The 50,055-nt window shown below is 71.9% G+C and carries 46 protein-coding genes; 24 read left to right on the plus strand and 22 right to left on the minus strand.

Annotated features, from left to right (window positions below; translation table 11 throughout):
• Window positions 1-85: 85 nt before the first annotated feature.
• From ACN6LD_RS31225 to ACN6LD_RS31245, 5 genes are read right to left on the minus strand one after another with little or no spacing between them, the layout of a single operon-like run.
• Window positions 86-841 (minus strand): SDR family oxidoreductase, encoded by a 756-nt coding sequence (locus ACN6LD_RS31225; RefSeq protein ID WP_319192494.1) that lies wholly within the window; start codon window positions 839-841, stop codon window positions 86-88.
• 5 nt (window positions 842-846) lie between these two features.
• On the minus strand, window positions 847-2,634 hold the full coding sequence (locus ACN6LD_RS31230; RefSeq protein ID WP_319192492.1) for a glycoside hydrolase family 15 protein: 1,788 nt from the start codon (window positions 2,632-2,634) through the stop codon (window positions 847-849).
• A gap of 33 nt (window positions 2,635-2,667) precedes the next feature.
• Entirely contained in the window at window positions 2,668-2,952 is a 285-nt protein-coding gene (locus ACN6LD_RS31235) for a hypothetical protein (RefSeq protein ID WP_319192491.1), read from the minus strand.
• Entirely contained in the window at window positions 2,949-3,524 is a 576-nt protein-coding gene (locus ACN6LD_RS31240; RefSeq protein ID WP_445044957.1) for an RNA polymerase sigma factor, read from the minus strand. The genes ACN6LD_RS31235 and ACN6LD_RS31240 overlap by 4 nt, the downstream gene beginning before the upstream one ends.
• Window positions 3,521-5,077 carry a sodium:solute symporter family protein gene (locus ACN6LD_RS31245; protein ID WP_445044958.1) on the minus strand — a complete coding sequence of 519 codons (1,557 nt, stop codon included), beginning with the start codon at window positions 5,075-5,077 and terminating at the stop codon, window positions 3,521-3,523. The genes ACN6LD_RS31240 and ACN6LD_RS31245 overlap by 4 nt, the downstream gene beginning before the upstream one ends.
• A 227-nt stretch (window positions 5,078-5,304) precedes the next feature.
• Here ACN6LD_RS31245 and ACN6LD_RS31250 point away from each other — a divergent pair, with 227 nt between their 5' ends.
• Together ACN6LD_RS31250 and ACN6LD_RS31255 are read left to right on the plus strand one after the other, a co-directional pair.
• Window positions 5,305-7,437 carry a carbon starvation CstA family protein gene (locus tag ACN6LD_RS31250; RefSeq protein WP_445044959.1) on the plus strand — a complete coding sequence of 711 codons (2,133 nt, stop codon included), beginning with the start codon at window positions 5,305-5,307 and terminating at the stop codon, window positions 7,435-7,437.
• A gap of 44 nt (window positions 7,438-7,481) precedes the next feature.
• The gene (locus ACN6LD_RS31255) at window positions 7,482-7,667 is read left to right on the plus strand and encodes a YbdD/YjiX family protein (RefSeq protein ID WP_319192509.1); all 186 of its coding nucleotides are present in this window, start codon (window positions 7,482-7,484) and stop codon (window positions 7,665-7,667) included.
• A gap of 61 nt (window positions 7,668-7,728) precedes the next feature.
• Here ACN6LD_RS31255 and ACN6LD_RS31260 read toward each other — a convergent pair whose 3' ends face one another.
• The 3 genes from ACN6LD_RS31260 to ACN6LD_RS31270 all read right to left on the minus strand — a co-directional run bounded on the left by ACN6LD_RS31260 (window position 7,729) and on the right by ACN6LD_RS31270 (window position 9,965).
• On the minus strand, window positions 7,729-8,520 hold the full coding sequence (locus ACN6LD_RS31260; protein ID WP_319192484.1) for an SURF1 family cytochrome oxidase biogenesis protein: 792 nt from the start codon (window positions 8,518-8,520) through the stop codon (window positions 7,729-7,731).
• Window positions 8,521-8,613: 93 nt separating this feature from the next.
• Window positions 8,614-8,847, minus strand: coding sequence for a hypothetical protein (locus ACN6LD_RS31265; protein WP_319192482.1), 234 nt, complete (start codon window positions 8,845-8,847; stop codon window positions 8,614-8,616).
• A 116-nt stretch (window positions 8,848-8,963) separates the two neighbouring features.
• Entirely contained in the window at window positions 8,964-9,965 is a 1,002-nt protein-coding gene (locus tag ACN6LD_RS31270) for a DEDDh family exonuclease (RefSeq protein ID WP_319192480.1), read from the minus strand.
• Between the two features lie 299 nt (window positions 9,966-10,264).
• On the opposite strand from ACN6LD_RS31270, the gene ACN6LD_RS31275 reads away from it, so the two are divergent.
• The 3 genes from ACN6LD_RS31275 to ACN6LD_RS31285 all read left to right on the plus strand — a co-directional run bounded on the left by ACN6LD_RS31275 (window position 10,265) and on the right by ACN6LD_RS31285 (window position 12,738).
• Window positions 10,265-10,975 carry a VIT1/CCC1 transporter family protein gene (locus ACN6LD_RS31275; RefSeq protein WP_319192478.1) on the plus strand — a complete coding sequence of 237 codons (711 nt, stop codon included), beginning with the start codon at window positions 10,265-10,267 and terminating at the stop codon, window positions 10,973-10,975.
• A gap of 132 nt (window positions 10,976-11,107) precedes the next feature.
• The gene (locus tag ACN6LD_RS31280; protein ID WP_445044960.1) at window positions 11,108-12,052 is read left to right on the plus strand and encodes a sterol desaturase family protein; all 945 of its coding nucleotides are present in this window, start codon (window positions 11,108-11,110) and stop codon (window positions 12,050-12,052) included.
• Window positions 12,049-12,738 (plus strand): lysoplasmalogenase, encoded by a 690-nt coding sequence (locus ACN6LD_RS31285; protein WP_445044961.1) that lies wholly within the window; start codon window positions 12,049-12,051, stop codon window positions 12,736-12,738. Before ACN6LD_RS31280 ends, ACN6LD_RS31285 begins: the two co-directional genes overlap by 4 nt.
• Window positions 12,739-12,765: 27 nt before the next feature.
• On the opposite strand, the gene ACN6LD_RS31290 is transcribed toward ACN6LD_RS31285, so the two are convergent.
• Together ACN6LD_RS31290 and ACN6LD_RS31295 are read right to left on the minus strand one after the other, a co-directional pair.
• A complete protein-coding gene (locus ACN6LD_RS31290) occupies window positions 12,766-14,178 on the minus strand; it encodes a CoA transferase (protein ID WP_445044962.1) in 1,413 nt (470 codons plus the stop codon).
• Between the two features lie 183 nt (window positions 14,179-14,361).
• Window positions 14,362-15,891: a S8 family serine peptidase gene (locus ACN6LD_RS31295; RefSeq protein WP_445044963.1), complete on the minus strand. Its 1,530-nt coding sequence runs from the start codon at window positions 15,889-15,891 to the stop codon at window positions 14,362-14,364.
• 264 nt (window positions 15,892-16,155) lie between these two features.
• On the opposite strand from ACN6LD_RS31295, the gene ACN6LD_RS31300 reads away from it, so the two are divergent.
• Complete coding sequence (locus tag ACN6LD_RS31300) at window positions 16,156-19,299, plus strand: Tn3 family transposase (protein ID WP_445044964.1); 3,144 nt, start codon at window positions 16,156-16,158, stop codon at window positions 19,297-19,299.
• 31 nt (window positions 19,300-19,330) lie between these two features.
• On the opposite strand, the gene ACN6LD_RS31305 is transcribed toward ACN6LD_RS31300, so the two are convergent.
• Window positions 19,331-20,410 carry a serine hydrolase domain-containing protein gene (locus ACN6LD_RS31305; protein ID WP_445044977.1) on the minus strand — a complete coding sequence of 360 codons (1,080 nt, stop codon included), beginning with the start codon at window positions 20,408-20,410 and terminating at the stop codon, window positions 19,331-19,333.
• A 225-nt stretch (window positions 20,411-20,635) separates the two neighbouring features.
• On the opposite strand from ACN6LD_RS31305, the gene ACN6LD_RS31310 reads away from it, so the two are divergent.
• The 5 genes from ACN6LD_RS31310 (at window position 20,636) to moaA (ending at window position 25,753) form a co-directional block, all read left to right on the plus strand.
• Complete coding sequence (locus ACN6LD_RS31310; protein WP_445044965.1) at window positions 20,636-21,295, plus strand: TetR/AcrR family transcriptional regulator; 660 nt, start codon at window positions 20,636-20,638, stop codon at window positions 21,293-21,295.
• 174 nt (window positions 21,296-21,469) lie between these two features.
• On the plus strand, window positions 21,470-22,393 hold the full coding sequence (locus ACN6LD_RS31315) for a recombinase family protein (protein WP_445044966.1): 924 nt from the start codon (window positions 21,470-21,472) through the stop codon (window positions 22,391-22,393).
• A 233-nt stretch (window positions 22,394-22,626) separates the two neighbouring features.
• On the plus strand, window positions 22,627-22,983 hold the full coding sequence (locus ACN6LD_RS31320; protein ID WP_057582277.1) for a DUF485 domain-containing protein: 357 nt from the start codon (window positions 22,627-22,629) through the stop codon (window positions 22,981-22,983).
• Window positions 22,980-24,605: a solute symporter family protein gene (locus ACN6LD_RS31325; RefSeq protein ID WP_057582278.1), complete on the plus strand. Its 1,626-nt coding sequence runs from the start codon at window positions 22,980-22,982 to the stop codon at window positions 24,603-24,605. Before ACN6LD_RS31320 ends, ACN6LD_RS31325 begins: the two co-directional genes overlap by 4 nt.
• Window positions 24,606-24,763: 158 nt before the next feature.
• Window positions 24,764-25,753 carry a GTP 3',8-cyclase MoaA gene (gene moaA, locus ACN6LD_RS31330; RefSeq protein ID WP_319195385.1) on the plus strand — a complete coding sequence of 330 codons (990 nt, stop codon included), beginning with the start codon at window positions 24,764-24,766 and terminating at the stop codon, window positions 25,751-25,753.
• A 63-nt stretch (window positions 25,754-25,816) separates the two neighbouring features.
• Here moaA and ACN6LD_RS31335 read toward each other — a convergent pair whose 3' ends face one another.
• Together ACN6LD_RS31335 and ACN6LD_RS31340 are read right to left on the minus strand one after the other, a co-directional pair.
• Window positions 25,817-26,050 (minus strand): hypothetical protein, encoded by a 234-nt coding sequence (locus tag ACN6LD_RS31335; RefSeq protein WP_319195383.1) that lies wholly within the window; start codon window positions 26,048-26,050, stop codon window positions 25,817-25,819.
• Window positions 26,051-26,247: 197 nt separating this feature from the next.
• Complete coding sequence (locus ACN6LD_RS31340; RefSeq protein WP_319195381.1) at window positions 26,248-26,655, minus strand: DUF3099 domain-containing protein; 408 nt, start codon at window positions 26,653-26,655, stop codon at window positions 26,248-26,250.
• Window positions 26,656-26,857: 202 nt separating this feature from the next.
• On the opposite strand from ACN6LD_RS31340, the gene ACN6LD_RS31345 reads away from it, so the two are divergent.
• Window positions 26,858-27,136, plus strand: a complete 279-nt coding sequence (locus ACN6LD_RS31345; protein ID WP_319195379.1) for a GlsB/YeaQ/YmgE family stress response membrane protein — start codon at window positions 26,858-26,860, stop codon at window positions 27,134-27,136.
• Window positions 27,137-27,210: 74 nt separating this feature from the next.
• Here ACN6LD_RS31345 and tyrS read toward each other — a convergent pair whose 3' ends face one another.
• From tyrS to ACN6LD_RS31360, 3 genes are read right to left on the minus strand one after another with little or no spacing between them, the layout of a single operon-like run.
• The gene (tyrS, locus tag ACN6LD_RS31350) at window positions 27,211-28,476 is read right to left on the minus strand and encodes a tyrosine--tRNA ligase (RefSeq protein WP_319195377.1); all 1,266 of its coding nucleotides are present in this window, start codon (window positions 28,474-28,476) and stop codon (window positions 27,211-27,213) included.
• Between the two features lie 54 nt (window positions 28,477-28,530).
• Window positions 28,531-29,925, minus strand: a complete 1,395-nt coding sequence (locus ACN6LD_RS31355; protein WP_319195375.1) for a metallopeptidase TldD-related protein — start codon at window positions 29,923-29,925, stop codon at window positions 28,531-28,533.
• Window positions 29,922-31,445, minus strand: coding sequence for a TldD/PmbA family protein (locus ACN6LD_RS31360; RefSeq protein ID WP_445044967.1), 1,524 nt, complete (start codon window positions 31,443-31,445; stop codon window positions 29,922-29,924). Before ACN6LD_RS31360 ends, ACN6LD_RS31355 begins: the two co-directional genes overlap by 4 nt.
• Before the next feature lie 243 nt (window positions 31,446-31,688).
• Here ACN6LD_RS31360 and fabG point away from each other — a divergent pair, with 243 nt between their 5' ends.
• The 3 genes from fabG (at window position 31,689) to ACN6LD_RS31375 (ending at window position 33,709) form a co-directional block, all read left to right on the plus strand.
• On the plus strand, window positions 31,689-32,408 hold the full coding sequence (gene fabG, locus ACN6LD_RS31365; RefSeq protein WP_319195371.1) for a 3-oxoacyl-[acyl-carrier-protein] reductase: 720 nt from the start codon (window positions 31,689-31,691) through the stop codon (window positions 32,406-32,408).
• A gap of 5 nt (window positions 32,409-32,413) precedes the next feature.
• Window positions 32,414-33,181 carry an enoyl-ACP reductase FabI gene (gene fabI, locus ACN6LD_RS31370; protein ID WP_445044968.1) on the plus strand — a complete coding sequence of 256 codons (768 nt, stop codon included), beginning with the start codon at window positions 32,414-32,416 and terminating at the stop codon, window positions 33,179-33,181.
• Between the two features lie 177 nt (window positions 33,182-33,358).
• Window positions 33,359-33,709, plus strand: a complete 351-nt coding sequence (locus tag ACN6LD_RS31375; protein ID WP_319195367.1) for a hypothetical protein — start codon at window positions 33,359-33,361, stop codon at window positions 33,707-33,709.
• Window positions 33,710-33,725: 16 nt separating this feature from the next.
• On the opposite strand, the gene ACN6LD_RS31380 is transcribed toward ACN6LD_RS31375, so the two are convergent.
• Window positions 33,726-34,415 carry a FadR/GntR family transcriptional regulator gene (locus ACN6LD_RS31380; RefSeq protein WP_319195365.1) on the minus strand — a complete coding sequence of 230 codons (690 nt, stop codon included), beginning with the start codon at window positions 34,413-34,415 and terminating at the stop codon, window positions 33,726-33,728.
• An 82-nt stretch (window positions 34,416-34,497) separates the two neighbouring features.
• Between ACN6LD_RS31380 and ACN6LD_RS31385 the strand changes: the two genes are divergently transcribed.
• From ACN6LD_RS31385 to ACN6LD_RS31400, 4 genes are all read left to right on the plus strand, one after another.
• Window positions 34,498-35,988: a CynX/NimT family MFS transporter gene (locus ACN6LD_RS31385; protein ID WP_445044969.1), complete on the plus strand. Its 1,491-nt coding sequence runs from the start codon at window positions 34,498-34,500 to the stop codon at window positions 35,986-35,988.
• 63 nt (window positions 35,989-36,051) lie between these two features.
• Complete coding sequence (locus ACN6LD_RS31390; RefSeq protein ID WP_306953524.1) at window positions 36,052-36,168, plus strand: SGM_5486 family transporter-associated protein; 117 nt, start codon at window positions 36,052-36,054, stop codon at window positions 36,166-36,168.
• 263 nt (window positions 36,169-36,431) lie between these two features.
• Window positions 36,432-36,638, plus strand: a complete 207-nt coding sequence (locus tag ACN6LD_RS31395; protein ID WP_319195361.1) for a hypothetical protein — start codon at window positions 36,432-36,434, stop codon at window positions 36,636-36,638.
• 77 nt (window positions 36,639-36,715) lie between these two features.
• Window positions 36,716-37,234, plus strand: coding sequence for a SixA phosphatase family protein (locus ACN6LD_RS31400; RefSeq protein ID WP_445044970.1), 519 nt, complete (start codon window positions 36,716-36,718; stop codon window positions 37,232-37,234).
• Between the two features lie 235 nt (window positions 37,235-37,469).
• Here the strand turns inward: ACN6LD_RS31400 and serB are convergent, their stop codons facing one another.
• Both serB and ACN6LD_RS31410 read right to left on the minus strand, forming a co-directional pair.
• Window positions 37,470-38,684 (minus strand): phosphoserine phosphatase SerB, encoded by a 1,215-nt coding sequence (gene serB, locus ACN6LD_RS31405; protein WP_319197752.1) that lies wholly within the window; start codon window positions 38,682-38,684, stop codon window positions 37,470-37,472.
• Between the two features lie 279 nt (window positions 38,685-38,963).
• Complete coding sequence (locus tag ACN6LD_RS31410) at window positions 38,964-40,937, minus strand: streptophobe family protein (protein WP_445044971.1); 1,974 nt, start codon at window positions 40,935-40,937, stop codon at window positions 38,964-38,966.
• A 246-nt stretch (window positions 40,938-41,183) separates the two neighbouring features.
• On the opposite strand from ACN6LD_RS31410, the gene ACN6LD_RS31415 reads away from it, so the two are divergent.
• Window positions 41,184-43,706, plus strand: a complete 2,523-nt coding sequence (locus ACN6LD_RS31415; protein WP_445044972.1) for an FHA domain-containing protein — start codon at window positions 41,184-41,186, stop codon at window positions 43,704-43,706.
• A 98-nt stretch (window positions 43,707-43,804) separates the two neighbouring features.
• Here ACN6LD_RS31415 and ACN6LD_RS31420 read toward each other — a convergent pair whose 3' ends face one another.
• The 3 genes from ACN6LD_RS31420 to ACN6LD_RS31430 all read right to left on the minus strand — a co-directional run bounded on the left by ACN6LD_RS31420 (window position 43,805) and on the right by ACN6LD_RS31430 (window position 46,863).
• Window positions 43,805-44,530: a transglycosylase SLT domain-containing protein gene (locus tag ACN6LD_RS31420; RefSeq protein WP_445044973.1), complete on the minus strand. Its 726-nt coding sequence runs from the start codon at window positions 44,528-44,530 to the stop codon at window positions 43,805-43,807.
• Window positions 44,531-45,061: 531 nt separating this feature from the next.
• Entirely contained in the window at window positions 45,062-46,168 is a 1,107-nt protein-coding gene (locus ACN6LD_RS31425) for an S-adenosylmethionine:tRNA ribosyltransferase-isomerase (RefSeq protein WP_445044974.1), read from the minus strand.
• A complete protein-coding gene (locus tag ACN6LD_RS31430) occupies window positions 46,165-46,863 on the minus strand; it encodes an SDR family NAD(P)-dependent oxidoreductase (RefSeq protein ID WP_319194630.1) in 699 nt (232 codons plus the stop codon). The genes ACN6LD_RS31425 and ACN6LD_RS31430 overlap by 4 nt, the downstream gene beginning before the upstream one ends.
• Before the next feature lie 240 nt (window positions 46,864-47,103).
• Between ACN6LD_RS31430 and ACN6LD_RS31435 the strand changes: the two genes are divergently transcribed.
• From ACN6LD_RS31435 to ACN6LD_RS31450, 4 genes are all read left to right on the plus strand, one after another.
• The gene (locus ACN6LD_RS31435; protein ID WP_445044975.1) at window positions 47,104-48,249 is read left to right on the plus strand and encodes a GAF domain-containing sensor histidine kinase; all 1,146 of its coding nucleotides are present in this window, start codon (window positions 47,104-47,106) and stop codon (window positions 48,247-48,249) included.
• Window positions 48,242-48,883: a response regulator gene (locus ACN6LD_RS31440; protein ID WP_445044976.1), complete on the plus strand. Its 642-nt coding sequence runs from the start codon at window positions 48,242-48,244 to the stop codon at window positions 48,881-48,883. Before ACN6LD_RS31435 ends, ACN6LD_RS31440 begins: the two co-directional genes overlap by 8 nt.
• Window positions 48,884-49,036: 153 nt before the next feature.
• On the plus strand, window positions 49,037-49,282 hold the full coding sequence (locus ACN6LD_RS31445; RefSeq protein ID WP_189927797.1) for a chaplin: 246 nt from the start codon (window positions 49,037-49,039) through the stop codon (window positions 49,280-49,282).
• Window positions 49,283-49,474: 192 nt separating this feature from the next.
• Entirely contained in the window at window positions 49,475-49,714 is a 240-nt protein-coding gene (locus ACN6LD_RS31450) for a chaplin (RefSeq protein ID WP_057582302.1), read from the plus strand.
• Window positions 49,715-50,055: the final 341 nt, after the last annotated feature.

A 50,055-nucleotide genomic window follows, 5' to 3' on the forward strand; every position in this document is an offset into this window, starting at 1 on the left:
CCCCCCCCTGATCCGTCGGCCCGTTTGCGGGACGCGCGAGGGGCCGGCGGGGCTCCGACTCTGCGGGTGCGGCGGTGTGCGGCGCTCAGAATCCGTGCCGCATACCGCCGTCGACGGGCACCATGATCCCGGTCAGGTAGGAGGCGGCCGGCGACAGCAGGAACGCGGCCGTCCGCCCGAACTCCTCCGGCAGGCCGTAGCGCCTGAGCGGAATCCGGGACTCGTTCGCGGCCCGGGTCGCCTCGGGGTCGGCCGACAGGCCGTCCAGCTCCCGCACCCGGTCGGTGTCGATGCGCGCCGGCAGCAGGCCCACCACCCGGATCCCGCGCGGCCCCAGCTCGTCGGAGAGTGATTTGGCGAACCCGGCGAGCCCCGGCCGCAGGCCGTTGGAGATGGTCAGCCCGGGAATCGGCTCGTGCACCGAGCCCGACAGCACGAACCCGATGACCCCGCCCGCCTCCAGCTCGGCGGCGGCCGCCCGGGCCAGCCGGACCGCCCCGAGGAACACCGACTCGAAGGCGCTCTGCCACTGCTCGTCCGTGGTGTCGGCGACGAACCCGGGCGGCGGGCCGCCGACGCTCACCAGCACCCCGTCGAACCCGCCGAACGCGTCCCGGGCCGCCGCGATCAGCCGGGCCGCCGCGCCGGGGTCGGCGTTGTCCACGGCGACGCCGAGGGCGTTCGGCCCCAGTTCCGCCGCGGCGTCGGCGACGCGCTTGTCGTCCCGTCCGGTGAGGACGACCTTCGCGCCGTCCGCGACGAGCTCACGCGCGGCGGCGTTGCCGAGTCCGCGCGTGGCCCCGGTGACGACGTACACCCGGTCCTTCAGTCCAAGATCCATGGCTCCTATCCTGCCTCCTCGCCGTCGAACAGGGTGAGGGCGGTGTTCACCAGGCCGATGTGACTGAACGCCTGCGGGAAGTTGCCGAGGTGCCGGCCCGCCACCGGGTCGTACTCCTCCGCCAGCAGCCCCACGTCGTTGGCCAGACCCACGAGCCGTTCGAACAGCTCCCGTGCCTCCTTCGTGCGGCCCGTCATGTGCAGGGCGTCGGCGAGCCAGAACGAGCAGGCCAGGAAGGCCCCCTCGTCGCCCGGCAGACCGTCCACGGTCGCGCCCTCGGTGCTGTAGCGGCGCAGCAGGCCGTCGTGCCCGAGCTCCGCACGGATCGCGTCGACGGTGCCGACCACGCGGGGGTCGTCCGGCGGCAGGAAGCCGACGCGCGGGATGAGCAGCAGGGCGGCGTCCAGGTCGGCCGAGCCGTAGGACTGGGTGAAGGTGTTGCGCCGCGGGTCGTAGCCCTTCTCGCACACCTCGCGGTGCACCTCGTCGCGCAGGTCCCGCCAGCCGGTCAGGTCGCCGCTGAGCTCCGGGTACGCCTCCAGCGCGCGGACGGCCCGGTCGGCGGCGACCCAGACCATGACCTTGGAGTGCACGAACTGCCGCCGGCCGCCGCGTACCTCCCACAGCCCTTCGTCCGGCTGCCGCCAGTTGTCGCTCAGCCAGTTCATCAGGGCGCACTGCAGGGACCACATGTGCGGCCGGGGCGACATGCCCGAGGTCCGGGCCAGCGACAGGGAGTCCATCACCTCGCCGTAGACGTCCAGCTGGAGCTGCTGCACGGCGCCGTTGCCGATGCGCACGGGCGTGGAGCCCTCGTAGCCGGAGAGCCAGGGAAGCTCGCACTCGGGCAGCCGCCGCTCACCGGACAGCCCATACATGATCTGCAGGTCGGCCGGGTCGCCCGCGACGGCCCGCAGCAGCCAGTTGCGCCACGCCTCGGCGTCCTCCTCGTACCCGGCCGCGAGGAGGGCGCCGAGGGTGAGGGTGGAGTCGCGCAGCCAGCAGAAGCGGTAGTCCCAGTTGCGGACGCCGCCCACCTCCTCCGGCAGCGAGGTGGTGAGTGCGGCCACGATGCCGCCGGTCGGCTGGAAGGTGAGGGCCTTGAGGGTGATCAGGGAGCGGACGACGGCGTCCCGGTGGGGGCCGGTGTAGCGGCAGCGGGCGGCCCATCGCCGCCAGTCGTCGACGCTGGTGGCGAGCGCCTCGTACGGGTCGACGAGCGGCGGGCGGGACTCGTGCGAGGGGTGCCAGGTGAGGACGAAGGCGACCGACTCGCCCTCGGCGAGGGTGAACTCGGAGTGCGTCGTGAAGTCCTCGCCCCAGGTGTGCACGCCCGGTTCGCTGCGGAACCAGACCGCGTCGGGCCCGGCGACCGCCACGTGGTGCCCGTCGGCGCGGCGCATCCACGGCACCACCCAGCCGTAGTCGAAGCGCAGCCGCAGCGTGCTGCGGACGGTGACCCGGCCGCGCAGCCCCTCGACGACGCGCACCACGTCGGGGGCCTGATCGCGCTGCGGCATCAGGTCGGTGACCCGGATCGCGCCGTCGGCGGTCTCCCACTCGGTGTCAAGGACGAGCGTGTCGGGCCGGTAGCCGCGCCGGGTGCAGGCGCCCGTCACGCCCCGCGGGGCGATGCGCCAGTGACCGTTCTCCTCGCCGCCGAGGAGTCGGGCGAAGCAGGCTCCGGAGTCGAAGCGGGGCAGGCAGAGCCAGTCGACGGAACCGTCCGTGCCGACCAGGGCGGCGGTCTGCTCGTCGCCGATGAGGGCGTAGTCCTCGATGCGGGGGTGCACGCCTTGCGGTTTCCCGGTGAACCGGGGAGGCAATCAGGGGTGCGGCCGGGTGAGTGACGCCGGATGCGCCGGGGCCGCCGTGGACGAGAACACGACGCCCCGGTCCGACGGCGCCCGGTTGAGCACCCACAGGCCGATCAGAGTCGCCAGCGCGAAGACGACGGCGACCAGCACGGCGAGCACGAGCCGCCGTCGGCGTTCGCGCCGCAGCCACTCGCCGCGCGCGGTGCGATAGGCGTCCGGAGCCGGCCGCACGCCGCCGGCCAGCGCCTCCAGCGCCTCCCGCAGCTCGCGCTCGGTGCGGTCCGTGTCGTTCATCGCCGGGCCTCCATCGCCTGGGTGAGCGCGGCCAGGCCGCGCGAGGTGTGGGTTTTGACGGACCCGCAGGAGATGCCCATCGCGGCGGCGATCTCGCTCTCCTTCAGGCCGAGCCAGTGCCGCAGCACGAGCGCCTCCCGCTGCCGGGCCGGCAGCTGCTGGAGCGCGTCGATCAGCACGCGCTGGTCGTCGCGCAGCAGCGCGGCGCTCTCCGCGGAGGCGACGGTCTCCTCCGGCAGCTCCGGAGGGCTCTCCACATGCCGGCGGGCGACCTGCAGATGTCGTATCCGCATCCGGGTCAGATTGCAGACGGTGGAGCGCAGATAGGCCTCCGCCGCCTCGACGTCCCGCAGCCGACGCCACTTCCGGTAGATCTGGTAGTACGCCTCGGCGACCACGTTCTCCGGGTCGTCCGCGCCGAGCAGCACGGCCAGTCGCAGCATCGAGGAGTAGTGCAGCTCGAAGAGCCGGGCCAGAGCGGCCTCGCGTTCCAGGTCGGCCGGATCGCCCGGCACGGGGGCGAGGGGCTCCACGGGGGGCTCCTGCACGGGGATCGGGTGTCTGCGTCTCACGGGTGGTTCGCTCCCGTCTCGGGACGCCGCCTGAGGACCAGGCGGGAGGGCAGGTCGGTGGTGTCCGCGCCGCGGGGGACGCGGAGGCGTTCGAGGACCGCGGTGCCGGTGGCAGCGACGGTCAGGTTGAGCAGCAGGGCCACCAGCCCGGCGTAGACCTCCATCGGTCCGAACCCCAGGCTGACGGTGGCGGAGAACCCCTCGCGCACCACGAGATAGGTCCCGGCCGCCATGCCGGCCGCCCAGCCGGCGAGCAGCGCCCGCGGATGCAGTCGGCCCGTGAACAGCCCGACGGCCACCGCGGGGAAGACCTGCAGTATCCACACCCCGCCCAGCAGCTGGAGGTTGACGGCGTCCTGGTCGCGCAGCCCGAACACGAAGGCCACCGCGCCCGCCTTCGCGGTCAGGGAGACGGCCTTGGCGATCCGCACCTGCCTCTTGGGCGTGGCCGTCGGATGGACGTACTGGACGTACACGTTGCGGACGAAGCTCGTGGCGGCCGCGATCGACATCACGGCGGCCGGAACCAGTGCCCCCACGGTGATCGCGGCGAACACCAGCCCGGCCAGCGCGGCCGGCATCAGCCGGTCGACGAGCATCGGCACGGCGGCCTCGGCGCCCCCTTGCGGGGCCCGCACCCCGGCCGCGACGGCGGCGACGCCGAGCAGGCCGAAGAGGGCGAGCAGCCCCGTCCACACCGGCAGCGCCGCGGCGACCTTGCGCAGGGTGCGCGGTCTGTCGGCGGCGAATCCGGCGGTGAGCACGTGCGGGTACATCAGCAGGGCCAGCGCGGAGCCGAGCGCGAGGGTCGCGTACGCGGGCTGCTGTCCGGCGGTGAGGACCAGCGAGGAGTGCGCCACGTCGGGTGCGCCGGTGCGCCGGGCGGCGCCCTCGAAGACGGCGCCCGGCCCGCCGAGCCGCTGGAGCACCAGCCAGCACACGGCGGTCAGCGACACGAACACGGCGACCGCCTTCAGCGCGGAGATGACCGCGGGCGCACGCAGCCCGTGCCGGTAGGTGGCCACCGCGAGCCCCGCGAACAGCGCCACCATCACCAGATCCCCGGCCGCGCCGCGCGGATACACGCCGCCCGCCGTCAGCACCGCCCGTATCCCGAGCAGTTGCAGCGCCAGGTACGGCATCGTCGCGAGGATCCCGGTCAGCGCCACCACGAGGGCCAGCGGCGAGGACCCGTAGCGCCCGCGCACGAAGTCGGCGGCCGTGACGTAGCCCTTGCTGCGGGCCACGCTCCACAGGCGGCTCAGCAGGACGAAGGCGAGCGGGCAGACGATCACGGTGTACGGCACGGCGAAGAACGCGGACGCCCCGTTGCCGTACGCCAGTCCCGGGACGGCGGTGAAGGTGTAGGCGGTGAAGATCGTGCCGCCGAGCAGCAGCCAGGTCCAGACGGCGCCGAGCGAGCGGTCGGCGAGGGCCCAGCCCTCCAGGGAGGGCAGCCGGTCGCTGGGGCGCAGCCGGCGCGCGGCCGCGGCGAGCAGCGACGCCCCGCCGATCACGGCGAGGAACGTCGTGGTCATGGCGGCGTCGGCCATGGGTCACCGTCCTTGGTGTGCCTGTCCCCTCACCGGTCAGTTGCGCCGGCGGCCGTTTCGGTTGACCGGGATGCGGCGGGAAATCCTCCGGAGATTCGCTGTCAACCGGTTGCGGAGGGCGGGCAACTCTTGCACAGACCGACAGCGAGCGGGGAGAGCCGCCCGTCGCTGATCTCCTGGCGCCCCGTGTCACGAGGCGCGCAGCACCGCCCAGGCGAGGAGCCGCCATGTCTGTGTCCACCCTGCCCGAAACAGGTGTTCCGGGGCCGGAAAAGTCGCGTATGTCACGGAGATCCGTTCTGCTGTGGGCGGCCGTCGCGCTGCTCGGCGCCGTCGCCTGGGGCGTCGTCGCCCTAGCCCGGGGGGAGCGGATATCGGCGGTCTGGCTGGTGGTCGCCGCCCTCGGTTCGTACGCCATCGCCTACCGCTTCTACGCCCGCTTCATCGCCCGCCGGGTGCTGCGGCCGGACGACCGCCGGGCCACCCCCGCCGAACGCCTCGAGGACGGCGTCGACTTCCAGCCCACCGACCGCCGGGTCCTGCTCGGACACCACTTCGCCGCGATCGCCGGGGCGGGCCCCCTGGTCGGCCCCGTGCTCGCGGCGCAGATGGGCTATCTGCCAGGCACCCTGTGGATCGTCGCCGGGGTGATCTTCGCGGGCGCGGTGCAGGACATGGTCGTGCTGTTCCTCTCCATGCGCCGGGACGGCACCTCGCTCGGGCAGATGGCCCGCGACGAGATAGGCCGCGCGGGCGGAGCGGCGGCCCTCGTGGCCGTCTTCGCCATCATGATCATTCTTCTGGGCGTGCTGGCGCTGGTCGTGGTCAACGCGCTCGCCCACTCGCCCTGGGGGACCTTCTCCGTCGCGATGACCGTTCCCATCGCCCTGTTCATGGGCCTCTGGCTGCACCGCATCCGCCCGGGCCGGGTAGTGGAGACCAGCCTCATCGGCGTGGCGCTGCTGCTGCTCGCGATCGTGGGCGGCGGCTGGGTGCAGAACTCCTCGCTGGCCGACGCCTTCACGCTCAGCCCCACGACCCTCGTCTTCTGCCTCATCGGCTACGGCTTCGTCGCCTCCGTGCTGCCGGTGTGGATGCTGCTCGCCCCGCGCGACTACCTCTCCACCTTCATGAAGATCGGCACGATCGCGCTGCTGGCGGTCGGCGTGGTCGTGGCCGCGCCCGTGCTCAGGGCGGACGCGGTCAGCGACTTCGCCTCCTCGGGCGCGGGTCCCGTCTTCGCGGGGGCGCTGTTCCCGTTCCTCTTCATCACCATCGCCTGCGGTGCGCTGTCCGGCTTCCACGCGCTCGTCTCGTCCGGGACGACGCCCAAGCTCATCCAGAAGGAGTCCCAGGTCAGGCTCATCGGTTACGGCGCGATGCTGATGGAGTCGTTCGTCGCGATCATGGCGCTGATCGCCGCGGCCACCCTGGAGCCGGGTCTGTACTACGCGATGAACGCGCCGGCCGGCCTGCTGGGCGCGACGGCCGAGTCGGCTTCCCACGCGGTCGCGGGCCTCGGCTTCACCATCAGCCCGGACCAGCTCGCCTCCGCCGCCAGGGCGGTCGAGGAGCAGACCCTGATCGCTCGCTCCGGCGGCGCCCCCACGCTGGCCGTCGGCATGTCGGAGATCTTCTCCGGCGTCTTCGGCGGGACCGCGATGAAGGCGTTCTGGTACCACTTCGCCATCATGTTCGAGGCGCTGTTCATCCTGACCACGGTGGACGCGGGCACCCGCGTCGGCCGCTTCATGCTCCAGGACATGCTCGGCAACGTGTGGAAGCCGGTCGGCCGGGTCAACTGGAAGCCCGGCATCTGGCTCTGCAGCGGTCTGGTCGTCGCCGCCTGGGGCTACTTCCTGTACACCGGCGCCACGGACCCGCTCGGCGGGATCAACCAGCTCTTCCCGCTCTTCGGCATCGCCAACCAGCTGCTGGCAGCCATCGCCCTGACCGTGTGCACGACGGTGCTGGTGAAGTCCGGCCGACTGCGCTGGGCCTGGGTGACGGGCGTGCCGCTGGCCTGGGTCGTCGCGGTCACCTTCACCGCCGGCTGGCAGAAGATCTTCTCCGACGACCCCAGGATCGGCTTCTTCGCCCAGCGCGCCCGGTATGCCGACGCCCTCGACGCCGGGCAGGTGCTGGCGCCCGCGAAGTCGGCGGCCGACATGCACACGGTGGTCGCCAACTCCACGGTGGACGGCGTGCTGATCGCCGTGTTCCTGCTGCTGGTCGCCGTGGTGATCGTGAACGCGGCGGTGGTCTGCGTACGGGCCGTGCGCTCGCCGGTCCCGCTGCCGACGGCCGAGGCGGCGTTCGTCGAGTCCCGGATCGACGTGCCGACGGCGGTGGGATCGTGAGCGCCGCAGTGCGCGGGACGTCGGCGCTGCGCCGGCTCCTGCGGGTGGCCTCGCACGGGGCGCGGACCGTGCGCTGGTACCTGCGCGAGCTGACCGGCGAGGGGGAGTACGACCGCTACTGCGAGCGGCGCCGGCGCCATCACCCGCTCGCTCCCGTCCCGACCCCGCGCGAGTACCAGGTGCTGCGCAGCCTGCACCGCGAGGAGCATCCGCAGAGCCGCTGCTGCTGACGCGCGGACGTCGGAGCGGGCAGGGCGGCGGGCGTGACGGGGCCCGGCCGGGCCGGCGGTGCTACACCGTCGCCGGCTCGGCCGGCTCCGGCTCCGGGGCAGCCGCCGCGGCCCGGTCGCGGGCCTCGCGGCGGACCAGGATCAGCCAGCCGACGGGGACGCCCGCGGCGAACAGCCACCACTGGATGGTGTAGGCGAAGTTCAGCGCCGCGTCCTCGCTGCCGGGCGGGCCCAGCAGTTCGGGGCTGTCGCCCTTGGGCGCGGGCGCCGTCAGCGCGATGTAGCCGCCGAGCACCTGCGCACCGAGCCGCCGGGACTCCCGCTCGCTGTTGATCAGCATGACCTGCCGGTCCGGCAGTCCCTTGAGGTCCTTGATGCCGCTCGCCGCGGTCGTCTCGTCGGGCATCAGCCGGCCGGTGACCGTGACCCTGCCGCCGGGCGGCGCGGGGATCTCGGGGAAGGCGGTCTGGCTCGGGCCGTTCGCGGGGATCCAGCCGCGGTTGACCAGCAGCACCTTGCCGTCCGTCAGGACGAGCGGGGTGAGGACGTGGAACCCGACGGTCTCGTCGGCGTTGACCCGGCGCCGGACGACGACCTCGTGCCCGGCGTCGAAGACGCCGGTGGCGCTCACGTTGTGGTAGCGCTCGCTGCGGGTGACGACATGGCCGACGGCGGTCAGCTTCTCGACGGGCACCGCGTCGGCGGCCAGCGCGTCGGAGACGAGCTGGTTGCGCGCGGTGCGCTCCTCGTAGCGGTGCATCTGCCAGAAGCCCAGCCTGATCATCGTGGGGATGAGAAGGAGGGAGACCAGCGTGAGGATCACCCACTGCCGGGACAACAGGAAGCGGTACACCCCACGACCGTACAACTCGGTCGTGGGGCGCATGCGGCCGGGTGCCGCGGGACGTCCTCGGCGGCCGACCGCCGGTAGCTGCCGGACCCGGGCTCAGGCCCTGTCGACGATCCCCACCCGGCCCTCCGCGCGGGCGCAGTGCGCGCCGCAGTACCAGTGACCCTCCACCTCGACGCCCTGGCCGATGATCTGCACCCTGCAGTGCTCGCAGATGGGGGCCATGCGATGGATCGCACAGGAGAAGCAGTCGAAGACATGGACCGCGCCCTGCGCGTGCACTTCGAAGGTCATTCCGTAGTCATTGCCGCAAACTTCGCATCTCGCCATGCGCCACAGGGTGAGCCGTCGCCCCCGCGCGGGCGAGCGGGCGGCGGGCGAGTCGCGCGGCAATCACCCGTACGCACCGGTCGGCGCCCGCGGGTTCGCGCAGTCGTCCGCGCGGGTCACTCGTCGGCGGGCTCCACATCCCGCAGGAGCTGCCCGAACGCGGCCTCGTCCACCACGGGCGTCCCGAACTGCCGCGCCTTCACCACTTTCGACGTGCCCGAGTCGGGGTCGTTGGTGACCAGCAGGCTGGTCAGCCGGGACAGGCTCGTGGCGACATGCAGTCCCGCCTCGGCGGCACGGTCCTCCAGCAGTTCGCGTTCGACCGAGGTGTCTCCCGAGAAGGCGACCCGCATGCCCTGCTTGAGCCGTCTGCCGTCCTCGTAGCGCCCCGGGTTCGGATGCGGGCATACCGGCCTTTTCCGGGACGGCCGCCAACTGCTGGGCCGGTAGCCGCCGTAGCCGCCGCCCGGGCCGCTCGCCTGCCGCCCGATCAGGGACGCCGGACGGTCGGCCCACTCCGTCAGCGGACGGCACTCGAGCAGCGGCAGCCGGACTCCGCCCTCCGCCGCGGCCCGCAGGCTCGGCCGGAACGCCTCCGCCAGCACGCGTGCGTCGTCCAGCGCGTGGTGCGCCCGCTGCTGCACGACGCCGAAGTGGGCCGCGAGCGACTCCAGCTTGTGGTTGGGCAGCGGCAGCCCCAACTCCTTGGACAGCGCGATGGTGCACAGCCGCTGCCGCACCGGCGCCTCACGCTCCGCGCGCGCGTACTCCCGCGCGATCATCTGCCAGTCGAAGACCGCGTTGTGCGCGACGAGCACCCGGCCGTCGAGCCGGGCGGCGAACTCCTCCGCCACCTCGTGGAAGAGGGGCGCGCCCGCCAGCACGTCGCTCGTCAGACCGTGTATCCACACCGGGCCCGGGTCGCGTTGCGGATTGACCAGCGTGTACCAGTGGTCCTGGACCTCGCCGCGCGCGTCCAGCCGGTAGACGGCCGCGGAGATGATCCGGTCGTCCCGCGCCAGGCCGGTGGTCTCCACGTCAACGACCGCGTATCCCCGGGGATACGCGGTCGGCCACTCCGTGGGGGACGACGCTGTCGTCGTGTGGTCTTCGAGCATGGTCACTGAGGATACGGGCCGCCACCGACACCCCGCCGCCCCCGCCCCGCGGCGCAGGGCGCGGGAAGTCCTCCGGACCGCACGGGAGTTCGCCGTGCGCACGCCCGCGTGCCCCCGGCCCCCGGCCGACGGCGCCGCAACTCCCGCCGCGCCCGACGCCGTTACGCTTCTCCGCCCCTCGTCCGCCCCTCGTCCGGCTGTGTCCTCGTCCCCGGTCGCTCGCCCCCGCTCGCTCGTCCCCTCCCGCAGCCGGGCGTCGCAGCGCGACCCGCGGCCTGGGAGGTGTCATCCTCCGTCCTGTGACGGAACCCACCCACGCCGAGGCCCACGACGGCTCGCTCGGATCCCGGCTCAACTGGCTGCGCGCCGCGGTCCTCGGCGCCAACGACGGCATCGTCTCCACCGCGGGTCTCGTCGTCGGCGTGGCCGGCGCGACGGACCACCGCTCCGCGCTGCTGACGGCCGGCCTCGCCGGGCTGCTCGCCGGGTCGATGTCCATGGCGGCGGGCGAGTACGTCTCCGTGTCGACCCAGCGGGACTCCGAGAAGGCCGCGCTCGCTCTGGAGCGGCGGGAACTGAGCGAGCAGCCCGAGGCCGAACTGGAGGAGCTGACGGAGCTGCTGGAGGAGCGGGGCCTGTCCCGGGACGTGGCCCGGGAGGCGGCCGTCCAGCTCACGGAACGGGACGCCCTTCGGGCGCACGCGCGCGTGGAGCTCGGCATCGACCCCGACGACCTCACCGACCCCTGGCATGCGGCCTGGGCGAGCTTCCTCGCCTTCACGGCGGGCGCCCTGCTGCCGCTGCTGGCAGTCGTGCTGCCCCCGGCCGACCGGCGTCTCCCGGTGACCGTCGTCTCCGTCCTGGTGGCTCTGACCGTCACGGGCTGGTCCGGCGCCCGGCTGGGCGCCGCGGCCCCCGGGCGGGCGGTGGTGCGCAATGTGGGCGGCGGAGCCCTGGCGATGGGGGTGACATACCTGGTCGGTTCGCTCATGGGGGCCACGGGGGTGTGAAGGAGGCGTGAAGCGGGCGGGGTCCGTCGTCGCGGGTTGGCGGGGATCACCAATAAGCAAGCGCATACCCCTGGAAATACTTGTCGGTAACACCGTCTAGCCGCAGCCCACCAGCGGTTCTACGGTGCCAGCATGCCGAACCTGCCCGATGTCGTGCTGTGGTCGATACCCGCCTTCGTGCTGCTCACCGTGATCGAGATCATCAGCGTCCGCGTCCATCCCGACGAGGACGCCGCCGGGTACCGGACGAAGGATGCCGTGACCAGCGTCGGCATGGGGCTCGGGAGCCTCGTCTTCGACTTCGTCTGGAAGATCCCGATCGTCGCGACATACACCGCGATCTACGAGCTGACGCCGCTGCGCGTGCCCGTCCTGTGGTGGACGCTCCCGGTGATGCTGCTGGCGCAGGACTTCTTCTACTACTGGTCCCACCGCGGTCACCACGTCATCCGGGTCCTGTGGGCCTGCCACGTGGTCCACCACTCCAGCGAGAAGTTCAACCTCACGACCGCCCTGCGCCAGCCCTGGACCACGCTGACCGTCTGGCCCTTCTACGTTCCGCTCATCGCCGCCGGCGTCCACCCGGCCGCGCTGGCCTTCTGTTCCTCGGTCAACCTCGTCTACCAGTTCTGGATCCACACCGAGCGGATCGACCGGATGCCCCGGTGGTTCGAGTTCGTGTTCAACACGCCGTCCCACCACCGCGTCCACCACGCCTCCCAGGGCGGCTACCTGGACCGCAACTTCGGCGGCATCCTCATCGTGTGGGACCGGCTGTTCGGCTCCTTCGTGCCCGAGACCGACCGGCCCGTGTACGGGTTGACCAAGAACATCAACACGTTCAACCCGATCAAGGTGGCGACTCACGAGTACGTCGCCATCGCCAAGGACCTCAGGGCCGCGGCGGGCTGGCGCGAGCGGGCGGGGCGGGTCTTCGGCGGGCCGGGCTGGCAGCCGGCGGCTCCACTCGAGCCGACCCCCGCCGAGCCGACCGCCACCGAGCCGACCCCCACCGAGCCGACCGCGACCGTGCCGGCGTCGCAGGCCGCACCGGTAGGGGAGACCACGGCCGCGTGACCCGCTCCCGCGTCCGACCGGCCCTGTTCGGCCTGCTCGGCCTGTTCGCGCTCGCCGCCGCCGTCGACCTGCTCAGCCTCGCCTTCGGCTTCGAGTCCGGCCACGCCGTCGCCAAGCCGCTCCTGATGCCTCTCCTCGCTGCCTGGGCGGCCCTGCGCGGCGCGCCCCGGCTCCTCGTCGCCGCCCTGCTGTGCGGCTGGGGCGGCGACACCCTGCTGCTGTTCGACGCCGACGCCGCCTTCCTCGCCGGCATGGCCTCCTTCGCCGCCGGGCACGTCTGCTACCTCGTGCTGTTCACCCGCGTCGGCCGCTCCCGCGCGGGCGCCCTGCTCCTCGCTCCCTGCTACGCCGTCGCCCTGATCACGACGGTCGTCCTGCTCCGGCCCGATCTGCCCGCGGAGCTGCGCCTGCCCGTCGCCGTCTACAGCACCCTGCTCACGGCCATGGCCTGCACCGCCACCGCCCGGCTCGGCCCGGTCGCCGGCGCCGGCGGCGCGCTCTTCCTGCTCTCCGACACGCTCATCGCCACCGGTGTGGCGCACTGGCCGCAGCCGCCGCGCCCCGACCTGTGGATCATGCTCACCTATATCGCCGCGCAGTTCCTGCTGGTCCGAGGCTCCCTCGGGGAGCGACGCCAGGAGCCGGAACGGGCGGACAGCCGGCAGGTCCTCGCCGACCCCGGGTGACCGGCCCCGGGTGACCGGCCCCGCCGGTCAGAGCCAGCGGGCCGGATCGGCTCCCCAGCGGCCCGGCGGGCGCGCCCAGTCGGCCGGCCCGCCGTCGAAGCGCACCGGCGGCAGGACGTACCGCAGTCGCCCGAGAGGACTGTCGGCGTGCGCGAGCCACGGCGACGGGTCGAGGGGGCCGTCCCCGGTTCGCCGCACGTCCTGTCCCGGGTCTGCGTCCGCGCCGCTCCGGGCGTCCTCGGTCAGCCAGGCCGCCGTCCGGGCCAGCGCCAGCCGGACGAGGCGGGCGCCGCCGTCGGCCGACTGCTCGGTCAGCGCACGCAGCACGCCGGCTGCCAGCAGATAGCCGGTCCCGTGGTCCAGGGCCTGCGCCGGCAGTGCTCCGGGCTGCTCGGCCGAGCCCTCTACGGCCGCGATGCCGGTGGCCGCCTGCACCAGGCTGTCGAAGCCCCGTCGGTCGCCCCAGGGCCCGTACACCCCCCAGGCCGACACCTGTGCGACGACCACTCCGGGCCGACGTTCGGCCAGGGCCTCGGGGGAGAGCCCGAAGCGGTCGAGCGCGCCCGGCCGGTACCCGGTGACGACGACGTCCGCCGTCGCGAGCAGCTCCTCGAAGGCCCGCCGGTCCGCGGCGAGGTCCAGCAGGGCCGAGCGTTTGCCGAAGCCCGTGTCGGCGTGCTGGTCCGGCAGTTCGGGCAGACCGGGCGCGTCCACGCGCAGGACGTCGGCGCCCAGCAGGGCGAGGGTGCGGGTGGCGACCGGCCCCGCGAGGACCCGGGTCAGGTCCAGGACGCGCACTTTGGCGGCCGGCAGCAGGGGGCCGCCCTCCATCGGCGCGAAGGCACGCACGGGCGCCCCGTCCAGCCTGCTGCGCTCGACCAGGGGCCGGCCGGCGATGGCTGCGGCCTGCTCGTGCGTCGCCCACTGCCGTGGTGTGCGCAGCGCGACGGCCAGGCCGCCGGCCGCGTGCACCGCGTCCTCGACCTCCTGTGCCCGGCGTCCGGCGAGAACGGCCTCGACGGCGGCGGGCCCGGAGTTCGCACCGTCGGCGTCGACGGGCAGGCCGAGCGCGCGCAGCAGGCGCTCGCGGTGGTGCGGGTAGTTGGCGTGGGTGCGCACCCAGCCGTCGGCGGTCCGCCAGAACCGGGACAGCGGGGCGAAGGACACCGGCGCCCGGTCGTCGATCAGCGTATGCCGTTCGCTGACGAACGCCGCGGCGACCGCTGCGTCGTCCACCCGCACCTCGGGCGTCCGCGGCAGGCCCGACCGTCGCGCCCCCAGCTCCGCGGCGGCCAGCGCGCACGCGCCCACGCAGGCGCGCGCCAGCTGCCGTACAGGCAGCCGCGCCGGCAGAGCGCCGCCCCGGACGACCGTCGACACGTGCGCGAGGAGAGCGGGATCGCCGCCCAGTTCCGACCATGCGAACTCGATGTCAGTCATGACTGCATGATGCATTATTGATTCAATCAACATATGTGCTCCGCCTGTCCGCCTGTCCGCCCGTCCACCCGTCCGTCGCATCCGGCCTGTCCGTCGAGCCGGCGTCGCCGCACGGGAAAGGGCCGGGCGGATGACCGCCCGGCCCTCGAACCCCGTGCGCCACGGTCGTGGCGGTCGGAGCGACTACTTCACGGCGCGCAGCGCGTTCACGACGCCGTGGCCGAAGAAGGCGTTGTACCGCTTTCCGCCCACGCACGTCGCGTCCACGACGCCGTTGCCGTCACCGTCGTACGGCTCGGTCGGGCACGCCGTGCTGTCCGCCTGGAGCTTGAGGAGCGCCTGCAGCTGGGCGGGGCTCGCGTACGGATGCGTCGACTTCAGGAGCGCGGCCACGCCGGCCACGTGCGGCGACGCCATCGAGGTGCCCTGCAGATAGCCGTACGTGTTGTTCGGCAGCGTCGACAGGATGCGCCCGTTGGCCGACGGCGTGTCCGGGATCTGGTACTTGTCGCCGCCCGGGGCCGCCACGTCGATCGCGCCGAGGCCGTAGGTGGAGTAGTACGACTTGGTGCCCTTGACGCCCGTGGCGCTCACGGTGACGACACCCGGCAGCTGGGTCGGCACGTCGAAGCACTCGTGCGGATCGATCGTGCGCGTCACCGGCGTGGCGTCGTCGGGGCTGGACGCGTCCACGATGGCGTCGGAGTCGAGGTCGTGGTTGGAGTTGCCCGCCGAGGCCACGTTGAGCGTGCCCTTCTTCTGGGCGTACAGCTGGGCCCTGTTGACCGCGTCGACGATGGCCCGCTGGTCCGGGTCGTCCATGCAGTTGTACAGCCACGGGTCGACGTAGTAGCTGTTGTTCGTGACCTCGACGCCGTGGTCGGCGGCGAACACGAACGCGCAGACGACGTTCTCCGGGTAGAAGAGGCCGTCCTTGGGGTCGCTCACCTTGATGCTCGCGACCTTGACGCCCGGCGCCACGCCGGCGACGCCGACGCCGTTGCGGGCGGCCGCGATCTCACCGGCGACATGGGTGCCGTGGTAGTCCTCCGCCGTGTACGGACGCCAGGCGCCCGCGCTGGTGTCCGCGACGCCGCCGACGCAGTTCGCCGACTGGGACGCGGAGAAGTTCGCGGTGAGGTCCGGGTGGGTGTCGTCGACGCCGGTGTCGATCACGGCGACCGTCACCCTCTTGCTGCCCGGGTTGATCTTGGCGGCCTTGTCGGCGCCTATCGCGCGCAGGTCCCACTGGTCCGCCTCGAGCGGCTCGCTCTGGCCCGCCGCGCCGGACGCCTTCGCGACCTTCGCCGCCTCCGCCTTCGACAGGACCTGCACCGCGCCCTCGTCGGTGGTCCCGGCGGGGCTCAGCGGAGTCGTGCGGGTGGCGCCGGCCGACTGCACGCCCCGCACCGCGCGTATCCGCGGACCGAAGTCGGGGTTCGCCGAGTGGACGACGAGCACGCCGATCCTCTCGTAGGACGCGACGACGGTGCCGCCGACCGAGGCGATCGCCTTCTTCACCGACCCGATCGTGCGGTGGTCCACCCTCGTGTTGACGACGTACGCCAGCGTCGGGGCGTCGGTCGCCCGGGTGGCGGATGTCGTGGCGGGAGCCGCGGTGGCCGCAGTCGGCAGGAAGCCGAGGGAGGCGGTCAGCGACAGCACGACGGGCACCGCGAGTGCGAGGCGGCGTCTGGAAGGCAGATGAGCCATGGGGTCTCCACATCATCCGGAAAGGGGACCTGGCCGAGCACAGATCCTGCTCGGCAGGTACATGACGGGTGGTGCTGAGCCGAAGCTATCCAACTGACTCGCCGGCCAGCAACGATCCCGGGCGACGACTTCGGCCCCGGGGATCAATCGAACCGTGGTTGGCGCTGAGATTGATCATGGCGGTCTAGCACAGCTCCGGGATGCGGCGTCAGGTTTCTCTGGAAGCCAGGTGGGCCCGGATGACGGGTGGCTACCGTCCGCCGGGTGCCGGTGGAATTTCTGACTGATGAGCAAGCGGCGGCGTACGGACGGTTCGTGGAGGAGCCGACGCGGCCGGAGCTGGAGCGGTTCTTCTTCCTGGACGACGTGGACCGGGATCTGATCGCGTTGCGCCGCACAACGGCGCACCAGCTGGGGTTCGCGGTCCAGATGTGCACCGTCCGGTACGTCGGCCGGTTCCTGGTGGACGACCCGCTGGACGTGCCGTGGTCGGTCATCGAGCACTTGGCCGCGCAGTTGCAGATCGAGGACGCGTCGGTGGTGAAGCGGTACACCGAGCGGGCGAAGACGGCATACGAGCACGCGTGGGAGATTCGGGACGCCTACGGCTACCACCCGTTCGAGGATGTGGAGTGGGGGCGCAAGTTCCGCGCGTTCCTGCACGGGCGGGCGTGGACGGGCGCCGAGGGGCCGGTGGCCCTGTTCAACCAGGCGGTGGGCTGGCTGCGGCGGCACCGGGTGCTGCTGCCGGGCGTGAGCGTGCTGGCCAAGCAGGTCGCCTCCGTGCGTCAGGTCGCGGAGAAGCGGCTGTACGCGACGGTGGCGGGCGCCGCGCGGAGGGCGGACGCGTCGCTGTCGGCGGATCTGGTGGCGCTGCTCGGGGTGCCGGAGGGGCGGCGGATCTCGGAGTTGGAGCGGCTGCGCCGGCCGCCGACGCGGACGACGGGCGCGAGCCTGGCGAAGGCGCTGGAGCGGGTGGATGAGATCTCGGCGTTCCGTCTGGGGCGGGTGAAGCTGGACAAGGTGCCGCCGAACCGGCTGGCGACGCTGGCGCGGGTCGGCCTGGGGTCGAAGGCGCCGATCCTGGATCGTACGCCGGAGCCGAAGCGCACTGCGCTGCTGACGTCGGTGGTGCGGCACCTGGAGGCGTCCGCGATCGACGACGCGCTGGATCTGTTCTCGGTGCTGATGCAGGTGAAGCTGATCAGCGCTGCGCGGCGGGCGACGGACCGGGACTGGCTCGCGGCCCGGCCTCGTGTGGCGAAGGCGTCGCGGATGCTCGATGGCGTGTTCCGGCTGTGGAGCGAGCAGTTGGATCTGATCGCCGAGAGCGGTGCCGACCTGGACGCGGGCGCGATGTGGCGGGCGCTGGAGACGGAGATCGGGCCGCGCGAGGACGTGATGGCCGCCTCGGCGCTGCTGGGAGAGCTGATCGGGCCTGCGGAGGAGGAGGCCGAGGCGGAGATGCGGCGCCTGCTGGCCACCCGCTACAACACGGTCCGCCCCTTCCTGTCGCTGCTTGGGGAGTCGCCCGCGCTGGGGGCGGCCTCCGGCGGCAAGCGAATTCTGGAGGCGGTGAAGCGGCTCCCGGCACTGGCCCGGCGGAAGGTGAAGGCCAAGCCGCTGTTGCCCCGTGAGATCGACGCCAAGCTGGTGCCGGCGGTCTGGAAGAAGGCGGTGTACTCCAACCCGGAGCTGCCCGAGGGCGCGGTGGACCGCGACGCGTACGTGGTGTGCGTGCTGGAGCAGTTGTTTCGCGCTCTGAATCGGCGTGACGTGTTCGCCTCGCCGTCGAACCGGTGGGCGGACCCGCGGGCGCGGCTGCTGGACGGCAAGCAGTGGGAGGCCGTCTCCGAGGACGTACTGCACGGCCTGAGCCTGGACGAGCCGGTCGTCGAGCACCTGGCGGGGCGGGTGCGGGCCCTGGACGCGGCTTGGCAGCTGATGGCGGAGCGTCTGGAGGAGGCCGGGCAGGACGCGAAGCTCAGCTTCGAGGTCCAGCCCAACGGCCGGTTGAAGCTGAACGTCGACCGGCTCGGCGCGCTTGGCGAGAGCGAGTCCCTGAAGTGGTTGCGCAAGATCACCGCGAAGATGCTCCCGAAGATCGACCTGCCGGACCTTTTGTTCGAGGTCGACTCCTGGACCGGGTTCCTGGGCGCGTTCGTGCACCTCGGGGACGGCCGTACCCGGATGGAGAATCTGAAGACGTCCCTGGTCGCGCTGCTGGTGAGCGAGGCGTGCAACATCGGCTACACCCCCGTCATCGATGCCGACGACGAGGCGCTCACCCGGGCCCGGCTGGTCCACGTCGACCAGTACTACCTGCGTGCCGACACCATCGCCGCGGCGAACGCGAAGCTGATCGAAGCCCAGGGGCGGGTGCCGATCGTGGAGCACTGGGGCGAGGGCCTGCTCGCGTCCGTCGACGGGCTGCGGTTCGTGGTGCCGAAGCGGACCATCAACGCCGGGCCGTCGCCGAAGTACTACCACTTCAAACGTGGCATCACCTGGCTCAACGCCGTGAACGACCAGGTAGCGGGCATCGGGCAGATGGTCGTGCCCGGCACCCCGCGCGATTCCCTGCACATCCTGGACACCCTGCTGAACCTGGACGGCGGGGTGAAGCCGGAGATGGTGGCCACCGACAACGCGTCATACTCCGACATGGTGTTCGGCCTGTTCTCCCTGCTCGGCTACAACTTCTCGCCCCGCTTCCGCGACCTGGCCGACCAGAGGTTCTGGCGGGCGGAGCTGCCCGGGGTAGAGACCGGCGGGTACGGGCCGTTGGAGCCGCTGGCCTGCAACAAGGTGAATCTGAACAAGGTGATCACGCACTGGCCGGACATGCTCCGGGTGATCGGTTCCCTGGTCACCGGGCAGGTCCGCGCGTACGACCTGCTGCGGATGTTCGGCCGCGAGGGACGTCCCACTCCGCTGGGCACCGCGTTCGCCGAGTACGGGCGGATCGCCAAGACCCTGCACCTGCTACGGGTGGTCGACCCGGTCGACGACACCTACCGGCGGCAGATGAACCGGCAGCTCACCGTGCAGGAGTCCCGCCACAAGCTCGCCCGGGACATCTGCCACGGCAAGCGCGGGCAGATTATGCAGGCGTACAAGACGGGCCAGGAGGACCAGCTCGGCGCACTCGGTCTCGTGCTGAATGCCGCCGTACTGTGGACGACCCGCTATCTCGACGCCGCAGTCGAGGAGTTGCGGACTCTGCCCGCCGGGGAGCGCGAGCACGACGTCCTGGACGAGGACGTCGCCCGCGTCTCCCCGCTCAAGCACGCGAACCTCAACGTACTCGGCCGCTACAGCTTCCGCGCCTCCACCCCGGTCGACGGCGGCCTGCGCCCGCTGCGTGACCCGGGTGCGGGCGGTCTCGACGAGGACGAAGAGGAATGAGAGCAGCCAACGGGTTCAGCAGCCGGCCCGGTCAGCCGTACATCGCCACGCGGTAAAGAGTCGCAAGCGCGTCGTCGATGGGATGGGGCTGCGGCTTACCGGAGGAGTCGAGCCTGTTCCACCTCTGCAGGTTCACCGCGACCGCCATCTGCCGCTTGCCGTCGGCACGGGTCATGGCCAGCGCCCCACCACCCCAGACCGTGCCGCCATGGCCCCAGAAGGTGCCCTGACCGGGACCCTCCATCGGGTGCAGGCCGAGGCCGTAGTCGATCGTCTTCCCCTCTTGGGAGATGACCGGGCCGGTGCGTTGCATCTGCGCCAGCGACGACGGGCTGACGATCTCTCCGGCCAGCAGCATGCCGTAGAAGCGGTTGAGGTCCGCGACGGTCGATATCAGGGAGGCCGCCGGGCCCACCCATGACATGTCGTAGACGCTGTAGTCACGCGGCGGGTCGATCATGCCGAACCACGCCTCGTAGAGCTGCGAGTGCGGCCCGTCGACGTGCGGTCCGGCGGGGAGTTCGGTGTCCCGGAGCCCGGCGCGCTCGATGATGTTCCGGGTGATGTACTGCTCGGCCGTGGTGCCGGTCACCTGTTCCAGGAGCTGGCCGAGGAGCAGGTAGTTGGTGTTGGAGTACACCCCCGGTGCACCGCCCGGGGCACCGACGGCGGGTGCGGTGACCCCCATCTCGATCAGTTCAGTTGGGTCGAACCGCGTGAACCGGTGGTCGTCCAGGCTCTGGGGCCCGGTGTCGGCGAGGACGGGGAACGCCTTGAGGGAGGGGTAGGCGTACGGGAGGTACTCGGCGAGTCCGCTGGTGTGGTTGATCAGCATCCGGACCGTGATCGTGTCACCGCGTTCTCCGGGAACCAGCTTCGGAAGGTACCGGCCGATCGGTGCGTCGAGCCCGACCTGACCGCTCTCGACCTGCTGCAGAACCGCTGCGGCGGTGAAAGTCTTGGTGATGCTGCCGACCCGGTGCCGCATGTCGGCGGTGACGGGGCGACCGGTGGCGACATCGGCGACCCCGACGGCGCCGCGCCACACCCGGTCGCCGTCACGCACCTCTGCGAACAGGCCCGGCATCCCGGCGCGATGGACGTTTTCCATGGCGGCATCCAGCGCCGCGGGATCCAGTGAGTTCCTCACGACATGCGTCCTTTCGCATTGCTCGGGGTGGGCTCCACGTCGGTCGCCCGACCCGGGTGACAGGGCACGCGTGGCACGTCGGCCCGCCTGCTGCCGGGTCGCTCGGCACGCTCATGTCCTCATTATGCACGCGGTGCGTGCAACACCAAGTACATAGGTTAGACTGAGTCTGACGAGAGGGGCGAAATGGCAGGTCGAAGGCGTTGGTCGACCGAGGAAATCCTGGATGCGGCAGTGGAGTTGCTGCGCACGAGCGACACAGAGACGTTCAGCGTGCGTAAGCTCGGCGCGGTCCTTGGGACCGATTCCTCCAGCCTTTACCGGCACTTCCGTAGCAAGACGGAACTGCTGCGCGCGGTCGCCGACCGGATCCTCCTGGCTTCCATGGACGGCTACCGCGCCGAGGGTGACTGGAAGCAGCGCATCACCGCCGTGGCCCTGCGCGTGAGGGAGGCGTTCGGTCAGCAGCCCCAGCTCGCCGCGGTCTGGGGGCGGTACGCATCAGGCGGCGCCGGTTCCCGGCTGGTCGTGGAAGAGGTGCTGCAGGCCCTGCGCGCGTCAGGACTGCCCGACGAGGACATCCCGGCGCGCTACCACCGGCTCGCGGTCCTTATCGCCGCACTGGTCGCCTCCGAGGCCGGAGTCAGCACCATCACCCCGGGAGAGTACGAACAGGGCATGGAGCTGTTCCGCGTCACGGTACTCGGCGCCGACCCTGAACGCTTCCCCGCCCTGGCCCACTTCGCTCGCGACGTCCGCCCTCTCGGGGTGGACCGCCGCGCCGCGTTCGAAGAGATCCTCGCCGCCCAACTGGCCCACATCGAGGCCGCAATCTGCCCGAGCTAGTCGACCGGCTCGTGAGCGTCGGCAAACGATCGAATGACGACAGGTGCCACACGCGTCCAATGAACCCAGGGATACAGGGGTTCCAGGTCGGCGCGAATCCAATCAGATCCAATGGTGATTGCTGACAGCGTTTAACGACAGATAGGGTCCGATCCTCCGCACGAAGGGCCCGAGATGGCGAACCTGGTCTACAAGCGGGTCTCGACCGACCAGCAGTCGACCGCCCGGCAGAACCTCGTCCTGGACGAGGCCGGGATCGACGAGCCGGTCGTCTTCGAGGAAGACCCGGGCACCTCCAGCCGCCTCCACCCGCTCCAGCGGCCGAAGTTCGCTGAGCTGCTGACGTACGCGCGGCCCGGCGATGTCGTCCACGTCTCCGAGATGTTCCGCCTGGTGCGCGGCACCGGACACATCCTCGACGTCCTCGACGTCCTGCACCGCGAGCGTCTCGCCCTGCAGATCCACGATGGCGCATTCTCCGCGATGGACCTCACTGCCCGTCACCCGCGCACCGGAGAGCTGCTGTCCACGGTGAAGTTCATGGTGCAGACCCTCGCGGCCGCCGGCGAGCTCCAGCGCGACCTGCAGCGGGAACTGACCTTCGACGGACTGCGGGCTGCGGAGGCCAAGGGCAACAAGGGCGGCCGCCGCCCGGCCATCACCGCCGGGAACATCGATGAAGTACGCGCCGCGTACCTCGACGGCCGGTCCATCGCCGCGCTGGCCCGCGAGTACGACGTCAGCCGCGGCGCCATCCGTACGGCCGTCGCCGATCTGATGCCCGAGCACACCGCGCCCGACCAAGAGGGCGGCGCCCCGGAGCTGTCGGTCACCCTCGACATGCCGGGCAAGGTCGCCGACTTCCTCCGCGCCGCCGAACTGGACGACGACGAGCGGACCGCGCTCGACCACGGCGCGACCGTACGACGCGGTCAGGGCTACACGCTTCGCGTCCCGGCCGTACCCGCGGTCCACCGCCAACTCCTCGCTCGCTGCCAGCCGCTCGACGCCCCGTCTGCGATCCCGGCACAGCGCAAGGCCCGCCGCGAGTACGCGAACCGCGTCAACGCCCTTCAGGCTGCTACAGCCGGACCATGATCAATCTCAGCGCCAACCACGGTTCGATTGATCCCCGGGGCCGGACTTCCGAACGCGACTTCTACGCCGGCGGCTGCCAACGCCGCCGCCGCCCGCACGGACACGACGAAACCCCGGCGACAAGTACCCGATCGAGTTGAACCGCCCCTAGCGCGCCGCCGTGCCCTTGGTCAGGGAGCCCGTGCACGATCGAGCCCCGCCCGACCCGCCCGTCCGCAATGCGAGGAGACTCCGTGGCCACCGAGACACCGCCCCCCTCGAAGACCCCCAGCCGGCTCCCCACCACCGAGGAGTTCGTCGCGGTGCAGGAGAGCGCGGAGTTCGGTGAACTGCGCGGCGCCTACCGCGGCTTCGCCTTCCCGCTGACCGTCGCCTTCATCGCCTGGTACCTGCTGTACGTCCTGCTCTCCAATTACGCGGGCGACTTCATGGGCACCAAGCTCTTCGGCAACTTCAACGTGGCGATGACCCTCGGCCTCGCCCAGTTCCTCACCACTTTCCTCATCGCCTGGTGGTACGCGCGAACCGCCGCCGCCAAGTTCGACCCCAAGGCCGACGCGATCAAGTCCCGGATGGAGAGCGGAGAATGAGCACCGCACAGCAGACCCTGCTCGCCGCGGGCGAGGCCAGTGAGCACCGCACACTGATCATCGTCCTGTTCTCGGTGTTCGTCGCCGCGACCCTCGTCATCACCGTCTGGGCCGGCCGCCAGACCAAGGACGCCGCCGACTTCTACGCCGGCGGCCGCCAGTTCACCGGCTTCCAGAACGGCCTCGCCGTCTCCGGCGACTACATGTCCGCCGCGTCCTTCCTCGGCATCGCGGGGGCCATCGCCCTCTTCGGCTACGACGGCTTCCTGTACTCCATCGGTTTCCTGGTGGCATGGCTGGTCGCCCTCCTGCTGGTGGCTGAGCCGCTGCGCAACTCCGGCCGTTACACCATGGGCGACGTCCTCGCGTACCGCATGCGCCAGCGTCCCGTCCGCACCGCCGCCGGCACCTCCACCATCGTGGTCTCGATCTTCTACCTGCTGGCCCAGATGGCGGGCGCGGGCGTACTGGTCTCGCTCCTGCTGGGCATCACCAGCGACGCCGGCAAGATCGGCATCGTCGCCCTGGTGGGCGTGCTGATGATCGTCTACGTCACCATCGGCGGCATGAAGGGCACCACCTGGGTGCAGATGGTCAAGGCCGTCCTGCTCATCGCCGGCGCCCTGCTGCTCACCTTCCTGGTACTGCTCAAGTTCGACTTCAACGTCTCCGACCTGCTGGGCTCGGCCGCCGACAACAGCGGCAAGGGCGCGGCCTTCCTGGAGCCGGGCCTGAAGTACGGCGCCACCGGCACCACCAAGCTGGACTTCATCTCGCTCGGCATCGCCCTCGTCCTGGGCACCGCGGGCCTGCCGCACATCCTGATCCGCTTCTACACGGTGCCCACCGCCAAGGCCGCCCGGAAGTCGGTCCTGTGGGCCATCGGCCTGATCGGCGCCTTCTACCTGATGACCCTCGCCCTCGGCTTCGGCGCCGCCGCGCTCATCAAGCCGGACGAGATCATCGCCTCCAACAAGGCAGGCAACACGGCCGCACCGCTGCTGGCGCTGCATCTGGGCGGCGTCGACTCCAACTGGGGCGCCATCCTGCTGGCCACCATCTCGGCGGTCGCCTTCGCCACCATCCTCGCAGTGGTCGCCGGCCTCACCCTGGCGTCGTCCTCGTCCTTCGCCCACGACATCTACGCCAACGTCATCAAGAAGGGCCAGGCCTCCGAGAAGCAGGAGATCAACGCGGCCCGTTACGCCACCGTCGGCATCGGCGCGGTCTCCATCCTGCTCGGCGCCCTCGCCCGCGACCTGAACGTCGCCGGCCTGGTCGCCCTCGCCTTCGCGGTGGCCGCCTCCGCCAACCTCCCGACGATCCTCTACAGCCTCTTCTGGAAGCGGTTCACCACGTCCGGGGCCCTGTGGTCGATCTACGGCGGCCTGGTCACCGCCGTCGGCCTGGTGCTGTTCTCGCCGGTCGTCTCCGGCAAGCCCAGCTCGATGTTCCCCGACGTCGACTTCCACTGGTTCCCCCTGGAGAACCCCGGCCTCATCTCGATCCCCGTCGGCTTCCTGCTGGGCATCGTCGGCACCCTCCTGTCGAAGGAGAAGCCCGACGACGCCAAGTACGCCGAGCTGGAGGTGCGCTCCCTGACCGGCACCGGAGCCCACTGAGCGGCCGTCCGCCCCGCACCGCCCGCGGCCGCGTCGTAGATCCCTACGGCGCGGCCGCGTCCACCTCGTGGGATCGGGCCCTTTCGCTGTCGGCGGCGTCACGTAGGCTCGCAGGTGACGGAACAGGCACGCGATCCACCACGAGGGAGGGGGCCCACGTGCTCATCGACACCTACGGCCGCGTGGCCACCGACCTGAGGGTCTCGCTGACCGACCGGTGCAACCTGCGCTGCACCTACTGCATGCCCGAGGAGGGCCTGCAGTGGCTGGCCAAGCCCGACCTCCTCACGGACGACGAGATCGTCCGCCTCATCGACATCGCGGTCGCCTCCCTCGGCATCGAGGAGGTCCGCTTCACCGGCGGCGAGCCGCTGCTGCGCCCGGGCCTGGTCGGCATCGTCGAGCGGGTCGCCGCGATGGAGCCCCGCCCCCAGACGTCCCTCACGACGAACGGCATCGGCCTGCGCCGCACCGCATCGGCCCTCAAGGCGGCCGGCCTGGACCGGGTCAACGTCTCCCTCGACACCCTGCGCCCCGACGTCTTCAAGACCCTCACCCGCCGGGACCGTCACAAGGACGTCCTCGAGGGCCTCGAAGCCGCCCGGGAGGCGGGCCTGACCCCGGTGAAGGTGAACTCGGTCCTGATGCCGGGCCTCAACGAGGACGAAGCTCCCGACCTCCTCGCCTGGGCCGTGGAGAACGACTACGAGCTGCGCTTCATCGAGCAGATGCCGCTGGACGCCCAGCACGGCTGGAAGCGCGAGGGCATGGTGACGGCCGGGGACATCCTGGCCTCCCTGCGCACCCGCTTCGACCTCACCGCCGAGGGCGAGCAGGAACGCGGTTCGGCCCCGGCCGAACGCTGGCTGGTGGACGGCGGCCCGCACCGCGTGGGCGTCATCGCCTCCGTCACCCGGCCCTTCTGCGCCGCGTGCGACCGCACCCGCCTCACGGCCGACGGCCAGATCCGCACCTGCCTCTTCGCCCGCGAGGAGACCGACCTGCGAGCGGCGCTGCGCTCCGGCGCCCCCGACGAGGAGATAGCCCGCATCTGGCGCGTGGCCATGTGGGGCAAGAAGGCGGGCTCCGGTCTGGACGACCCGAGCTTCCTGCAGCCGGACCGGCCGATGTCGGCGATCGGCGGCTAGCGCCGCCCCGGCGCCCGGCCCGGCCCGGGTGCCGGGACCGCTCGGACGGCCTCCAGACAGCCCTCACAAGGCCTTGTCCTGGGACCCCTCCGGGGGGTCCCACTCGGTCAGCGCGACCACGTCCTTGAGGAAGCCCCGGACCCCGAGGAACTGCGACAGATGCTCGCGGTGCTCCTCGCACGCGAGCCACGTCTTGCGCCGCTCCGGCGTATGGATCTTCGGGTTGTTCCAGGCCAGCACCCACACCGCGTCGACACGGCAGCCCTTGGCAGAACAGATGGGGGTCTCGTCACTCACGCAGTCGTCTCACCACACGCACACAAAGGCGACGCCGAGCAGCCACGGGGGGAGCTGCCCGGCGTCGGTCCGTCGCTCCGACGGGGGATGCGGAGCGCGTACGAAGTATGTCACGGCGGACCACCCCCACGGCACTGGAACAACATGATTGATCTGAGCTTTTCCTGAGCTTGGCGCACAGTCCGCTCATGGCCCGATCACGGCTGCCGCTCAGCCTGTCCGGGCGCCGGTTCCTCCCCGCCGGGTTCCGCGATGCCCTCCTCTTCGGGGGCGGATCGCGCGGAGCCGTCGTCCGCGCGCGCAGCCGCGATCTCGGGCCGCACGGGCACACCGACGAACGTCGAGGGAAGCGACGGCACGTTCTCCCGGCCGGCGTTGGCGACCACCACCGCGACATAGGGCAGCACCAGGCCCAGGACCAGCGCCACCACGGCCACATGCCGTTCCACGTTCCACAGCGTCGCCGCCAGGATCACCGCCACCGTGCGGACCGACATCGAGATGATGTAGCGCCGCTGCCGGCCCCGCACATCGTCCTGGAGCCCCTGGCGCGCGCCGGTGATCCGGAACACCTGGGCGTTCCCGCCGCCACCCTGCTTCCGCATGACATTCCCCGTCCGCCCGCGTCGTCCTTCCCCCGGCTCTCCACGTTACGCCGCGGCTGCGCCGTCCTGGAGACCGGGGCGTCTGCGGTCCGGGCGACCCTGCTGCGCCGTCCCGCGTACGGCCGTGCCCGACATGCGTCGTACGGCGGGCGGCCCGAGACTTGAGGCCACTGCTCACGTAGAGCCGGACAAGGAGGCAGCCATGGGCTGGTTGTGGGCGATCATCGTCGGATTCGTGCTGGGCCTGATCGCGAAGGCGATCATCCCGGGCAAGCAGCACAGCCCACTCTGGCTGACCACGATCTTCGGCATGCTGGGCGCGATCGCAGGCAACGCGATCGCCCGCGCCGCAGGCGTCGAGTCCACGTCCGGCATCGACTGGAGCCGGCACGCCTTCCAGCTGATCGCCGCCATCATCATCGTCGCCCTCGGCGACATGCTCTACATGGCGACGCTGGGCAAGAGGAAGCACCGGGCCTGAGCGCGCACACGACCAGGGCGGCCTCCCACGGGAAGCCGCCCCTTCGTCCGCCTGCCGCTCAGGCTGTCAGCGGGTCAGCCGGTGACCTCCACGGCGGCCAGGTTCTTCTTCCCTCGCCGCAGCACAAGCCACCGCCCGTGGATGAGCTCCTCCGCCGCGGGCACCGCGTCCTCGGCCGTGACCTTGACGTTGTTCACGTATGCCCCGCCCTCCTTCACGGTCCGCCGCGCCGCCGACTTGCTGGCCACCAGGCCGACCTCGGCGAACAGGTCCACGACCGGTCCGAGCTCGGCGACCTGGATGTGCGGCACCTCGGAGAGGGCCGCGGCCAGCGTCTGCGCGTCGAGGTCGCCCAGCTCGCCCTGACCGAAGAGGGCCCTGGACGCGGCGACCACCGCGGCCGTCTGGTCGGGGCCGTGGACCAGCGTCGTCAGCTCCTCCGCCAGCGCGCGCTGTGCGGCCCGGGCCTGCGGCCGCTCCTCGGTCTGCCGCTCCAGCTCCTCGATCTCCGTACGGGACCGGAAGCTGAAGATGCGCAGGAACTTCGAGACGTCCCGGTCGTCCGCGTTCAGCCAGAACTGGTAGAACGCGTACGGCGTCGTCATCTCGGGGTCCAGCCAGACCGTGCCGGACTCCGTCTTGCCGAACTTGGTGCCGTCCGCCTTGGTGATCAGCGGGGTGCCCAGGGCGTGCACCACGGCGTCGGGCTCGACCCGGTGGATCAGGTCGGTGCCCGAGGTGAGGTTGCCCCACTGGTCGCTGCCGCCGGTCTGCAGGGTGCACCCGTGCCGCCGGTACAGCTCCAGGAAGTCCATGCCCTGCAGGATCTGGTAGCTGAACTCGGTGTAGCTGATGCCCGCGTCGGAGTTGAGCCGCCGGGAGACGGCCTCCTTGGCGATCATCTTGTTGACCCGGAAGTGCTTGCCGACGTCGCGCAGGAACTCGATGGCCGACAGGCCCTGGGTCCAGTCCAGGTTGTTGACCATGACGGCCGCGTTCGGGCCCTCGAAGTCGAGCAGCGGCGCGATCTGCGCGCGCAGCCGCTCCACCCACTGGGCGACGACCTCGGGCGCGTTCAGCGTGCGCTCCGCGTTCGGCTTCGGGTCGCCGATCAGACCCGTGGCGCCCCCGACCAGGCCCAGCGGACGGTTGCCCGCCTGCTGGATGCGGCGCATCGTCAGGATCTGCACGAGGTTGCCGAGGTGCAGGCTGGGCGCGGTCGGGTCGAAGCCGCAATAGAACGTGACAGGACCGTCCGCGAACGCCTTGCGCAATGCGTCCTCATCCGTGGAGAGGGCGATCAGCCCCCGCCACGTCAGTTCGTCGACGATGTCCGTCACGGTCTCGGTCTCCTTGATGATCTTCGCGCAGTCGAGTGACTGCCGGCTACGAGGTTATACGCCCTGACTGACAGAGCTCATATTGAAGTCCGGCACCCTCAGGGCGGGCATCGCAGCCCTAGTGAACCAGTCGCTCCACTCCCTGGGCAGCGTCTTTTCCGTGCGCCCCGCCTCCGTCGCCCGCCCCAGCAGGTCGACCGGCGACTCGTTGAACCGGAAGTTGTTGACCTCGCCGACGACCTCGCCGTCCTCGACGAGGTACACGCCGTCCCGGGTCAGACCGGTCAGCAGCAGGGTCGCCGGGTCGACCTCGCGGATGTACCAGAGACAGGTCAGCAGCAGACCGCGACCGGTGGCGGCGACCATCTCCTCCAGCGAGCGGTCCGCCCCGCCGTCCAGGATCAGGTTGTCGGCCCCCGGCGCCACCGGCAGTCCGGTCAGCGCCGCGCTGTGCCGGGTGGTCGTCAGGTTCTTCAGCTCGCCCCCGCCGACCCACTCCGTGGACCGCAGCGGCAGCCCGTTGTCGAACACCGACTGGTCACCGCCGGAGGTGTGCGCGATGACGAACGGCGCGGACTCCAGGCCGGGCTCGTTCGGGTCGCTGCGCAGCGTCAGCGGCAGGTCGGTCAGCTTCTCCCCGAGCCGGGTGCCGCCGCCGGGCTTGGAGAACACCGTCCGGCCCTCGGTCGCGTCCCGGCCGGACGCCGACCACAGCTGGTAGATCATCAGGTCGGCCACCGCGGTCGGCGGCAGCAGCGTCTCGTACCGGCCGGCCGGCAGCTCGATCCGCCGCTCCGCCCAGCCGAGCCTTACGGCGAGCTCGGCGTCGAGCGCCGCCGGGTCGACGTCCTTGAAGTCGCGGGTCGATCGTCCCGCCCACGCCGAACGCGTGCGGTCCGGGGACTTGGCGTTCAGCTCGAGCGTCCCGTTCGGCTGGTCGTGCCGCAGCCGCAGACCCGTCGACGTGCCCACGTACGTCGAGACCAGCTCGTGGTTGGCGAACCCGTACAGCTCGCGGCCGCCCGCACGCGCGCGTGCGAACGCCTCGCCCAGCGCCGGCGCGAAGTCGGCGAACACCGCGGACGAGGTCTCGGCCGGCGCCTCCGTAAACTCGGGAGACGGCGCCACACCCGTGACCAGGGGCTGGGCGTCCTCGGCGGGGTGCGCACCGCGCGCGGCGGCCTCGGCGGCCCGTACGAGGGGCTCCAGCTCGTCCCCGGTCACCGCGGCGCGGGAGACGACGCCGGAGGCCGTGCCCTCCTTGCCGTCGACCGTGGCGATCACCGTGAGGGTGCGCCCGCGCGTGACGCCGTTCGTCGTCAGCGCGTTGCCCGCCCAGCGCAGGTTCGCCGTCGACTGCTCGTCGGCGATGACGACACAGCCGTCGGCCCGCGACAGCTCGAGGGCGCGCTCGACGACCTCGTGCGGCTTGGTGCTACGGGCGCTCATCGACCGGCCTCCTGCGTGGTGTTCAGAATGTTGACGCCCTTGAACAGGGCCGACGGGCAGCCGTGCGACACCGCCGCCACCTGACCCGGCTGGGCCTTGCCGCAGTTGAAGGCGCCGCCGAGGACGTACGTCTGCGGACCGCCCACCGCCGCCATGGAACCCCAGAAGTCGGTGGTCGTCGCCTGGTAGGCCACGTCCCGCAGCTGCCCCGTGATCCGCCCGTTCTCGATCCGGAAGAACCGCTGCCCGGTGAACTGGAAGTTGTAGCGCTGCATGTCGATGGACCAGGAGCGGTCGCCGACGACGTAGATGCCCCGGTCGACGCTGCCGATGAGGTCCTCGGTGGACATCCCGGCCGGATCCGGCCGCAGCGACACGTTGGCCATGCGCTGCACCGGCACATGGCCGGGGGAGTCGGCGAACGCACAGCCGTTGGACCGCTCGAATCCGGTGAGCTTCGCGATGCGCCGGTCCAGCTGGTAGCCGACGAGCGTGCCGTCCTTCACCAGGTCCCAGGACTGGCTCTCGACGCCCTCGTCGTCGTACCCGACGGTCGCCAGGCCGTGCTCGGCGGTGCGGTCGCCCGTGACGTTCATCAGCTCCGAGCCGTAGCGCAGCTTCCCGAGCTGGTCGAAGGTGGCGAACGAGGTGCCGGCGTAGGCGGCCTCGTAGCCGAGCGCGCGGTCCAGCTCGGTGGCGTGCCCGATGGACTCGTGGATGGTCAGCCACAGGTTGGACGGGTCCACGACCAGGTCGTACAGCCCCGGGTCCACGCTCGGCGCGCGCATCTTCTCGGCGAGCAGCTCAGGGATCCGGGCCAGCTCGTCGTCCCAGTCCCAGCCGGTTCCGGTGAGGTACTCCCAGCCGCGTCCGGCGGGCGGCGCGACGGTGCGCATCGAGTCGAACTCGCCGCTGGACTCGTCGACCGACACCGCGTTCACCGCCGGGTGCAGCCGCACCCGCTGCTGGGTCGTCACCGTCCCGGCCGTGTCGGCGTAGAACTTGTTCTCGTGGACGGTCAGCAGCGAGGCGTCCACGTGGTTGATGCCGTTCGCCGCCAGCAGCCGCGTGCTCCAGTCCGCGAGCAGCGCCGCCTTCTCCTCGTCCGGCACGGTGAACGGGTCGATCTCGTAGGACGAGATCCACGTCTTGTCCGCGTGCACCGGCTCGTTCGCCAGCTCCACCCTCTCGTCCGAGCCGGCTGCCTTGATCACCTGCGCGGAGAGCTTGGCCATCGCCACCGCCTGCGAGGCGACCCTGGCCGCGGCGTCCATCGTCAGATCCACGCCGGACGCGAACCCCCACGTGCCGCCGTGCACGACCCGCACCGCGTACCCGAGGTCGGTCGTGTCCGAGGACCCGGCGGGCTTGGCGTCCCGCAGCCGCCAAGAAGCGCTGCGCACCCGCTCGAACCGGAAGTCCGCGTGCTCCGCGCCCAGCGCTCGCGCGCGCGCGAGCGCGGCGTCGGCGAGGGCGCGCAGGGGTAGGGCCGTGAAGCTTTCATCGATGGTATGGGGCACCTAGGTCTCTCCCTGGTGTCGTCGCGGGTGAAGACCTCGATCATGTCGCGCCCGGCGGCCCCCGGACCACACCTTTCCGGGCCGCTTGCGCAAACTTTCTGTAGGGACCCCACAGTCAGCCCCGTGAGCCACTGTCGGTGCCCGAATGTCGTCGCGAGGAAGCAGACCGATAGGTTTCGGGGGAAGCCGCCTGCCACCGAGAGTTCGGGCGGTGCGTCAGACCCCTATCGAAAGGGTGATCCGTTGAGCCGCTCGGTTCTCGTCACCGGAGGAAACCGGGGCATCGGCCTCGCCATCGCCCGCGCGTTCGCCGACGCCGGCGACAAGGTCGCCATCACGTACCGCACGGGCGAGCCCCCGGCCGCCCTGACGGAACTGGGCTGCCTCGCCGTCAAGTGCGACATCACCGACTCCGAGCAGGTGGAGCAGGCCTACAAGGAGATCGAGGCCGAGCACGGCCCCGTCGAGGTCCTGATCGCCAACGCCGGCGTCACCAAGGACCAGCTGCTGATGCGCATGTCCGAGGAGGACTTCACCTCGGTCGTCGACACCAACCTGACCGGCACCTTCCGCGTGGTCAAGCGCGCCAACCGCGGCATGCTGCGCGCCAAGAAGGGCCGCGTCGTGCTCATCTCCTCGGTGGTCGGGCTGTACGGCTCGCCTGGGCAGTCGAACTACGCCGCCTCCAAGGCCGCCCTGGTCGGCTTCGCGCGCTCCCTCGCCCGTGAGCTGGGATCCCGCAACATCACTTTCAACGTCGTCGCGCCCGGCTTCGTCGACACCGACATGACCAAGGTGCTCACCGACGAGCAACGCGCGGGCATCGTCTCGCAGGTCCCGCTCGGCCGGTACGCGCAGCCGCAGGAGATCGCCGCGGCGGTGCGGTTCCTCGCCTCGGACGACGCCTCGTACATCACTGGAGCCGTCATTCCCGTTGACGGCGGACTGGGAATGGGTCACTGATCACCATGAGCGGAATTCTCGAGGGCAAGCGCGTCCTGATCACCGGTGTGCTGACGGAGGCCTCCATCGCCTTCCACACCGCCAAGCTGGCCCAGGAGCAGGGCGCCGAGATCATCCTCACCGCGTTCCCGCGGCCCACGCTGACCGAGCGCATCGCCAAGAAGCTGCCCAAGCCCACCAAGGTCATCGAGCTCGACGTCACCGACGACGAGCACCTGGGCCGGCTGGCCGACGTCGTCGGCGAGGAGCTCGGCGGCCTCGACGGCGTCGTGCACTCCATCGGCTTCGCCCCGCAGGACGCCCTCGGCGGCAACTTCCTCAACACGCCGTTCGAGTCCGTCGCCACGGCGATGCACGTCTCGGCGTACTCCCTGAAGTCGCTCACCATGGCCTGCCTGCCGCTGATGCAGAACGGCGGCTCGGTCGTCGGCCTCACCTTCGACGCGTCCTTCGCGTGGCCCCAGTACGACTGGATGGGCCCGGCCAAGGCCGCCCTGGAGGCCACCAGCCGCTACATGGCGCGCGACCTGGGCAAGCAGAACATCCGCTGCAACCTGGTCTCGGCGGGCCCGCTCGGCTCCATGGCCGCCAAGTCCATCCCGGGCTTCAGCGAGCTGGCAGCCGTCTGGGACGACCGCGCGCCGCTGGAGTGGGACCTCAAGGACCCCGAGCCGGCCGGCCGCGGCGTCGTCGCCCTGCTGAGCGACTGGTTCCCCAAGACGACCGGCGAGATCGTCCACGTGGACGGCGGTCTGCACGCCATCGGAGCCTGAACCCGGGCCTCCGGCCGGCTTCTCGGCGCCCCGCTCCCCGCATCGCGTGTGGGGGCGGGGCGTCACTCGTTCGGCGTACCTGTCCGGGCGGCGGACGGGCACGACCGGGCACGCTGGAGTGCGCGCCCGTACGACGCGCGCGGTTCCCTCCCCAGCTCGGCCGAGGAGGTCCCCCTTGTGCGCCTGTCCCGCAGCCTGGCCCCAGCGACCGTCGTCGCGCTCTGTCTCGTGTTCTCGCTGCCGTACGACGCGTCGCCGCACGCACGCGTGAAGGCGGGCGCAGCCGCCGTGCCGAAGCCGTTCGGCGCGGAGTGCCGCGTCGGCGTCCACGGCTCCCGCGTCGTCGCCTACTGCCACAACCCCTACGCCGACACCGACCGGGTCCGACTGCACATCGAGTGCGACCGCTGGTGGGACCTCGACACCGACGGCGCGCCCGCGGACGCGGGGCCCGCCCGGACCGTACGGCTCACCGGTCGCTGCTGGAAGGAGGTCCGCTCGGCCTGGGTCAGCCACCAGCGGGTGTGAGCCCTGCGAGGGGCGGTCAGCCGGCGGGCGGGTCGAACCGGCCGGGCCGGCACACCAGCGGATAGCTCGCCGCCTCGACGGCGGCCGCCTCCGCCTCGCCCGCGCGGATCGCGTCCACCAGCCGGGTGTGGTCCATGTAGGTCTCCGGCGTGAGTTCCGCACCCACGTCCTCGCGCAGCCAGTCGCGCAACACCGCGCCGAGGTCCGCGTACATCGCCGTCATGACGTCGTTGTGGGAGGCCGCCACGACGGCCAGGTGGAAGGTCGTGTCGGCCGCCACGAACGTCTCCGCGTCGCCGGACTCCCACGCCTCCTCGCGCCGCAGCAAAAGCGCGTCCAGCTGCTTGAGGTCCTTCTCGGTGCGCCGTACGGCCGCCAGCTTCGCCGCGCTCGACTCCAGGGTGGCGCGCAGTTCGGCGATGTGCCCGGGGTCGGCGTCGGCGAAGCGGCGGTGCATCACGCCCGCCAGCTCGCTGGTCGCCACGACGTACGTGCCCGAACCCTGCCGGATGTCCAGCAGGCCGTTGTGCGCCAGCGCCCGGACCGCCTCACGGACCGTGTTGCGCGCGACGCCCAGCTGCTCGACCAGTTCCGGTTCGGTGGGAATGCGCGCGCCGACCGGCCACTCGCCGGAGGTGATCTGGGCGCGCAGAGCGGCGATGACCTGCTCGGACAGCGCCGAGCGGCGGGGATGGCTCAGGGGCATGGCACACCTTCGCACGGGCGGGGCGTTCGGGTGGTGCCCGGGCATGGACAACCAATCATCCTATGATTCTATGATGGACGGCATGGCGAGCGAGCAGACACGGCCCACGGCCGCACCCCCCACCCGTGCGCAGCCCACGCACGAGCCCTCGAGCACCGCCACGCGCGCGTGGCGGACACGGCTGCTCGTGGTCGGCATCGTGCTGGCCGCCGTCAACCTGCGCCCTGCCATCACCAGCCTCGGCGCGCTCCTCCAAGAGGTCCGCGACGGGCTCGGCATGAGCGGCAGCGTGGCCGGAGTGCTCACCTCCGTGCCCCCGCTCTGCTTCGCCGCCTTCGGCGTCATGGCCCCCCGTCTCGCCCGCCGCTTCGGGTCCGGCGCGGTCGTGTGCGCGGGCATGGCGGCCATCACCGCCGGACTGATCGTGCGCCCCTACGTCGGCGGCACCGCCGGCTTCCTCGCCGGCAGCGCCCTCGCCCTCATGGGCATAGCCGTCAGCAACGTCCTGATGCCGGTCATCGTCAAGCGCCGCTTCCCGGACCGGGTGGGCTCCATGACCGGCCTGTACTCGATGGCCCTCGCCCTCGGCACCGCCGTCGCCGCCGCCGCCACGGTGCCCATGACCGGAGCGCTGGGCGGCAGTTGGCAGACCGGCCTCGCGGTGTGGGCGGGCCTCGCGGCGGCGGCCGTCCTGCCGTGGCTGCCGCTGGTGCGCGACCACGACCACGACCGCGCCATCGGCCACGGGCACCGGCAGGGGCAGGGGCAGGGGTACGGGCACAGCACGGCCCCGGGCGGCGCGCGGGCGGCCGCGCGCCCTGACCCGGCTCCCGCCCGGGAAGCGCAGCAGCGGTCGTTCGGCCGGCACTGGCGAGGTCGGTCCCGGTCGGACCGCTCGTCGTCCGCCCGGGCGTCGTCGGGTGGCCGCTCGTCCACCGGCCACTCGTCCACGGGCCGCTCGTCCACGGGCCGCCCGTCCGCCGACCGGCTGCGCATCACCCGCAGCCGCACCGCCTGGGCGCTCGCCGTCTTCTTCGGCCTCCAGGCCACCGCCGCCTACATCACCATGGGCTGGATGCCACAGATCTTCCGCGACGCGGGCGTGCCGGCGAGCACCGCCGGACTGCTCCTCGCCGTCACGATGGCGATGGGCGTGCCGCTGGCCTTCGTCATACCGCGCGTCGCCACCCGGCTGCCGCACCAGGGCCCGATGGTGGTCGCGCTCGGCGCCTGCGGTCTCGTCGGGTACGCCGGCCTGTACCTGGCTCCGGCCGGCGGCGCCTGGGCCTGGGCCCTGCTGCTGGGCGTGGCCAACTGCGCCTTCCCGCTGGCGCTCACCATGGTCGGGATGCGCGCCAGGACCGGCGCGGGCGTGGTCCAGCTCTCCGCCTTCGCCCAGAGCACCGGCTACCTGATCTCCATCCCGGGTCCGCTGCTGGTCGGGGTGCTCTACCAGCACAGCGGCGGCTGGGGCCTGCCCCTCGCGCTCATGACGGCGCTGATGATCCCGCAGACGGTCGTCGGCGTCCTGGCCGGCCGTGACCGCACGGTGGAGGACGAGGCCGTCCGCTGACCCGGCGGGCTTCCCCGGCCCCCCGACGCCACCGCCCGGGCCGGCGGGTGCGAGACTTGCCGCATGCCAGTGCTCGACCCGAACCCGCGCGACGGCCAGAAGAAGATGCTCATCGTCTTCGGCTCGTTCCTCGCCATCTTCGTGATCATCGCCGTCATCGCGACCATCGCCTCCCCCTGACCCCGGGCCTCTCAAGCCGGCCGCCGGGCGCGTGCTGCGCGGCTGCTGCGGTGCTCGTGCTGCGTGGCGCCTGGCCCGGACGGCCCGACGCGTCCCCGGGGGTGGGGTTAACCCCCCAGTCCCCTAGGGGGTGAGGGTCAGGGTCAAGTGGGTGGGTCACCGGATGGGTTGACGGCGCCCGCTTCCGTAACTTCGAACTGTGACCGCGCGACGCGGATCACCGGCCACGGCCTGCGGACGACTCGAAGACAGCGGAGGCACCCATGCCGGCCCCCACGCACTCCAAGTCCCACCCGGCCGCCTCGGGCGGCGTGGACAACCTGCTGCCCTGGTGGGCGCTCGCCCTCCCGACGCTGGCCTTCATCACCCTTCTGGTGCTGATACTGAACCCCGTCGACGCGCACGCGGCGGGCGGCGACCCGGCGATCACCCATCTCGTCGAGCGCGTCCAGCAGCTCGTCGCCCGCTAGGGCGGCCCGGGACCGCTGGTGGGGCCGCATGTCAACTCCCTGCGCCCCGTGGCCTGTTTCGTGCGAAGCTGGGAGTCATGAGCGTCGCAGAACCCCGCAGGATCGTCCTCTTCCGCCATGCGAAAGCCGACTGGCCGCAGGTGATCGACCACGAGCGTCCGCTCGCTGAACGGGGCCGGAAGGACGCCGCCGTCGCCGGACGCAAGCTGACCGACACCGGCATCCCCATCGACCTGGCCCTGTGCTCCACCGCGGTCCGCACCCGGGAGACGTGGAAGCTCGCCGTCCAGGAGTTCCCGCACCGGCCGAAAACCGTCTATGAGGAGCGGATCTACGAAGCCTCGCCGGGCGAGCTGATCGCCCTGCTCAACGAAACCCCCGACGACGTGCACAACCTCGTCCTGATCGGCCACAACCCCGGAATCCAGGGGCTCGCCGACGTCCTGTCCGGCCAGGTCGACGGCGACGCGGGGGAGCGCATGCACAGCCGGGGCTTCCCGGCAGCTGCCTTCGCCGTCATCGCCTTCGACGGCTCCTGGAAGTCGCTGGAGCCGGGCGTCGCCACGCTGCTCGACTACTGGGCCCCCTCCGAGTAACCCACCCGGCACGTGGGAGGGCCCGGCGCCGCCGCAGCGCCGGGCCCTCCGTGCTCGTCTTGCGCCCGTCCCGCGTCCGTCACCCGCCGGTGCCGGTCCGCATTCTTCGCTGCCGGTCCGCACTCGTCCCGGCCGTCTCCACTCGTCCCGGCCGGTTCCCCCGTCCGGCACCCGCTGCAGGCCGGTGTACTCGGCCGATCGGATTCCGAACGGATGTGCCCTCGCGAGCGCCGGGCTACTGCTCGTCGTGCATCTCGGCGGCCTCGACCTCTTCGCGGGTGATGCCGAGCAGATACAGCACGGTGTCCAGGAACGGCACGTTCACCGCCGTGTGCGCCGCCTCGCGCACCACCGGCTTCGCGTTGAAGGCGACTCCCAGCCCGGCCGCGTTCAGCATGTCCAGGTCATTGGCGCCGTCGCCGATCGCCACGGTCTGCGAGAGCGGCACGCCCGCCTCGGCGGCGAACCGGCGCAGCAGCCGCGCCTTGCCCGCACGGTCCACGATCTCGCCGGTCACCCGGCCGGTCAGCTTCCCGTCGACGATCTCCAGCGTGTTGGCCTGGGCGAAGTCCAGGCCGAGGCGATCCTGCAGATCGTCCGTGACCTGGGTGAATCCACCGGAGACGACGCCCACCTGGTAACCGAGCCGCTTCAGCGTCCGGATCAGAGTCCGCGCTCCCGGGGTCAGCCGCACCTCGGCGCGCACCTTGTCCACGACCGAGACGTCCAGCCCCTCCAGCAGCGCCACGCGCGCGTGCAGCGACTGCTCGAAGTCGAGCTCGCCGCGCATCGCCGCAGCCGTCACCGCGGCGACCTCGTCCTCGCAGCCGGCGTGCGCGGCGAAGAGCTCGATCACCTCGTCCTGGATGAGCGTGGAGTCGACGTCCATGACGACGAGCCGCTGGGCCCGCCGGTACAGACCGGCGTCCACCACGGCCACGTCCACGCCGAGCGCCGCCGCGTCCGTGACCAGGGCGGTGCGCAGCGGCCCGGCCGCCACGCCGGAGACGGCGAACTCGACGGCGGTGACCGGGTACTTGGCGAGCCGGAAGATACGGTCGATGTTGCCGCCGGCCTTCGTGATCTTCGCGGCGATCGACGCCGTGGCCTCCGCGGTGAGCGGGTGCCCGAGCACGGTGACCAGCGACCGGCCGACACCGCGCGGACGGTTGTCGCCGGTGCCGGAGATGATCTCGGCCTGCATCTTCATCGACTCGGCCCAGCTGTGCACCGTCGAGCGCAGGTCTCCCTCGAGGCCGGCCTGCGGCTCGGTCACGAGAGCGCACAGCACCATCCGGCCCCGCGTGACGACCTGCTCGATGTCGACCACGTCGACGGAGTAGGCGGCGAGGGTGTCGAAGAGGCCGGCCGTGATGCCCGGCCTGTCCTTGCCGAAGATCTTGACAAGGAGCGTGGGCACGTCAGAGGACGAAGTCTGCAAAGCGCTCATGGTGTACCCACCGTATCCGGCACCCAGTGCCGCCCGCCGCTCAGGTCCGCCTGACGGACAGCGAACAGTTCGCGTCCCCCGGAAAACGCCCAGACCGACGCCCCTCACGACGCCCAGGCCGACGCTTCGGTCGACGCCCGGTCGACGCTCGCCCCGACGAACGGCGACGCTCCGCCCGCGTCCACGCCGGTGGCCCCGCCCGACCGCTCGGGCGCGGGCCGGCCCCGCCCCGCTTCGCCGGCCCCGCCCGCCCGGCGGGCGCTGTGGGACGGACCTTCCTCACCTGGGTCCCCGCGGCGTCCTCGGCCCCCGGGGCGGCGCAGGCGGCGGGGGAGGCGGTGGAGGCGGCGGGCCCTCCTCCGGCCCCGTCGGCGGACGCTCCCCCGGGCGCGGGCCGGGGCGCGGACCCGCAGGCCGCCGGGACGAGCGGGGCGAGGGCCCCATGGGCCGGACGACGGTCGGAGCGCCGTAGACGTCGTCAGGCCCAGGAGGCGGTTCGTCCCGCCGTGAACTGCCGTAGGGCCCCGACGGCCCGGTCCCGCTCTCCCGGGTGGCCCCCGGCCGCGCGTCCTGCGGCTCGGTCGGCTCCTGCGGGTCCCTGAGCTCGTCCGGAACGCGCAGGTAGGGATTGGTCGCCGGGTTCGGCGGCCGGTACGACACGCTCGGCGCGTACGGTCCGGCCGGGTCACCCGACTCTCCCGGAGACCCGTGGTCGGGCCGCGCCCTGCCCGCCGCGCGAGTCGTCGGCCGCGGGCGCCCCGCGTCACCCCGTGCCGTCTCCGCCGCCCACGCCCACCGTCCCGCGGCCCCGGTGAACCGGGCCAGCAGCGCCCCGGCGGCGCCCGCCCCCGCACCCCACGCGCCGCCCAGCAGCAGTGCCGTGCCGGGCCGCCCGTGCAGCTCGACACCGGCCCCGAACGCGTCGAACCCGAGCACGGAGAGCGAGGCGTTCACGGACACCTCCGTCAGCCGGACGAGCAGGAGCAACGCCAGGGCCGTCACGACCCCCAGCCGCAGGGCACAGCGCGCCACGAACCCGCCGACGCCGACCTGCCCCGTCTCCGCGCCGGCCGTCTCCGTGCCGACCGTCTCCGCGCCGGCCCCCACCGCGCCCACCGAGCTCGCCCCGCCTCCCGTCCAGGCCGCCCCCGTCGGCGTCCGCACGGCCGTCAGCACCCCCGCCAGCAGCATCATCAGGGCCGTGGCCACCCCCAGCAGCCACACCCGTCCGTCCAGCTCCGCGAGGCGGCCCAGGGTCACCGGCTGCTCGGCGCCGACGCGCAGGAGGTCGTCCACGGGGTGGGGGAGCAGGTCCGTCAGCGCACCCGTGGCCCGGCCGTCCCACGGGACGAACAGGCCGAGCGGAACCCCCAGCCAGACCCCGTTCGGCGCGCCGAGCAGCGCCGCTCCCGCGATCCGCCGGGGATGGTCGTCGCCGACCGCCGCGTACGCCGCCGCGGCTGATCCGGCCGCCACGGCCACCAGCAGCACGGTGACGACGGCCGACGCCGCCGGGCGCACCACCCGGTGCACCGGATCCCAGCCCTGCGGCAACGGCGTCCGGCGCGAGGCCAGCAGAGCGATCAGCAGGATGCCGAGCGACCAGCCGAGGCCGCCGAGCAGCGTGGGCGCCGTGTCGACGCCGAAGCCGACCGCGGCCCGCGCGTCGACGAGATCGCCGAGCCGGTCGGGCAGCAGACCCCCGATGTCCCCGAGCCCCGGGACCTCGAGACCGCCCCCGCCGCCTCCGGGAAGGTCGTCCAGGCCCAGCGAGCTCCCGTCGAGCGTGATGACGTCGTGCCCCGCCCAGGCGAGTCCGCCGAGCATCGCCACGAAGAGCGCGACCACCGAGCCCACGCGCGCGAGGAGTTCGGCCGGGGCGACCGCAACTCCGGCCGTGCGCAGGGACCGCAGGAAGAACCACGACAGCAGCAGCGCGCCCACCAGGCTCACCCCCAATGGCGTGATCTCGATGGCCGTGGCCGTCTGCGCGCCGGTGAGACCGAAAGCGGACACGTCACCGGACGGCGTCACCGAGCCGCCGGCGCCCAGGACGACCACCGCGGCCGTCATCGGGCCCAACGATCCGGCGGAGTCCGCCTCCAGCAGATGCAGGCCCAGCGCCGCCGTGCCCGCCATTCCGATCAACGACCAGCTCACCGCGGCGATCGCGGCCAGCAGTACGTCCAGCCATGGCACGCCTCCGGCGCCCACCGTCTTCCCACGGCCGTCGACATCCCTACCGGCGCCCATGCAGACCCCCCGATCCGCAGCGCGGGGCGGGCGAAGATCGCCGCTTCCGTCCCCCTCGCGTGCGTTTACCACTCTCCGGCCCGTTTTCAACCCCGTCAACGTCAACGGCCGATGCGCCCGCGCACGCTCTTCACAAGGCCCGACTTTCGGTCAGGGGGCCGCTACTGAAATAGTTCCCCCCGATGTTCGACATCCCTAGACTCCCCGTTGATGGGGCTACTCGGGGGACAACTCAGTGGGGCTGGAGTGCCGGAACTCGTACTGGAATTGAACGGACGCACCTGGACGCTCGATCCGTCCAGGTCTTACACCCTCGGACGGGATCCGCAGGGGGACATCGTCCTGGAGGACGCCAGGGTCTCCTGGCGTCACGCCACGGTCAGCTTCAACGGCCGCAGTTGGGTCGTCGAGGACCACGGCAGCACCAACGGCACGTTCGCGCAGGGGCAGCGGATCCACCAACTGGAGGTCGGTCCGGGCTCGGCGCTGCATCTGGGCAACGCGACCGACGGGCCGCGGGTGAGCCTCTCGGGGGCGCAGGCGCCCGCCGCGCAGCCCCAGCAGCCGTACGCGGCGCAGGCCGCGAACCCGGGCTGGGCCCAGCAGGCCGCGCCGCAGCCGCAGGCCGGGCAGGCCGGGTGGCCGCCGCCGCAGCCGGCGGCGCACGTCCCGCAGCAGCAGGGTGCGGGCGAGCCGTACGCGCAGAGCGGGTCCGGTGGAGGCGCGGGGGCGCCGCCGGTCTACGGCGACCGCAGCCCGACCACGTTCCACCAGTTCTCCCTCGGCCGCGTGATGCGCATCGGCCGTGCGCTGGAGAACGAACTGGTCGTCTCCGACCTGCAGGTCTCGCGTCACCACGCCGAGTTCCACTCGACGCCCGACGGTCGGATGGAGATCCGCGACCTCGGCTCGCACAACGGCACCTACGTCAACGGCCAGCCGATCCCGAAGGGCGGCTCGGTTCAGCTCGGACCGACGGACGTCGTCGGCGTCGGCCACTCGACGTTCCGCATCGTCGGCGACCGGCTCGAGGAGTTCGTCGACACCGGTGAGGTCTCCTTCTCCGCCCGCCACCTGACCGTCACGGTCGACGGCGGCAAGCAGATCCTCAAGGACGTCTCCTTCGGCGTCCCGGAGAAGTCGCTGATCGCGGTCATCGGACCGTCCGGTTCCGGAAAGTCGACGCTGCTCAAGGCGCTGACCGGCTACCGGCCCGCCAACCAGGGCGACGTCCTCTACGACAACCGCAACCTCTACAAGCAGTTCGCCGAGCTGCGCCAGCGCATCGGTCTGGTCCCGCAGGACGACATCCTGCACAAGGAGCTGACCGTCAAGAAGGCCCTGAAGTACGCGGCCAAGCTGCGCTTCCCGGCCGACACCACGCCCGCGGAGCGCGAGTCCCGCATCGACGAAGTGCTGCGCGAGCTGAAGCTTGACATCCACAAGGAGAAGAAGGTCACCTCCCTCTCCGGCGGCCAGCGCAAGCGCGTCTCGGTGGCCCTGGAGCTGCTCACCAAGCCGTCGCTGATCTTCCTGGACGAGCCGACCTCCGGCCTCGACCCGGGCATGGACCGCGACGTCATGCAGCTGCTGCGCGGCCTCGCCGACGACGGCCGCACGGTCCTCGTCGTCACGCACTCGGTGGCCGAACTCGCGATCTGCGACAAGCTGCTGGTGATGGCGCCGGGCGGTGCGGTCGCCTACTTCGGCCCGCCCGAGGAGGCGCTGAACTTCTTCGGCTACGACACCTGGGCCGATGTCTTCTCCGCCTTCGAGAACTACCGGGACTACGACTGGGCGGGCCGCTGGAAGGGCTCGCAGCACTACCAGATGTACGCCGCGGACATCGACGCCATCGCGCCGCAGTCCGTACAGATGCCGCCGATGCAGGCGATGAAGCCGCCGAAGCCGCAGGGGTGGATGTCCCAGTTCGTCACACTGGTGCGCCGCTACGCCTCGGTGATCGCCTCCGACAAGGGCTTCCTGGCCCTGACGGTGATCCTGCCGGCCGTCCTCGGCGCGGTGAGCCTGCTCATCGACTCCGGCAACAGCCTGCTGCCCAACCCGGTGAACCCGAAGACCGGCCGGATCATCCCCAACGGCACGGCCACCACCGTCCTGCTGATCCTCGCGGTCGGGGCCTGCTTCGCGGGCGCTGCCAACTCGGTCCGCGAACTCATCAAGGAACGGGTCATCTACGAGCGGGAACGCGCCACCGGCCTGTCCCGCTCCGCGTACCTGATGTCCAAGGTCTTCGTGCTCGGCGTGGTCACCCTGCTCCAGGGCCTGATGGTAGGCGTCATCGGCTTCGCGAGCCGGGAGATCCCGAAGGAGGGCCTGGTCCTCGGCACGGCCACCATGTTCGAGCTCTCCATCCCGATCATGGCGCTGGGCTTCACGTCGATGATGTTCGGTCTGGTCATCTCGTCGCTGGTGAAGACGGCCGAGAAGACCATGCCGCTGCTGGTGATGTTCGCGATCATCCAGGTCGTCTTCACCGGCTGCCTCTTCACGCTGAACGGCGCGGTCGGCGTCAACGAGTTCTCGTACCTGATGCCCTCGCGCTGGGCCGTCGCCGCCGCGGGCGCCACGCTGGACTTCAACAAGATCAGCCCGCCCAAGGACGGCGGCGGGACCGATCCGCTGTGGGAGCACACCGTCGGCGCCTGGAGCCTCGACATGGCGGCACTCGTCGTCCTCGGTGTGATCTGCGGCTTCTTCGTGGCCCGCTTCCTGCGCCGCCACGAGCCCGAGGTCATGCGCAAGTAGTCCTCCGTGACCGTGCGGCGCGCGGAAACGCCGATGGGCGGCGCCCCCGAGTGGGGGCGCCGCCCATCGGCGTGTGTCCTTTGTGTCCCTGTGCGGGCTCAGTACGCGCTGTCGACGTTGTCCATCGAGCCGTACTTGTCGGCCGCGTAGTTCGCGGCGGCGGTGATGTTGGCGACCGGGTCGTAGATGTTCCACGACGTGCCGGCGACGTGGTACGCCTTGAAGGTCGGCGGGATCACCTGGAGCAGGCCCTTGGACGGGATGCCGTTGATGGCGTTGATGTCCCAGTTGTTGATGGCGTTCGGGTTGCCGGAGGACTCCCGGATGATGTTGCGGTGCAGGCCCTCGTAGGAGCCCGGTATGCCCTTGGCCTTCATGATGTCCAGGGAGTGCTTGATCCAGCCGTCGAGGTTGTTGGCGTACCGCTTGACGGACGCCTTCTTGATGACGGCGCGCTTGACGGACCGGCTCGCGGCCTCCTTGGCCTTGTGCGCGGCGGCGGCCTTGCGCTTGGCGGCCGCGGCGGCGGCGGCCTTCTTCTTGGCGGCTGCGGCCTTCGCCGCGGCCTTCTTCTTGGCTGCCTCGGCCGCGGCGGCCTTCTTCTTCGCCGCGATGGCTTCGACCTTCACGCTCTTGGCGGCCAGCTGGTCGGTCACGTCGGCCTTGACGTCCTGCACGGGCTTCGAGCTGTAGGCGACCCGGGCCGTGGAGACGGCGTCCGTAGTGGTCGTCTGCGCGTCGGCCGGCACCACGGAGAAGGCGAGGGCGGCTGCACCGAGCGTGGCGGCACCGGCGATCGCGATCTTGTGAGTGTTCTTGGGCATGCGGAAGGACCTCTTCGAATAGCGCGGAGGTCGCTCTCTTCGTCCGACGGCCGGACAGCGGGTGCTTGAGGCACGAGCACCGTGGGGCGAACCCACGGCGCTGAGCGACGAGAGCAATTCTTAGCGGCCGCAAAATGCCCAGGCAAAGGTGTGACGTACGATCCCCGATAGTGGATCGGGGAAGGGCAAAACGGGACAGATGGAACCATCTGCCCCGTTCACCGCATACCCCTTTGTCTCCTAATGCCCCTAGTACGTGATGTGGGCCCTATGTGCGGGCTCACATGGCGCACAGATCGTTCTCACGGATGGTTGCCGGAGCAATGCAATCCGTCAGCGCCCTGGCGCCAGGGTTCGGCGTCCATGCCCCGCACCCGCACCGACACCCGTGCCGCACGCGTACCGACACCCGTGCCGCACGCGTACCGACACCCGTGCCGCACGCGTACCGACACCCGGGCCTGCGCCCTTGCCCGTGCCCTCTCCCTGTGCCCGTGCCCGCATCCGTGCTCCGCCCCCCTCTGCTCCGCGTCAGCGCCCCGGATCGGCGTCCTCCGCGGGCAGGACGAGGTGCACGTCCCCGAACTCGTGCCACAGGTAGCGCCCACGCAGCGCCGCGTCGTAGCCGCGCTCGAGCGCCGAGGAGCCCGCCACCGCCTCCAGCATCAGCAGATGCGACGCCTGCGGTTCGTGCAGCCCGGTCAGCAGACCGTCCACCGCCCGCACCCCGCGCTCCGGAGTGACGACCAGTTCCGTCCACCCCGCACGCGCGCGGACCACCCCGTCCGCCCCTGCCGCCGACTCCACCGCCCGCACGGCGGTCGTCCCCACCGCGACCACCCGCCCGCCCCCGGCCCGCACCGCGTTCACCAGCCGCGCCGACGTCTGCGGCACCGCGAACCGCTCCGGATACGGCGGCTCGTGCGCCTCCGCCGACGAGACCCCGGTGTGCAGGACGACCGGCGCGAACTGCACACCCCGGCTCACCAGCTCCGCCACCAGCCCCGCCGTGAAAGGCCGCGCCGCGCTCGGCATCTCCGCGCTGCCCGCCCCGTCCGGAGAGGGCAGAGCGAACACCGTCTGGTAGGCGGACAGCGGCTGGTCCCGCTCCGTGTAGGCGTATCGGATGGGCCGGCCGTGCTCCCGCAGCAGGGCGGGCACCGAGCCGCCCAGCGACACCCGCGCCCACCACAACCGCCCGCCGCCCGGACCGAGCGGCTCCTCCAGCGTCAGCCCCGCGCCCCCGGGCAGCCTGACCTCCGCCCCCGCCGGGCCGCCCGCACGCGCACGCGTAGAGCCGGCCCCGTCCGGATCGCGCAGCTCGACGGCCCACCGTCCGTCGTCCCCGCGCGTGGAGAAATGCACCACTACGCGCGCGTGACCGATGCGCCCGTCCACGGCCGCCGCCAGCGTCGGGGAGGTGTTCACCACGAGCAGGTCCCCGGCCCGCAGCACACCCGGCAGCTCCCGGAACACGTGATGCGTGACCTCCGTCCCCCGCGACACCAGCAGCCGTACGTCGTCCCGGCCGCGCCCCGGCCCGCGCTGCTCGGCCGGCACCCGCGCCGACAGCTCCTCGGGCACCCGCTCCCACCCCCGGACGTGCGCGTACGGGGCCGCCCCCGCCGCCGGCCTCATCGCTGTCCGTCCAGAAGGGCCGATGCGCCGTACCGCCCGCCGGCGGGCCGCTCGTCCAGCAGCCGCACGAAGGCCGGCGCCACCGCGGCCGGATCCGGCCGGGGATCGCCGTCGTCCGGGACGGCCGCCGCGTACAGGTCCGTCGCCATGTCCCCGGGATCGACCGCCCACACCGCGATACCCGGCTCCTCCACCCCGAGCACCGCCGCGAGCCGGTCCAGGGCCGCCTTGGACGCCCCGTACCCGCCCCACGACTCGTACGCCTCGGCCGCCGCGTCCGAGCTGACGGTGATCACCGCGCCGGCCGGCGCCGCCCGCAGCAGCGGCAGAGCCTCCTGCACCAGCCCCAGCGCCGCCACCACGTTCACCTCCAGAGCGCGCCGCAGCCCGTCCAGCGGCAGCGCCTCCAGCCGCACCAGCGGCTCGGCCCCCAGTGCACTCGCGTTGTTCATCAGCAGGTCGCAGCCGCCGAGCCGCCGCGCGGCCGCCACCAGCTCTCCGCGGTGCCCCGGGTCCGTGACGTCCCCCGTGAGCGCCTCGACCCGCGTCCCGTACGACGCCACGGCCGCCGCCGTCTCCTTCAGCACCTCCGCCGTCCTCGCGTCCAGCACCAGATCCCAGCCCCGCGCGGCCAGCGCCTCGGCCAGCGCCCGGCCCAGCCCCTTCGACGCCCCTGTGATGATCGCTACCGGCATGACACCCGTCCCCTCGTCCGACCGCCTCGTCCGGCGGTGAGCCCACCGTAGGAACGGGCCGGCCGCCCCCGCGTCGGACGCGGGACGCAACCGGGCGGGTCCCTTCGACGTACGCCCGCACACCCCCGTCCCCGGACCTGGGCCGCCGTACCGAGGACCTCGGTCCTAGGTCTCCCGCCCGGGTCCGCGGCCGTCCCCGGCCCGATCCGCGCTGTCGGACCCCGCCGGTACGGTGAGGACATGAGTCAAGGCCCCCGGTCCGGCCTCGCCGCCGTGAGCTCCGCGCTGCTGGCCATGAGCAGGCGCCTCGAGGTGCGCGACGTCCTCAAGACGATCGTGGCCTCCGCCCGCGAGCTGCTCGACGCCCAGTACGCCGCCCTCGGCGTCCCCGACGACCACGGAGGCTTCGCCCAGTTCGTCGTCGACGGCGTGAGCGACGAGCAGTGGAAGGCCATCGGCCCGCTGCCCCGCCAGCACGGCATCCTGGCGGCCATGCTGCGCGAGGCGCGCCCCGAGCGCCTCGCCGACGTCCGCAAGGACGCGCGCTTCGAGGGCTGGCCCTCCGCCCACCCCGACATGTCCGACTTCCTGGGCCTGCCCATCCGCGACGGCGACGAGGTCATCGGCGCCCTGTTCCTGGCCAACAAGAACTGCCCGAAGCCCGACGGCGGCTGCGGCTTCACGCAGGACGACGAGGAACTGCTGTCGATCCTCGCCCAGCACGCCGCGATCGCCCTGACCAACGCCCGCCTGTACGAGCGCAGCCGCGAACTGACCATCGCCGAGGAGCGCTCCCGGCTGGCCCACGAACTGCACGACGCGGTCAGCCAGAAGCTGTTCTCCCTGCGTCTGACGGCCCAGGCCGCCGCGGCCCTCGTCGACCGCGACCCCGCGCGCGCGAAGGGGGAGCTGCACCAGGTCGCCGCCCTCGCCGCCGAGGCCGCCGACGAGCTGCGCGCCGCCGTGGTGGAACTGCGCCCCGCCGCCCTCGACGAGGACGGCCTCGTCGCCACCCTGCGCACCCACGTCCAGGTCCTCGACCGCGCCCACTCCGCGCGCGTGACCTTCGCCGGCCACGGCGTCCGCGCCCTGCCCGCCGCGCAGGAGGAGGCACTGCTGCGGATCGCCCAGGAGGCCCTGCACAACGCCCTGCGCCACTCCGGCGCGGAACACGTCGCCGTGACCCTCGGCAAGCGCGGCCCGGGCACGGTCCTGCGCGTCACCGACGACGGAGGCGGCTTCGACCCGACGACGGTCCGCCGGGCCGGCCGCCATCTCGGACTGGTGTCCATGCGCGACCGCGCGAGCGGCGTCGGCGGCACGCTCACAGTGGTATCGGCGCCCGGCGAGGGCACCACGATCGAGATGGAGGCTCCCGGTGGATGACCCGATCAAGGTGCTGCTCGTCGACGACCACCAGGTCGTCCGCCGGGGCCTGCGCACCTTCCTGGAGGTGCAGGACGACATAGAGGTCGTCGGCGAGGCCGCCGACGGCGCGGACGGGGTGGCCCTCGCCGAGGAGCTGAGACCCGACGTCGTCCTGATGGACGTCAAGATGCCCGGGATGGACGGCGTCGAGGCGCTGCGCAAGCTCCGCGATCTCGACAACCCCGCGCGCGTGCTGATCGTCACCAGCTTCACCGAACGGCGCACGGTGGTCCCGGCCCTGCGCGCGGGCGCCGCCGGGTACGTCTACAAGGACGTGGACCCCGACGCCCTGGCCGGCGCCATCCGCTCGGTGCACGCCGGCCACATCCTGCTCCAGCCCGAGGTGGCCGACGCACTCCTCTCCCAGGAGGAGAGCGGCTCGGGCCAGGGCAGGGTCGGCTCGCTCACCGAACGCGAACGTGAGGTGCTCGGCCTGATCGCGGACGGCCGCTCCAACCGGGAGATCGCCCGCGCGCTGGTGCTCTCCGAGAAGACCGTCAAGACGCACGTCTCCAACATCCTGATGAAGCTCGACGTGGCGGACCGCACCCAGGCCGCACTGTGGGCGGTCCGCCACGGAGTGGCCGGCTGAGGTCCCGGAACGGCGATGCGGAGGGTTAACTTCCGATCCGAGATTCATACCGTCGTGGGAATGTCCCCCGGATGGCGTATCCCCGGGGGCTCCACGCCGTTCTCTCCTGCGTGCCGCGGTAACTGCCGCGGCGATCACCAGGAGGGCTCAGAAGTGAAGAACCTGAAGAAGGCAGCGGCCGTGACGATGGTGGCCGGCGGGCTGATGGCCGCCGGCGCCGGCATGGCCTCCGCCGCCGACGGCGCCACCGCCCTCGGCGAGGCCAAGGGCTCGCCGGGCGTCGTCTCGGGCAACCTCGTGCAGGCCCCGGTGGACGTCCCCGTCAACGTCGTCGGCAACAGCGTCAACGTCATCGGCGTGCTGAACCCGGCCTTCGGCAACCTGGGACTCAACCACTGACACCCCTCCGGGTCCCGCAGTGACCTCCGGCCACCCCCGGCGCCCACCGGGGGAGGCCGGTCTGTTTGTCGCCCCAATCATCCGAACGAGGTGTCTTCCCGGCCCGCCCCACACCGTCCCGGGAGCTGCCGCGTTGGGCAGCGCACGACCCGCGGCCGGGTCGGACACGCAACTGCAGGAGGAACGCTTTCCATGAACATCGCCAAGAAGGCCGCCGTCGCCCTCACCGTCGCCGGTATCGCCGCGGGAGCCTCGGCCGGTGCCGCCGTCGCCGACGCGGGTGCCGAGGGCGCGGCCGTGAAGTCGCCGGGCGTCATCTCGGGCAACCTGGTCCAGGTCCCGGTGCACGTCCCCATCAACCTCTGCGGCAACACGATCAACGTGATCGGCGCCCTGAACCCCGCGTTCGGCAACACCTGCTTCAACGACTGACCCCGCAGCCACACCCCGGAGGGCCCACCCGTCGACACCGACGGCTGGGCCCTCCGCACACCCCGGCCGCCAGATTCAGCCCCTCCAGCGCTCGCTTGAGGACGGGGCGTTGTCACGCCGACCAGGGGTGAGGGGCACGGCCCCGTGCCCTCCGCACCTGGGCCGCCAAATTCAGCCCGTCCGGCGCTTGAGGACGAGGCGTTGTCACGCCGACCAGGGGCGAGGGGCACGGTCCCCTGCCCTCCGCAGCTGGGCCGCCGAATTCAGCCCGTCCGGCGCTTGAGGACGAGGCCCTTTCAGGGCCGAAGGGGGGCCTGGGGGCACAACCCCCAAACGACCGC

The sequence above is a fragment of the Streptomyces sp. SAS_272 genome (genome assembly GCF_052543235.1).

Coding starts and splice junctions, on each gene's coding strand:
- ACN6LD_RS31225 (WP_319192494.1), bottom strand. CDS start 841: ATGGATCTTGGACTGAAGGACCGGGTGTACGTCGTCACCGGGGCCACG.
- ACN6LD_RS31235 (WP_319192491.1), bottom strand. CDS start 2,952: ATGAACGACACGGACCGCACCGAGCGCGAGCTGCGGGAGGCGCTGGAG.
- ACN6LD_RS31245 (WP_445044958.1), bottom strand. CDS start 5,077: ATGGCCGACGCCGCCATGACCACGACGTTCCTCGCCGTGATCGGCGGG.
- ACN6LD_RS31250 (WP_445044959.1), top strand. CDS start 5,305: ATGTCTGTGTCCACCCTGCCCGAAACAGGTGTTCCGGGGCCGGAAAAG.
- ACN6LD_RS31265 (WP_319192482.1), bottom strand. CDS start 8,847: ATGGCGAGATGCGAAGTTTGCGGCAATGACTACGGAATGACCTTCGAA.
- ACN6LD_RS31270 (WP_319192480.1), bottom strand. CDS start 9,965: ATGCTCGAAGACCACACGACGACAGCGTCGTCCCCCACGGAGTGGCCG.
- ACN6LD_RS31280 (WP_445044960.1), top strand. CDS start 11,108: ATGCCGAACCTGCCCGATGTCGTGCTGTGGTCGATACCCGCCTTCGTG.
- ACN6LD_RS31290 (WP_445044962.1), bottom strand. CDS start 14,178: ATGACTGACATCGAGTTCGCATGGTCGGAACTGGGCGGCGATCCCGCT.
- ACN6LD_RS31295 (WP_445044963.1), bottom strand. CDS start 15,891: ATGGCTCATCTGCCTTCCAGACGCCGCCTCGCACTCGCGGTGCCCGTC.
- ACN6LD_RS31305 (WP_445044977.1), bottom strand. CDS start 20,410: ATGGAAAACGTCCATCGCGCCGGGATGCCGGGCCTGTTCGCAGAGGTG.
- ACN6LD_RS31310 (WP_445044965.1), top strand. CDS start 20,636: ATGGCAGGTCGAAGGCGTTGGTCGACCGAGGAAATCCTGGATGCGGCA.
- ACN6LD_RS31315 (WP_445044966.1), top strand. CDS start 21,470: ATGGCGAACCTGGTCTACAAGCGGGTCTCGACCGACCAGCAGTCGACC.
- ACN6LD_RS31325 (WP_057582278.1), top strand. CDS start 22,980: ATGAGCACCGCACAGCAGACCCTGCTCGCCGCGGGCGAGGCCAGTGAG.
- ACN6LD_RS31340 (WP_319195381.1), bottom strand. CDS start 26,655: ATGCGGAAGCAGGGTGGCGGCGGGAACGCCCAGGTGTTCCGGATCACC.
- ACN6LD_RS31345 (WP_319195379.1), top strand. CDS start 26,858: ATGGGCTGGTTGTGGGCGATCATCGTCGGATTCGTGCTGGGCCTGATC.
- ACN6LD_RS31355 (WP_319195375.1), bottom strand. CDS start 29,925: ATGAGCGCCCGTAGCACCAAGCCGCACGAGGTCGTCGAGCGCGCCCTC.
- fabI (WP_445044968.1), top strand. CDS start 32,414: ATGAGCGGAATTCTCGAGGGCAAGCGCGTCCTGATCACCGGTGTGCTG.
- ACN6LD_RS31380 (WP_319195365.1), bottom strand. CDS start 34,415: ATGCCCCTGAGCCATCCCCGCCGCTCGGCGCTGTCCGAGCAGGTCATC.
- ACN6LD_RS31385 (WP_445044969.1), top strand. CDS start 34,498: ATGGCGAGCGAGCAGACACGGCCCACGGCCGCACCCCCCACCCGTGCG.
- ACN6LD_RS31390 (WP_306953524.1), top strand. CDS start 36,052: ATGCCAGTGCTCGACCCGAACCCGCGCGACGGCCAGAAGAAGATGCTC.
- ACN6LD_RS31395 (WP_319195361.1), top strand. CDS start 36,432: ATGCCGGCCCCCACGCACTCCAAGTCCCACCCGGCCGCCTCGGGCGGC.
- ACN6LD_RS31400 (WP_445044970.1), top strand. CDS start 36,716: ATGAGCGTCGCAGAACCCCGCAGGATCGTCCTCTTCCGCCATGCGAAA.
- serB (WP_319197752.1), bottom strand. CDS start 38,684: ATGAGCGCTTTGCAGACTTCGTCCTCTGACGTGCCCACGCTCCTTGTC.
- ACN6LD_RS31410 (WP_445044971.1), bottom strand. CDS start 40,937: ATGGGCGCCGGTAGGGATGTCGACGGCCGTGGGAAGACGGTGGGCGCC.
- ACN6LD_RS31420 (WP_445044973.1), bottom strand. CDS start 44,530: ATGCCCAAGAACACTCACAAGATCGCGATCGCCGGTGCCGCCACGCTC.
- ACN6LD_RS31425 (WP_445044974.1), bottom strand. CDS start 46,168: ATGAGGCCGGCGGCGGGGGCGGCCCCGTACGCGCACGTCCGGGGGTGG.
- ACN6LD_RS31430 (WP_319194630.1), bottom strand. CDS start 46,863: ATGCCGGTAGCGATCATCACAGGGGCGTCGAAGGGGCTGGGCCGGGCG.
- ACN6LD_RS31435 (WP_445044975.1), top strand. CDS start 47,104: ATGAGTCAAGGCCCCCGGTCCGGCCTCGCCGCCGTGAGCTCCGCGCTG.
- ACN6LD_RS31450 (WP_057582302.1), top strand. CDS start 49,475: ATGAACATCGCCAAGAAGGCCGCCGTCGCCCTCACCGTCGCCGGTATC.